Origin of the sequence: Sphingomonas sp. BAUL-RG-20F-R05-02 (genome assembly GCF_022662305.1) — a bacterium.
Classification (GTDB): domain Bacteria; phylum Pseudomonadota; class Alphaproteobacteria; order Sphingomonadales; family Sphingomonadaceae; genus Sphingomonas.
In genome coordinates this window covers 1-57,527 of the sequence record NZ_JAKNQH010000007.1, presented here as the reverse complement: position 1 = coordinate 57,527, position 57,527 = coordinate 1, and the positions used below count along the sequence as shown (strand labels likewise).

The 57,527-nt window shown below is 64.9% G+C and carries 49 protein-coding genes, 1 tRNA gene and 3 pseudogenes (1 of these 53 running past the window's edge); 30 read left to right on the top strand and 23 right to left on the bottom strand.

Annotated features, from left to right (window positions below):
- The 6 genes and pseudogenes from L8F97_RS15160 to L8F97_RS15135 form a co-directional block, all read left to right on the top strand.
- A pseudogene (locus L8F97_RS15160) lies at window positions 1–459 on the top strand (family 43 glycosylhydrolase) (its annotated part extends 570 nt beyond the left edge of the window); the annotation flags it as partial.
- A gap of 5 nt (window positions 460–464) precedes the next feature.
- Window positions 465–1,808: a glycoside hydrolase family 27 protein gene (locus L8F97_RS15155; RefSeq protein ID WP_242151920.1), complete on the top strand. Its 1,344-nt coding sequence runs from the start codon at window positions 465–467 to the stop codon at window positions 1,806–1,808.
- A gap of 188 nt (window positions 1,809–1,996) precedes the next feature.
- On the top strand, window positions 1,997–4,897 hold the full coding sequence (locus tag L8F97_RS15150; RefSeq protein ID WP_242151917.1) for a TonB-dependent receptor: 2,901 nt from the start codon (window positions 1,997–1,999) through the stop codon (window positions 4,895–4,897).
- A complete protein-coding gene (locus L8F97_RS15145; RefSeq protein WP_242151913.1) occupies window positions 4,897–6,978 on the top strand; it encodes an MGH1-like glycoside hydrolase domain-containing protein in 2,082 nt (693 codons plus the stop codon). The genes L8F97_RS15150 and L8F97_RS15145 overlap by 1 nt, the downstream gene beginning before the upstream one ends.
- A gap of 67 nt (window positions 6,979–7,045) precedes the next feature.
- A complete protein-coding gene (locus L8F97_RS15140) occupies window positions 7,046–8,671 on the top strand; it encodes a M28 family metallopeptidase (RefSeq protein ID WP_242151910.1) in 1,626 nt (541 codons plus the stop codon).
- Between the two features lie 10 nt (window positions 8,672–8,681).
- The gene (locus L8F97_RS15135; RefSeq protein ID WP_242151907.1) at window positions 8,682–9,653 is read left to right on the top strand and encodes an agmatine deiminase family protein; all 972 of its coding nucleotides are present in this window, start codon (window positions 8,682–8,684) and stop codon (window positions 9,651–9,653) included.
- 60 nt (window positions 9,654–9,713) lie between these two features.
- Here the strand turns inward: L8F97_RS15135 and L8F97_RS15130 are convergent, their stop codons facing one another.
- Genes L8F97_RS15130 through L8F97_RS15120 form a run of 3 tightly spaced genes read right to left on the bottom strand, consistent with a single transcriptional unit; the run spans window position 9,714 to window position 12,441 of the window.
- On the bottom strand, window positions 9,714–10,940 hold the full coding sequence (locus tag L8F97_RS15130; protein ID WP_242151904.1) for an SAM-dependent methyltransferase: 1,227 nt from the start codon (window positions 10,938–10,940) through the stop codon (window positions 9,714–9,716).
- A gap of 17 nt (window positions 10,941–10,957) precedes the next feature.
- Window positions 10,958–11,716 (bottom strand): molybdopterin-dependent oxidoreductase, encoded by a 759-nt coding sequence (locus tag L8F97_RS15125; RefSeq protein ID WP_242151901.1) that lies wholly within the window; start codon window positions 11,714–11,716, stop codon window positions 10,958–10,960.
- The gene (locus L8F97_RS15120; protein WP_242151898.1) at window positions 11,713–12,441 is read right to left on the bottom strand and encodes a cytochrome b/b6 domain-containing protein; all 729 of its coding nucleotides are present in this window, start codon (window positions 12,439–12,441) and stop codon (window positions 11,713–11,715) included. Before L8F97_RS15120 ends, L8F97_RS15125 begins: the two co-directional genes overlap by 4 nt.
- Before the next feature lie 92 nt (window positions 12,442–12,533).
- Between L8F97_RS15120 and L8F97_RS15115 the strand changes: the two genes are divergently transcribed.
- Entirely contained in the window at window positions 12,534–13,160 is a 627-nt protein-coding gene (locus L8F97_RS15115; protein WP_409929050.1) for a flavin reductase family protein, read from the top strand.
- On the opposite strand, the gene L8F97_RS15110 is transcribed toward L8F97_RS15115, so the two are convergent.
- The 3 genes from L8F97_RS15110 to L8F97_RS15100 form a co-directional block, all read right to left on the bottom strand.
- Entirely contained in the window at window positions 13,151–13,906 is a 756-nt protein-coding gene (locus L8F97_RS15110; RefSeq protein ID WP_242151896.1) for a sulfite exporter TauE/SafE family protein, read from the bottom strand. The genes L8F97_RS15115 and L8F97_RS15110 overlap by 10 nt on opposite strands.
- 236 nt (window positions 13,907–14,142) lie before the next feature.
- Window positions 14,143–15,351: a 23S rRNA (adenine(2503)-C(2))-methyltransferase RlmN gene (rlmN, locus tag L8F97_RS15105; RefSeq protein ID WP_242151893.1), complete on the bottom strand. Its 1,209-nt coding sequence runs from the start codon at window positions 15,349–15,351 to the stop codon at window positions 14,143–14,145.
- Window positions 15,352–15,395: 44 nt separating this feature from the next.
- Window positions 15,396–15,905 (bottom strand): hypothetical protein, encoded by a 510-nt coding sequence (locus tag L8F97_RS15100; protein WP_242151888.1) that lies wholly within the window; start codon window positions 15,903–15,905, stop codon window positions 15,396–15,398.
- Between the two features lie 150 nt (window positions 15,906–16,055).
- Here L8F97_RS15100 and L8F97_RS15095 point away from each other — a divergent pair, with 150 nt between their 5' ends.
- From L8F97_RS15095 to L8F97_RS15085, 3 genes are all read left to right on the top strand, one after another.
- The gene (locus L8F97_RS15095) at window positions 16,056–16,736 is read left to right on the top strand and encodes an outer membrane protein (RefSeq protein WP_242151885.1); all 681 of its coding nucleotides are present in this window, start codon (window positions 16,056–16,058) and stop codon (window positions 16,734–16,736) included.
- 407 nt (window positions 16,737–17,143) lie between these two features.
- Complete coding sequence (gene dnaN, locus L8F97_RS15090; protein WP_242152322.1) at window positions 17,144–18,256, top strand: DNA polymerase III subunit beta; 1,113 nt, start codon at window positions 17,144–17,146, stop codon at window positions 18,254–18,256.
- A 145-nt stretch (window positions 18,257–18,401) separates the two neighbouring features.
- The gene (locus L8F97_RS15085) at window positions 18,402–18,782 is read left to right on the top strand and encodes a hypothetical protein (protein ID WP_242151882.1); all 381 of its coding nucleotides are present in this window, start codon (window positions 18,402–18,404) and stop codon (window positions 18,780–18,782) included.
- Window positions 18,783–18,827: 45 nt separating this feature from the next.
- On the opposite strand, the gene L8F97_RS15080 is transcribed toward L8F97_RS15085, so the two are convergent.
- Both L8F97_RS15080 and L8F97_RS15075 read right to left on the bottom strand, forming a co-directional pair.
- Window positions 18,828–19,466: an LON peptidase substrate-binding domain-containing protein gene (locus L8F97_RS15080; RefSeq protein WP_242151880.1), complete on the bottom strand. Its 639-nt coding sequence runs from the start codon at window positions 19,464–19,466 to the stop codon at window positions 18,828–18,830.
- Window positions 19,463–20,359 (bottom strand): tetratricopeptide repeat protein, encoded by an 897-nt coding sequence (locus L8F97_RS15075; protein WP_242152318.1) that lies wholly within the window; start codon window positions 20,357–20,359, stop codon window positions 19,463–19,465. The genes L8F97_RS15080 and L8F97_RS15075 overlap by 4 nt, the downstream gene beginning before the upstream one ends.
- Before the next feature lie 192 nt (window positions 20,360–20,551).
- Here L8F97_RS15075 and L8F97_RS15070 point away from each other — a divergent pair.
- From L8F97_RS15070 to L8F97_RS15060, 3 genes and pseudogenes are all read left to right on the top strand, one after another.
- A tRNA-Gly gene (locus L8F97_RS15070) sits at window positions 20,552–20,626 on the top strand.
- 119 nt (window positions 20,627–20,745) lie between these two features.
- Entirely contained in the window at window positions 20,746–22,080 is a 1,335-nt protein-coding gene (locus L8F97_RS15065; protein ID WP_313932008.1) for a DUF6538 domain-containing protein, read from the top strand.
- A 35-nt stretch (window positions 22,081–22,115) separates the two neighbouring features.
- Window positions 22,116–22,283: pseudogene (locus L8F97_RS15060) on the top strand (hypothetical protein).
- A gap of 254 nt (window positions 22,284–22,537) precedes the next feature.
- Here the strand turns inward: L8F97_RS15060 and L8F97_RS15055 are convergent.
- Entirely contained in the window at window positions 22,538–25,954 is a 3,417-nt protein-coding gene (locus L8F97_RS15055; RefSeq protein WP_242151875.1) for a glycosyl hydrolase, read from the bottom strand.
- Between the two features lie 227 nt (window positions 25,955–26,181).
- Between L8F97_RS15055 and L8F97_RS15050 the strand changes: the two genes are divergently transcribed.
- A complete protein-coding gene (locus L8F97_RS15050) occupies window positions 26,182–27,003 on the top strand; it encodes a DUF1080 domain-containing protein (protein ID WP_242151870.1) in 822 nt (273 codons plus the stop codon).
- Between the two features lie 22 nt (window positions 27,004–27,025).
- On the opposite strand, the gene L8F97_RS15045 is transcribed toward L8F97_RS15050, so the two are convergent.
- The 3 genes and pseudogenes from L8F97_RS15045 to L8F97_RS22860 all read right to left on the bottom strand — a co-directional run bounded on the left by L8F97_RS15045 (window position 27,026) and on the right by L8F97_RS22860 (window position 28,423).
- Window positions 27,026–27,631 carry a TetR/AcrR family transcriptional regulator gene (locus tag L8F97_RS15045; protein WP_242151866.1) on the bottom strand — a complete coding sequence of 202 codons (606 nt, stop codon included), beginning with the start codon at window positions 27,629–27,631 and terminating at the stop codon, window positions 27,026–27,028.
- A gap of 100 nt (window positions 27,632–27,731) precedes the next feature.
- Window positions 27,732–28,259 (bottom strand): annotated as a pseudogene (locus L8F97_RS22660) (SDR family oxidoreductase).
- Entirely contained in the window at window positions 28,256–28,423 is a 168-nt protein-coding gene (locus L8F97_RS22860; protein WP_267388564.1) for a hypothetical protein, read from the bottom strand. The pseudogene L8F97_RS22660 and the gene L8F97_RS22860 overlap by 4 nt, the downstream one beginning before the upstream one ends.
- On the opposite strand from L8F97_RS22860, the gene L8F97_RS22855 reads away from it, so the two are divergent.
- The 3 genes from L8F97_RS22855 to L8F97_RS15030 all read left to right on the top strand — a co-directional run bounded on the left by L8F97_RS22855 (window position 28,361) and on the right by L8F97_RS15030 (window position 30,166).
- Window positions 28,361–28,537 carry a hypothetical protein gene (locus L8F97_RS22855; RefSeq protein WP_313932020.1) on the top strand — a complete coding sequence of 59 codons (177 nt, stop codon included), beginning with the start codon at window positions 28,361–28,363 and terminating at the stop codon, window positions 28,535–28,537. The two genes, L8F97_RS22860 and L8F97_RS22855, sit on opposite strands and share 63 nt — an antisense overlap.
- A gap of 289 nt (window positions 28,538–28,826) precedes the next feature.
- The gene (locus L8F97_RS15035) at window positions 28,827–29,720 is read left to right on the top strand and encodes a sugar phosphate isomerase/epimerase family protein (RefSeq protein WP_242151862.1); all 894 of its coding nucleotides are present in this window, start codon (window positions 28,827–28,829) and stop codon (window positions 29,718–29,720) included.
- Between the two features lie 41 nt (window positions 29,721–29,761).
- On the top strand, window positions 29,762–30,166 hold the full coding sequence (locus L8F97_RS15030) for a DUF6379 domain-containing protein (RefSeq protein ID WP_242151859.1): 405 nt from the start codon (window positions 29,762–29,764) through the stop codon (window positions 30,164–30,166).
- Between the two features lie 210 nt (window positions 30,167–30,376).
- On the opposite strand, the gene L8F97_RS15025 is transcribed toward L8F97_RS15030, so the two are convergent.
- A complete protein-coding gene (locus L8F97_RS15025; protein WP_242151855.1) occupies window positions 30,377–30,586 on the bottom strand; it encodes a hypothetical protein in 210 nt (69 codons plus the stop codon).
- A gap of 527 nt (window positions 30,587–31,113) precedes the next feature.
- On the opposite strand from L8F97_RS15025, the gene L8F97_RS15020 reads away from it, so the two are divergent.
- The 3 genes from L8F97_RS15020 to L8F97_RS15010 all read left to right on the top strand — a co-directional run bounded on the left by L8F97_RS15020 (window position 31,114) and on the right by L8F97_RS15010 (window position 34,126).
- Entirely contained in the window at window positions 31,114–31,692 is a 579-nt protein-coding gene (locus tag L8F97_RS15020; RefSeq protein WP_242151854.1) for a TetR/AcrR family transcriptional regulator, read from the top strand.
- A 110-nt stretch (window positions 31,693–31,802) separates the two neighbouring features.
- The gene (locus L8F97_RS15015) at window positions 31,803–32,447 is read left to right on the top strand and encodes a gluconate 2-dehydrogenase subunit 3 family protein (protein ID WP_242151852.1); all 645 of its coding nucleotides are present in this window, start codon (window positions 31,803–31,805) and stop codon (window positions 32,445–32,447) included.
- On the top strand, window positions 32,444–34,126 hold the full coding sequence (locus L8F97_RS15010; protein ID WP_242151849.1) for a GMC oxidoreductase: 1,683 nt from the start codon (window positions 32,444–32,446) through the stop codon (window positions 34,124–34,126). The genes L8F97_RS15015 and L8F97_RS15010 overlap by 4 nt, the downstream gene beginning before the upstream one ends.
- Window positions 34,127–34,213: 87 nt before the next feature.
- Here the strand turns inward: L8F97_RS15010 and L8F97_RS15005 are convergent, their stop codons facing one another.
- From L8F97_RS15005 to L8F97_RS14980, 6 genes are all read right to left on the bottom strand, one after another.
- On the bottom strand, window positions 34,214–36,550 hold the full coding sequence (locus tag L8F97_RS15005; RefSeq protein WP_242151845.1) for a TonB-dependent receptor: 2,337 nt from the start codon (window positions 36,548–36,550) through the stop codon (window positions 34,214–34,216).
- 118 nt (window positions 36,551–36,668) lie between these two features.
- Window positions 36,669–37,649: a fumarylacetoacetate hydrolase family protein gene (locus tag L8F97_RS15000; protein ID WP_242151842.1), complete on the bottom strand. Its 981-nt coding sequence runs from the start codon at window positions 37,647–37,649 to the stop codon at window positions 36,669–36,671.
- Entirely contained in the window at window positions 37,646–38,425 is a 780-nt protein-coding gene (locus L8F97_RS14995) for a cyclase family protein (protein WP_242151839.1), read from the bottom strand. The genes L8F97_RS15000 and L8F97_RS14995 overlap by 4 nt, the downstream gene beginning before the upstream one ends.
- Complete coding sequence (locus L8F97_RS14990) at window positions 38,422–39,579, bottom strand: alpha/beta hydrolase family protein (RefSeq protein WP_242151836.1); 1,158 nt, start codon at window positions 39,577–39,579, stop codon at window positions 38,422–38,424. Before L8F97_RS14990 ends, L8F97_RS14995 begins: the two co-directional genes overlap by 4 nt.
- 12 nt (window positions 39,580–39,591) lie before the next feature.
- Complete coding sequence (locus tag L8F97_RS14985; RefSeq protein ID WP_242151834.1) at window positions 39,592–40,494, bottom strand: VOC family protein; 903 nt, start codon at window positions 40,492–40,494, stop codon at window positions 39,592–39,594.
- Between the two features lie 11 nt (window positions 40,495–40,505).
- Entirely contained in the window at window positions 40,506–41,627 is a 1,122-nt protein-coding gene (locus tag L8F97_RS14980) for an FAD-dependent oxidoreductase (RefSeq protein WP_242151829.1), read from the bottom strand.
- A 122-nt stretch (window positions 41,628–41,749) separates the two neighbouring features.
- Between L8F97_RS14980 and L8F97_RS14975 the strand changes: the two genes are divergently transcribed.
- Window positions 41,750–42,661 (top strand): LysR family transcriptional regulator, encoded by a 912-nt coding sequence (locus tag L8F97_RS14975; RefSeq protein WP_242151827.1) that lies wholly within the window; start codon window positions 41,750–41,752, stop codon window positions 42,659–42,661.
- Here L8F97_RS14975 and L8F97_RS14970 read toward each other — a convergent pair.
- The gene (locus tag L8F97_RS14970; protein WP_242151824.1) at window positions 42,658–44,106 is read right to left on the bottom strand and encodes an MFS transporter; all 1,449 of its coding nucleotides are present in this window, start codon (window positions 44,104–44,106) and stop codon (window positions 42,658–42,660) included. The two genes, L8F97_RS14975 and L8F97_RS14970, sit on opposite strands and share 4 nt — an antisense overlap.
- Before the next feature lie 85 nt (window positions 44,107–44,191).
- Here L8F97_RS14970 and L8F97_RS14965 point away from each other — a divergent pair, with 85 nt between their 5' ends.
- The 6 genes from L8F97_RS14965 (at window position 44,192) to L8F97_RS14940 (ending at window position 49,091) form a co-directional block, all read left to right on the top strand.
- Entirely contained in the window at window positions 44,192–45,412 is a 1,221-nt protein-coding gene (locus L8F97_RS14965) for an MFS transporter (RefSeq protein ID WP_242151821.1), read from the top strand.
- Window positions 45,413–45,416: 4 nt separating this feature from the next.
- The gene (locus tag L8F97_RS14960) at window positions 45,417–46,403 is read left to right on the top strand and encodes a sugar phosphate isomerase/epimerase family protein (protein WP_242151818.1); all 987 of its coding nucleotides are present in this window, start codon (window positions 45,417–45,419) and stop codon (window positions 46,401–46,403) included.
- Window positions 46,403–46,780: a DUF6379 domain-containing protein gene (locus L8F97_RS14955; protein ID WP_242151815.1), complete on the top strand. Its 378-nt coding sequence runs from the start codon at window positions 46,403–46,405 to the stop codon at window positions 46,778–46,780. The genes L8F97_RS14960 and L8F97_RS14955 overlap by 1 nt, the downstream gene beginning before the upstream one ends.
- A complete protein-coding gene (locus L8F97_RS14950) occupies window positions 46,777–48,387 on the top strand; it encodes a family 43 glycosylhydrolase (protein WP_242151812.1) in 1,611 nt (536 codons plus the stop codon). The genes L8F97_RS14955 and L8F97_RS14950 overlap by 4 nt, the downstream gene beginning before the upstream one ends.
- Before the next feature lie 136 nt (window positions 48,388–48,523).
- Complete coding sequence (locus L8F97_RS14945) at window positions 48,524–48,799, top strand: hypothetical protein (RefSeq protein ID WP_242151810.1); 276 nt, start codon at window positions 48,524–48,526, stop codon at window positions 48,797–48,799.
- Between the two features lie 49 nt (window positions 48,800–48,848).
- A complete protein-coding gene (locus L8F97_RS14940; RefSeq protein WP_242151808.1) occupies window positions 48,849–49,091 on the top strand; it encodes a hypothetical protein in 243 nt (80 codons plus the stop codon).
- A 111-nt stretch (window positions 49,092–49,202) separates the two neighbouring features.
- On the opposite strand, the gene L8F97_RS14935 is transcribed toward L8F97_RS14940, so the two are convergent.
- The 3 genes from L8F97_RS14935 to L8F97_RS14925 are packed head-to-tail and all read right to left on the bottom strand — an operon-like array spanning window position 49,203 to window position 52,723.
- Entirely contained in the window at window positions 49,203–50,540 is a 1,338-nt protein-coding gene (locus L8F97_RS14935) for a family 1 glycosylhydrolase (RefSeq protein WP_242151806.1), read from the bottom strand.
- A 1-nt stretch (window position 50,541) separates the two neighbouring features.
- Window positions 50,542–51,594 (bottom strand): sugar phosphate isomerase/epimerase family protein, encoded by a 1,053-nt coding sequence (locus tag L8F97_RS14930; protein ID WP_242151802.1) that lies wholly within the window; start codon window positions 51,592–51,594, stop codon window positions 50,542–50,544.
- 13 nt (window positions 51,595–51,607) lie between these two features.
- Window positions 51,608–52,723, bottom strand: a complete 1,116-nt coding sequence (locus L8F97_RS14925) for a Gfo/Idh/MocA family protein (protein ID WP_242151799.1) — start codon at window positions 52,721–52,723, stop codon at window positions 51,608–51,610.
- Window positions 52,724–52,840: 117 nt separating this feature from the next.
- Here L8F97_RS14925 and L8F97_RS14920 point away from each other — a divergent pair, with 117 nt between their 5' ends.
- The 3 genes from L8F97_RS14920 to L8F97_RS14910 are packed head-to-tail and all read left to right on the top strand — an operon-like array spanning window position 52,841 to window position 56,888.
- Window positions 52,841–53,947: an LLM class flavin-dependent oxidoreductase gene (locus L8F97_RS14920; RefSeq protein WP_242151796.1), complete on the top strand. Its 1,107-nt coding sequence runs from the start codon at window positions 52,841–52,843 to the stop codon at window positions 53,945–53,947.
- Complete coding sequence (locus tag L8F97_RS14915) at window positions 53,947–54,513, top strand: NADPH-dependent FMN reductase (protein WP_242151793.1); 567 nt, start codon at window positions 53,947–53,949, stop codon at window positions 54,511–54,513. The genes L8F97_RS14920 and L8F97_RS14915 overlap by 1 nt, the downstream gene beginning before the upstream one ends.
- Window positions 54,510–56,888, top strand: a complete 2,379-nt coding sequence (locus tag L8F97_RS14910) for a glycoside hydrolase family 3 C-terminal domain-containing protein (protein WP_242151790.1) — start codon at window positions 54,510–54,512, stop codon at window positions 56,886–56,888. Before L8F97_RS14915 ends, L8F97_RS14910 begins: the two co-directional genes overlap by 4 nt.
- The last annotated feature ends 639 nt before the right edge of the window (window positions 56,889–57,527 follow it).

The window sequence follows — 57,527 nt, the reverse complement described above, 5'->3', positions numbered from 1 at the left end:
CTGAAGACACCGCTGACGCTTGCGGCCAAGCAAGTGCGGCTGTCGGTGCCGACGCTCGATTGGGAGGTGCGCGGCTACAAGGTCAACGAAGCGCCGGCGGTGCTGGCGCGCAATGGCCGGCTGTTCATGACCTACTCCGCCAGCGCAACCGATGCGCGCTACTGCATGGGCATGCTCACCTGCCGCGACGATGCCGACATCATGGACGCAGGCAACTGGTCGAAATCGCCGGTGCCGGTGTTTAAATCGTCGCCCGAGCACAAGGTGTTCGGCCCCGGCCATAACAGCTTCACCACCGACGAACGTGGCCGCGACATGCTGGTCTATCACGCGCGCGATTACGCCGAGATCAAGGGCGATCCGCTGTTCGATCCCAATCGGCACACCCGCGTCCAGCCGTTCCGCTATACGTCGGAGGGCGTGCCCGACTTTGGCGCGCCCGTCGCCAACGGTCCGCTGCGCGCATGAGCGGGATCGGCCGCCGCGAACTGCTCGCCGCCGGGGTCGCGGCGGCGGCGCTGCCGGCGGTCGCCGGCGCGGTGGAGCGGGCCAGGCCCTCGCTCGCGCCGCGCCCGCCGATGGGATGGAACAGCTGGAACAGCTTCGCCACCACGATTACCGAGGCGCAGGCGCTGGAGACCGCGCGGATCATGGCGGCCAAGCTGCTGCCCGCCGGCTACGATGTCTTCACCGTCGATATCCAATGGTACGAGCCGAACGCGAGCAGCTACGCCTACAGCGCCAAGCCGATGCCGACGATGGACGCGAACGGTCGGGTGCTGCCCGCGCCCAATCGTTTTCCGTCCGCGGCGAACGGGCAGGGGTTTGCGGCGCTTGCGGCGAAGGTCCACGCGCTCGGCCTGCGCTTCGGCATCCACGTCATGCGCGGCATCCCGCGCCTTGCGGTGGAGCGTAACCTGCCGGTGCTCGGCACGACCTATCGCGCGCGCGATATCGCCGACGTGACCAGCATCTGCGCGTGGAACCCCGACATGTACGGTGTCGACATGCGCAAGCCCGGTGCGCAGGCCTATTACGACAGCGTGTATGCGCAATATGCCCGCTGGGGCGTCGATTTCGTCAAGGTCGACGACATGAGCCGCCCGTATGACGCGCATGCGCCCGAGATCGAGGCGGTCGCGCGTGCGATCGAACGGCCCGGGCGGCCGATGATCCTCAGCCTGTCGCCCGGCGAAACCCCGCTGGTCCGCGCCGATCACGTCCGCCGCCATGCCGAGATGTGGCGCATCGCCGACGATTTCTGGGACGAGTGGCCGCAACTGGAGGCTCAGTTCACCCGGCTGGAGAACTGGAGTCTGTATGCCGGCAACGGACACTGGCCGGATGGCGACATGCTGCCGCTCGGCAGGCTCGCGCTTGGCGCGCGCGATACGCGCTTCACGCCCGACGAGCAGCGTACGCTGATGACCTTGTGGTCGATCGCGCGTTCCCCGCTCATCATGGGTGGCGACCTGCGCCACCTCGACAGGGGGACGCTCGCATTGCTCACCAACCCGGAGGTGATCGCGGTCAACCAGGCGAGCAGCGACAACCGCCCGCATTACCTGGAGGACGGCACGCGGATCTGGAGCGCGGCGGCACCGGGCGGGGGATATTACGTCGCGCTGTTCAACACCTCGAAGGCGGAGCGCCGCGTTGCCTTGCCGCTCGACAGGCTTGGCATCGCGGGTTCTGCGACTGTCCGCGATCTCTGGGCGCGCGCACCGCTTGGCCGGATGCGCGGGGCGGTGGCAACCGAGGTACCCGCCCACGGCGCAGCCTTATTAAAGGTTGCAACCGACAACTAATTACTCCGACTTAAGTTGACATATTATAAGCGCTCGCAAGATATGTTGTGAGCGCATGGTAGCTTTTGCGTCACACTGCCGTGAAATCGCGCCGCTATGCTTGACGACACCGCGCGACAGCGGCAAATGCCTATCGATTAATTGTTGGACTAATGACCGCATAGAACGGTCTGAAGAGGGGATGTGACATGGCTACGAATCGCACGATCCTTGGCACGGTTTCGGTGCTGGCGCTCCTCGCGGGCGGACCGGCGTTCGCACAGAGCACCACGCAGTCGACACCGCCAAGCGACGGCGGCACCACCGCCGCCTCGGGCGACAATACCGCCGCGCCTGCGGACACGGCGATCCCGTCCAGCAATCCCGAGACAGACGAGATCGTCGTGAAGGGCGTGCGCGCGTCGATCGTCGGCGCGCTTAACGTGCGCAAGAATTCGACGCAGATCGTCGACTCGATCGTCGCCGAGGATGTCGGCAAGCTGCCCGACAACAACGTGATCGAGGCGCTTCAGCGTGTCACCGGCGTCCAGGTGACCAACCGCAGCGGCGGCGAGGCGGCGGGCATCTCGATCCGCGGTCTGCCGGACGCGCTGACCACGTTGAACGGGCGCAACATCTTCACCGCCGCCGGCCAGTCCTTCTCGTTGCAGGATATCTCGGCCAACCTCATCAAGTCGGTCGACGTCTACAAGACGCGCGCCGCCGACCAGATCGAGACCGGTCTTGCCGGCCAGGTTGATGTGAAGACGCGCCGCCCGTTCGATTTTGACGGCTTCGCGATTTCAGGTCTCGCGCGTGGCATCTACAACGAACAGGCCGACAGCTATAATCCAAACGCCGCGCTGCTCGTCAGCGATCGTTGGACAACCGGCATCGGCGATATCGGCGTGCTGGTGAATGGCAGCTACAGCAAGACCAACTACCGCGACATGACGGCAACGGCGGGCGCGCTGGTGCCGTTCGCGACGCTCAACCCGGCGGCGGGCACCGGTCTCGTGCCGTTCCAGCGCATCTTCCCGGCGGCGACCGACCCGACCACTGGCGCGTTCATCACCGCGCCGGGGCTGGGCGCATGGCAGGTCGGCACCGATGCGGGGCTGGCAACGGCGCCCGGCTCCTCGATGCTGGTGAACGGCGTGTCCACGCCCTACGTCCTGTCGCGCGACGCGGTGTTCAGCTCCGACCTGTACGGCCGGCGCGAGCGGCCGTCCGCCAACATCGCGTTCCAGTGGGCGCCGAACAGCAGCTCGGTCTACACGGCCGAGGCGTTCTACTCGGGCTTTCGCGGCAATACCTTCAACAGCCTGCAGTTCAGCTTCGTCGATTTCTGGGACAACCCGCAGGCGCCGACGCTGTACGATGGCACCAACATCGTGAAGTCGCGCGTCGCCAACAACGTCTACGGCTTCAACAGCGGCGATTACACCCAGAACAAGACCGACAGCTTCGTCTATGCCTTGAACGGCAAGTGGGACGTGGCCGGCGGTCGCGGCAAGATCGTCGCCGACATCGCGTATCAGACCAGCACCTACAACACCTCCTTCATCGCAATGCGGACCGAGCGCACCGCCGACCAGATCAACGTCGATTTCAACAATGGCGGCGGCATTCCGTCCTACCATTTCCGCGACGACTCGCTGCTGACCAATCCGGCGATCTGGAACGTCGCGCAGCTGTACGACAATGCCGAGCGTGATCACGGCAGCGCGATCACCGCTACGCTGGACGGCGAATACACCTGGGACAGCGGCTTCCTGCGCCGCATCAAGGGTGGTTGGCGTATCGACGATCGCAAGGCGGACGTGTCTACCCGCACGCAGGACGCCGCCAACCTCGGCGTGCCGCTGTCGTCGCTGGGTGACGGCGCGACCTTCACCAACTCGGGCTTCTTCGACGGCCGCGCCGACGTGCCGAGCAGTTGGGTGCTCGCCAACGGCTATTGGCTGAATGCCAATGCCGACAAGGTGCGCTCGCTCTACAAGCTCAAGACATCGGACCAGTTGACGCTCGGTCGCGTGTTCCAGACCGACGAAGTGACGATGGCCGCCTATGCGATGGCGGACGGCGAGCTGTCGATCTTCGGCCGGCCGCTCCAGATCGAGGCGGGCGTCCGCTTCGTGACGGTCGACACCAATTCGCAGTTCTTCAACCGGCTCGACAATTTTGCGGAGACCGACGCCTCGGTCGCCACCAGCAAGTTCCTGCCGAGCGCGACGCTGCGCTACGAAATCACCAACAAGCTGCGGCTGCGCGCCAATTTCGGCGAGACGCTGCGTCGTCCGAACTACACCGATCTCAACCCCAACTACACGCTGACCGGCGATCTCACCAACGTCGGCTACGGGTCTGGCTCCGCCGGTACCGCCAACCTGCGGCCGACGCAGTCGAGGAACTACGACGTCGCGCTGGAATGGTATTTCGACCGCGACAGCGCGATCACCGTCACCGGCTTCCGTCGCGAGATCGACGGGCTGGTGGTGCCGGTCACGCAGATCGAGAATATCCCCAACAACGGCATCGTCGCGGGCGCCACCAACACGTTCGCGATCACGCGGCCGCTCAATGCGTCCAACGGCGTGTTGAAGGGGGTCGAGGTCGGCGTCACCTACTTCCCGCATTACCTGCCGGGTCCGCTCGATGGCCTCGGCTTCGTTGGCAGCCTGACCGTGCTCGATTCGAGCCAGAACATCCCGCAGTTTGATGCCAAGGGCACGCTGATCGGGCAGTTCCAGTCGCCGTTCTTCGGCGTGTCAAAACTGTCGTACAACGCGACGCTCGCATATGATCGCGGGCCCGTTGGTGCGCGCGTGTCGTACGTATGGCGCAAGGAGTTCCTCGCCAACAACGAGGCGCGGCTGTTCGCCAACCCGATCGGCGTGTGGCGCACGCCTGAAAAGAGCCTCGACGTGCAGCTTACCTATGCGCTCACCAAGCGGCTCGGCGTCACGTTCGACGCGACCAACCTGACCAACTCGACGCAGCAGACCTACTACAAGTTCGGGGATGCCGGTGGTCCGGTGACGGACAATCTCGCTACCACCCTGTTGGCGCGGACCTTCGCGCTCGGCGTGCGATACGGGTTCCGGTGATGCTCGGGCGATCCGGCCGACGTAACTCGCTCATCCGGGCGATCGGTCGTGCCGGATCGTCGCTGCGGACGGTGCGCACGGCGATGCTGTGCGCAGCCCCGCTGTTGCTGGCGGCGGCTTCGACGCCGACTCCGCGTCTGGCGCGCGACACCATCCTCCAGCACCGCTACGGCAACGATGCCGACTGGTATCGCGATCGCATCCCGCTGTTCGACAGTTCCGACGAGACGCTGAACGCGGTGTATTACTACCGCTGGCAGGTGTTCCGCGCACACCAGCGCGATCTCGGTGCGAAAGGCTATATTTCCACCGAATTCCTCAACGATGTCGGTTGGCAGCGTGAGCCCTATGCCAGCCTCAACGATGCCACCGCCTTCCACATCGCCGAGGGGCGCTGGCTGCGCGACCGCCGCTTCGCCGACGATTACCTGCGCTTCCTCTATCTCGACGGCGGCAACGACCGCCATTTCAGCGAGGCGATCGCCGATGCCGCATGGGGTCGGTATCTGGTCGATCACGACAGCCAGGCCGCGCTCGCGCTGCTGCCGGCGATGCGCCACGTCTACGGGCTGTGGGACGACCGGTTCGATTTCACCAAGGGGCTGTACTGGATCGAGCCGCTGCTCGACGCGACCGAATACACCGTCTCCTCGATTGACGCTTCGGGCGGCAAGGACGGTTTCCGCGGCGGCGATGCGTTCCGCCCGTCGATCAACAGCTATCAATATGCCAACGCACTGGCGATCAGCCGCTTCGCCGCGCTCGCCGGGGACCGCGCGACCGCGACCGATTACGCCGCCCGTGCGGAACGAGCGCGTGGTCGTGTGCTCGACGCGCTGTGGAGCGACCAGAACGATCATTTCATCGACCGGTACAAGGTCGACAACCAATATGTGCATTACTGGGACCAGATCCGCGCGCGCGAACTGGTCGGGTATCTGCCGTGGACGTTCGGCCTGATCGGTGCGGAACCGAAGTATGACGGCGCGTGGAAACACATCCTTGCCGCCGATCAGCTCGGTGGCCCGACGGGCCTGCGCACCACCGAGCCGAGCTACCAATATTACATGCGTCAGTACCGCTATGACGCGGCGACCGGATTGCGCGAATGCCAGTGGAACGGACCCGTCTGGCCGTTCCAGACGACACAGGTGCTGACCGGCCTTGCCAATCGCCTCCACGCAGGGCGAGACGGCGCAATCGGGCGCGGCAATTACCTGCGGCTGCTGCGGCAATATGCTGGCATGCATTACCAAGGCGGGAAGCTCGATCTGGAGGAGGATTACGATCCCGCCACCGGCAAGCCGATCGTCGGCCTGCCGCGCAGCCACCATTATTTCCACAGCGGCTTCGACGATCTGGTGATCTCCGGCCTCGCTGGCATAGAGCCGCAGGCGGACGACAGCGTGGTGATCGACCCGCTGCTGCCGGTGAACGACCGCAGCAGGGATCGGCTGCGCTGGTTCGCGGTGCAGGACGTGCCGTATCACGGGCGGCTGCTCTCGGTGTTCTACGATGCCGACGGGCGGCATTATCGTGGGCGCGCGGGTTTGAGCGTCTATCTCGACGGGGCACTGGTCGCGTCGCGCGGGGAGCTCGGCAAGCTGGTGGTGCCGGTTCCCGCCGCGCCGAACCCCGTAATCGTGCGGCCAAGCGCGCAATCGATCAGCCTCGTCCGTAGCGACTATCCCAAACCGAGCGCATCGAGCGGCACCGACCCCGAACGGCTGCATCAGGGCATCGACGGGCGCGTGTGGTTCATGCCCGAACTGCCCAATGGCTGGGAGTCGACCGGCACGACCCGCGACGAATGGTTCGCGGTCGATTTCGGCAAGCCCGTCACGCTCACCCGCGCGGAACTGTCGTTCTTCGCTGGTGGTGCGTTCGCCGCGCCCGACAGCTACGCCCTCGAATACCAGGTGGACGGCCAGTGGCGACCGCTTCCGACGCAGGGCGGCGCACCGCGCGCCAACGCGACCGATGCGGTCACTTTCCAGCCGATCCGAACGACCGCGGTCCGCCTCGTCATCCGCAAGGCGCCCGGCGCGCAGGTCCGCCTCGCCGAGATCAAGCTGTTCTGATCGCCACCGGTTGCGCGCTTGCGAGCGCACTGCCAGAACCGCCGGATAACACTTCGGGGGAATGTTGATGCGCGCTTCTCTGCTCGGCCTGTCGCTGCTTGCCACGCCTGCGCTCGCGCAGGCGCCTGCCATCTCGGTCGACACGCTCAGGTCCGTCACCCAGACGCTGTCGTCAGACGCATACGAAGGCCGGAAGCCAACCACCCCGGCCGAGGACAAAACCACTGCCTACATCGTCGCGCAGTTTAAGGCGGCGGGGCTGAAGCCGGGCGTCGACGGTGGCTGGTTCCAGAAGGTGCCGCTGGTCGAGATCACCGCCACCAACGTCTCGCCGCTCACCATCACCGGCGGCAGTGCGCCGCTCGCGCTCGCGTTCCGCAGCGACGTGGTGCTGAAAAGCTACCGGGTCGTGCCGCATATCGCGATCAAGGACAGCGATGTCGTGTTCGTCGGCTACGGCATCAACGCGCCCGAACGCGGCTGGAACGACTATGCCGGGCTCGACGTGCACGGCAAGACCGTCGTCATCCTCGTCAACGATCCCGACTGGCAATCGGCGGCGCGCACCGGTTTGTTCGAGGGCAAGGCGATGACCTATTACGGCCGCTGGACCTACAAATACGAGGAGGCCGCGCGACAGGGCGCCGCCGCCGCGATCATCGTCCACGACACCGAGCCGGCGGCGTACGGCTGGGGCGTCGTCCAGTCGAGCAACACTGGCCCGCAGCTCGAACTTGACGAGGCGGGCGACCACATGACCGAGAGCGCGGCGGTCGGCTGGATGCAGCTCGACAAGGCCAAGGCGCTGTTCGCCAGTGCCGGCAAGGATTTCGCCGCCTTGTCAGAAGCCGCCAAGCACAAGGGCTTTCGCGCGGTGCCGCTCGGGGTGAAGGCGTCGGTGTCGTTCGACAATACGATCCGCCGGCAGGCCTCGAAGAACGTCATCGGCATCCTGCCCGGCAAGACCGCGCCGGGCGAATACGTGCTGTACTCCGCGCATTGGGATCACCTCGGCCACTGCGACCCGGTCAAGGGTGACGGCATCTGTAACGGCGCGCTCGACAATGCCAGCGGGGTGGCCGGCCTCGTCGCGCTTGCCCAGGCGCAGGTGAAGGCGGGTCCGGCGCGCCGCTCGATCGTGTTCCTGTCGGTGACGGCGGAAGAAGCCGGGCTGCTCGGCTCGCGCTATTATGCCGAGCATCCGGTCTATCCGCTCAGCGAAACGGTCGGCGGGGTCAACATGGACGTGCTCAACGTAAAGGGCCGCACCCATGATTTCGAGATCACCGGCGCGGGCAAGTCCGAGCTTGAGGACCTGATGAAGACGCTGGTCGAGGCGGAGGGCAGGGTGGTGAAACCCGAACCCAACCCGGAGCGCGGCAGCTACTTCCGCTCGGATCATTTCAGCTTCGCCAAACTGGGCGTGCCGATGTTCGATGGCGGTGCCGGCGAGGATCTGCTGGTCGGTGGCGAGGCGGCAGGCCATGCCGCGACGCTCGACTATATCGCCAACCGCTATCACAAGCCGCAGGACGAATATGATCCCAAGTGGGATTGGTCGGGGGCGGTCGAGGATCTCACGCTCTATTACCGACTGGGCCGCGAACTCGCCGATGGCGATCAATGGCCGAATTGGTACAAGACCGCCGAATTCCGCGCGATTCGCGATAAGAGCCGCGCCGCCGCAGACTAGGACCTGAGTTATGCCGAACATCGTCCCTCCACCTGAATGGGCGCCGCACAAGGCGGTCTGGATCGGTTTCCCGAGCCACCCCGAATTGTGGGAAGACGATCTCGAACCGGCACGGGAGGAAGTCGCCGCGTTCGCACGCGCGGTTCATGCCGAGGGCGAGGGCGAGCAGGTCATCCTGGTCGCCGCCGATGACGAGGCGGCGCGCGCTGCGGTGCGCGTGGCGGGGGACGTGGCCGAGGTGGTGGTGCAGCCGTTCGGTGACATCTGGCTACGTGATACCGGGCCGATCCTGACCGGCGACGGCGCGGCGCGCGCATTCCGCTTCAACGGCTGGGGCGGCAAATACGATCTGCCTGGCGACGACGATATCGGCCTGCGCCTTGCCGACATGATCGGCGTCGCGGTGGAGCGCTGCGACTGGGTGCTGGAAGGCGGCGCGATCGACGGCGACGGCACCGGTCGTGTCGTCACCACCCGGCAGTGCCTGCTCAACCACAACCGCAACCCCGATCTGTCGCAGGACGAGATCGCGGCGCGTCTGAAGGCGGATCTCGGCTTCGGAGAGATCGTCTGGCTTGGCGACGGGCTGCTCAACGACCATACCGATGGCCATGTCGACAATCTCGCCCGTTTCGTCGCGCCCGGCGTGGTGGCGATCCCACAGGCGACCGAGAACGACCCCAACTGGCTGGTCTACGCACAAGCGGCGGACGCGGCGGACGCGGCCGGCCTCGACGTGACGCGCATTCCCTCGCCGGGCCGCGTGCTGCGCGACGACGAGGTGATTCCGGCGAGCTACATGAACTTCTACATCGGCAATGCCGCCGTGGTGGTGCCGCTTTACGGCGCACCTAACGACGATGCGGCCGTCGCGGCGATCCAGGCGCTGTTCCCGACCCGCGCGGTGACCGGCCTGCGCGCCGACGCGATCCTGACCGGCGGCGGCAGCTTCCACTGCATCAGCCAGCAGATTCCAGCCTGATCCAACGGGCGTACCAGAGCCGGGCTATGGTACGCCCAAAGGGGTCTCAGGCGGCGCGGATCATCCTCGCAACGCCCGCTCACCTTCGACCATATAATCGCGCGTCATCGGCAGCGCGTGGCGGTTGCGCGAGAACTGAAGCTGGTAGTTGACCAAGCCGCCGAAGCGGAAAGCCGATGCCGCGGCCGCGAGATAAAACTGCCACATCCGGTAGAACGGCTCGTCATACAGGCTGACGATCGCCTCGCGCGCCGCCACCGTGCGTTCGTACCAGGCGTCGAGCGTATAGGCGTAATGCAGCCGCAACACCTCCACGTCGGTCATCATCATCCGCAGCCCTTCGTAGGACGCTGCGATTTCGGACAGCGCCGGGTTATAGCCGCCCGGAAAGATGTATTTGGTCGTCCACTTGTCGGTTACGCCCGGCTTACCGGCGCGGCCGATCGTGTGGAGCAGCATGACGCCGTCGTCGGTGAGCAGGTCGCGACACTTGCGAAAGAAGGTGCGGTAATGCGCCGGTCCGACATGCTCGAACATGCCGACCGACACGATCCGGTCGAATGTACCCGTCACATGGCGATAGTCGATCAGTTCGAAGCGAACCTTGTCGGCGACGCCTGCTTCCTCCGAGCGACGGCGCGCAACCTTTAGCTGCTCTTCCGACAGCGTTACGCCAAGCACCTGCGCACCGGTCTTGGCATGCAGGTACAGCGCCATGCCGCCCCAGCCGCAGCCGATATCAAGCACGGTCATGCCGGGTTTGAGCGCCAGCTTGGCGGCGATATGCGCCTTCTTGTCGTCCTGCGCCTGTTCGAGGCCGTTGGCGGGATCGGTGAAGTACGCGCAGCTATATTGCCGGTCGGCGTCGAGGAAGAGATCGTACAGCCGATCGGACAGATCGTAATGGTGCGCGACGTTGCGCTTCGACCGCTTCGCCATGTTGATGCGGCCGATACGGTGCGTCACCGCCTCCACCGCGCGGCGCATCGGCACGGCGGCGAGCCGGTTCGCGCCCGTCTCCCAAGGGTCGTTCGAGCTGAGCAGATTGATCAGCTCGCGTACATCGCCGTGTTCGACGACCAGCCGCCCGTGCATGTACGCCTCACCCGCGCCGAGTGCGGGATCGCGCACGATCGCGGCCGCCGCGCCTTTGTCGGTGAAGCGGATCGTCACCTGCGGGAAGCCGGGCGTCGGCGTGCCGAACGTCTTGGTCGTGCCGTCGGCGTGGTGGACGGTGAGCTGCCCGCGCTGGACCCGCGCGGCGAGGAACATGTCGATCAGAGCCATGCGCGAGCCGTTAACAATTAGATGCCCGCATACCAATCGTAATCGACATTGTCCTCCCAATAGCCGCCCTTGCCACGTCCGATTCCGTCCAGTGATGCTACGGCGTTGATCTGCATCAGATACTTGGCATGTTTGTAGCCAAGCTGCCGTTCCACGCGAAGCCGCAGCGGCGCGCCGTGGCCGACATCGAGCACCCGGTCGTTGAGCGCCCAGGCAAGGATGGTCTGCGGGTGAAACGCGTCGAGCAGATCGATCGACTCGTAATAGGGCTGACTGTTATAGAGGTCCGCGCAGGTGAACACGACATAGCGCGCGGTGTCGCGAAGACCCGCCGCCTTCAACAAGGTGCCGAGCTGCGGCCCGTGCCATTTGCCGATCGCGCTCCACCCCTCGACGCAATCGTGGCGGGTGATCTGCGTGCGCGTAGGCAGGCTGCGTACCTGCGCGAGCGACAGGTTGAGCGGCCGCGCCACCAGCCCGCCGACCTTCAGCCGCCAGTGCGCGAAGTTCTCCGCGACCATCGCGGTGTAGTCGGGCGTGCCGGGATTGTGCGTGCCGTTGACGCGAAAACGGGGTGACATCTCCGCCGTCGTGAACTCGGGCGCGAGCGCGGCGCGGTTCGACAGCGCGCGTTGCAGGCCGCGATTCATGATCTCGCCCGAGAACAGAATCTTCCGGAACGCCGGCACCTGCGCCACCTTGTCGCAACCGGACAGCAGCAACCCGGCACCGGCGGCGCTGCCGGCAATCAGTGTGCGGCGGGTAAGCAGCGTCATGCCTCCTCCTCCGGCACGCGCCAGCGCCCGGTAATCATGGACCGTACCTCGTTGATCGGCCCTGCCAAAATCACCAGCGTCAGATGGATCACGATGAACCCGGTCAGCGCGGCGGCGGCGATGAAGTGGACCGAACGCGCCGACTGCCGCCCGCCGAACAGATCGAGCAACCACGGCCATGCCGCGTCCATGAACGGCGACATGGCGAGTCCCGTCAGGATCATCGTCGGGATCAGCACGAAGATCACGCCCACATACGACAGTTTCTGGAAGATGTTATAGGCCTGCGGATCGGCCGGATCGTGGAAGCGCATGGCGAGATGTTCGCGCACGTCATGCCACAGGTTCGTCGCCGACAAATCGCGCGCCCGCACCCGCAGCTTGCGCAGGAAATGCCGGTTGAGGAGGCTTATGACCATATAGCCGAGCAGCCCGAACGACAGCACATACGCGAACAGCAGGTGCCAGCGTCGCGCGATCGCAAGGTTATAGTGCGCCGGGATCGTCACGTAGCTCGGCCAGTGAATCGTGTTCAGCCAGGGATGGTCGAAGTTCGCGCCGTACGCACCCCAATACAGATGCGGATGCGCGTTGAGGATGCTGAGGCCGCTGCCGATCATGATGAACAGCGTCACCGCGTTCACCCAATGCCAGACCCGCGTGGCGATCCGGTGTCGATAGATCGTGCGCGGCGTGCTGGCGGGCGGGGGATCGGTGTCTGTCATGGTCATGGTCCGTATACGCCAAACCGGCGCGGATGGTTACGCGACCGTCGCAAATCCTGTAGAGCCACGCGCGCTGCAAGGGAAACTGTGTCTTGACCACCGATCATCATTTTTACGAGCCGGCCACCGGCCATCGTCTCGCCCACGATCCGATGAACGCGATCGTCGGCCCGCGCCCGATCGGGTGGATCAGCACGCGCAGCGCGGCCGGGGTGCGCAACCTCGCGCCGTACAGCTTCTTCAACCTGTTCAATTACAAACCGCCGATCATCGGCTTCGCGTCGGTCGGGTGGAAGGACAATGTCGCCAACATCGCCGAGACGGGCGAGTTCGTCTGGAACCTCGCCACCCGCGCGCTCGCCGAGGTGATGAACACCAGCGCGGCGATGGTCGGCCCGGAGGTGGACGAGTTCGACCTCGCCGGCATCGAAGCGTTGCCCTCGCGGTTGGTGAAGCCCGACCGGGTCGCGGCAAGCCCGGTTCAGCTGGAATGCCGCGCAACGCAGACGCTGCGGCTGGAGACCAAGGAAGGCCAGACCGTCGACACCTGGGTCGTGTTCGGCGAGGTGATCGGCGTGCATATCGCACCCGATATGCTGGAGGACGGCGTGTACCAGACCGGCCGCGCCCGTCCGATCCTGCGCGGCGGTGGCCCGGCGGATTATTTCGAGGTGGGCGACGAGAACCTGTTCCGAATGCGCCGTCCCGATCAGCCGTAAGCGCGCACGAAGAACACGATCGTCACCACGCACGTCACCGCCAGCGTGCCACCACGCACCACGCCCGGCGACAGCCGCTTGCCGAGTCTCGCGCCCAGCCACCCGCCGACGATCGCGCCGATCAGCATCGGCACGCCCGCGTCCCAGCGCACCAGACCGGTCGAGACGAACACGATCGCCGCCGCCGCGTTGGCGACGGTGAGCATCAGCGTACGCGGCGCGAACAAGGCGCGCGGGGTGATGTTGGCGAGCAAGCCGTAGGTCGCGGTCAGCATCATGCCGACGCCGCCCCCGAAATAGCCGCCATAGATGCCGAGCAGCGCCTGCCCGACCACCAGCGCGCGTGGCCCGATCGTGACGACGCTGTGCAGCGCGGCGGCAGCACGCGGCCCGAACGCGATCACCAGTGCGGCGGTGAGCAGCAGCCAGGGAATGAGCAGATCGAACAGATGCGTCGGCGTGGACACGAGCAGCAGGCTGCCCGCCAGCCCGCCGACGAAAGTGATCGCCGCCAGCACTCGCACATCGACCCCGCCGAGCGGCCCGAGTTCGTCGCGAAACCCCCACGCGCTCACCGCCGCGCCCGGCAGCAGGGAAACGTTGGAGGTGGCGTTGGCGGCGTTGGCAGGCAGACCGAGCGCGATCAGCGCAGGCAGGGTGGCGAACGTACCACCGCCGGCAAGCGCGTTCATCGCGCCGCCGAACACGCCTGCAACGGCGGCAAGGGCTATGCTACCGACGTTCACGAACGGCCTCTCGCTTCCCCGGCGCAGGCCGGGGTCCGCTTACGGACCGTAGAGGGGAACGCGGTGGGCATCGTTACAAAGACCTGCGTGACTGGACCCCGGCCTGCGCTGGGGAGTGTGCCGTAAGGAGCGGGTGCTCGCCACGGGCAAAGCCCGTGTCGTCGGACGGCGCTGTAGCGCCGCCGGCCGGGCGCGCCTTCTGCTCGCGTCAGCTTTGCTGACGCTTGCTGGCGCGCCTACCCCAGCGCCGCCTGCTTCTCCTCGGCCAGCCGGTCGAGTTCGGCGCGGCTCTTTTTCTCGCTCGCCGTTTTCAACTGGCCGCACGCCGCGTCGATATCGCGCCCGCGCGGGGTGCGCACCGGCGCGGAGATGCCCGCGTGGAAAACGATTTCCGAGAACCGCTTGACCCGCTCCGGCGTCGAGGTCTCATACGCCGCGCCCGGCCATGGATTGAACGGGATCAGATTGACCTTGGCGGGCAACTGATAATGCTTGAGCAATCGAACCAGCTCATGCGCATCGGCATCGCTGTCGTTCTTGTCCTTCAGCATCACATATTCGAAGGTGATGCGCCGCGCGTTGTTCGCACCGGGATAGTCCGCGCACGCCTGCAACAGTTCCTCGATGCCGTATTTGCGGTTGAGCGGCACGATCTCGTCGCGGATCTCCTTGGTGACGCCGTGCAGCGACACCGCAAGATTGACGCCGATCTCCGCGCCCGCACGCGCCATCATCGGCACCACGCCCGAGGTCGACAGCGTGATCCGCCGCTTCGACAGCGCAAGCCCGTCGCCGTCCATGACGATGCCGAGCGCATCCTTGACCGCATCGAAATTGTAGAGCGGTTCGCCCATGCCCATCATCACGATGTTGGTGAGCATCCGCCCCTCGGGCGTCGACGGCCATTCGCCGAGCGCGTCGCGCGCCAGCATCACCTGCCCGACGATCTCGGCGGCGGTGAGATTGCGCACCAGCCGCATCGTGCCGGTATGGCAGAACCGACAGTTGAGCGTGCAGCCGACCTGGCTCGACACGCACAGCGTGCCCCGATCCGCGTCGGGGATGAACACCGCCTCGTAATCCTCGCCATCGGGCGCGCGCAACAGCCATTTGCGCGTGCCGTCGGTCGACACCTGCGCTTCGACCACTTCCGGCCGGCTGATCGCGAAGCGATTGGCGAGCCACGGCTGCATCGTCTTGGAGATATCGGTCATCAGCGCGAAGTCGGTCACGCCGCGATTGTAGATCCAGTGCCAAAGCTGTTTCGCGCGCAGCTTCGCCTGCTTGGGTTCCAGCTGCGCCGTCTCCAGCGCCATGCGCAAGTCGAGCTTGGACAGGCCGAGCAGGTCGATCCGGCCGTCCGGGCGGGGCACGGCGGCGCGGGGCACGGGCACGGGATCGATGTGCCCGGGGATGGGCATCAGTGCGGCGGAAGCTGTCTGCATAGACTGCGATATAGCAGCGTTTCGCAGGATTTTCTACTCGCGGCTCAGCTGTGGGCCCGCACGCACGCCAGCGCCGCGGCATCGATCGCGGTCGCCGCGCCGCCAAGCGCATAGACATCCGCGAACGGGCCGCCGCTGTTCGCCAGTGTCTCGACGCTCATGCTGCGGCCCGAACGCATCGCCGCGACGATCGCGGCATCGGTGCGCGCATCCGGCGCCCACGCGTCGGCACGCCCTGCGACGAGTTCGAAGCGACGCTCGCCGACCGACAGCGTGACGCGGGCGCGGGGGTCGCGGGTGCGGCTGAGCCGGATGTGAAGCTGGTTGCGCACGCTCTGGCTCGGCCAGCTCGCAACGCTGGCGAACGGGCGCCAGCGCGAACTGCCGCCGCTTTGCACCGGTTGCGCGATCGCGAAGCAGTGCAACGGCGACGGATCGCTGAACGCACCCCAATTTTTGTACACGCCGATCGCGTCATGCGCGCCAGCCGGCGCGGCGCACAGCCAAAGGCCCACGCCTGCCAAAATCATGAACGGCGCTGCCTTGGAAGCCATGGGTGCGCTTTCAACCCCGTGTGGCGCAAAAGCAACGGATTTCCGCGTTTATCTGAGGTTCATGCAACGCCCGATCCGCTCACCTATTTGAGCATTCCCCGCCCCGGATGCTGCCCGGTAGTTGCGGAAATGTGTAATGGAGTGAGTATCATGCAGAAGTTTCTTGTCACCGCCGCCACCGCCGCGCTCGGCCTGGGCGTCGCCGCACCCGTGATGGCGCAAGACGGCCCGCCGCCCGCCCCCGTTTCCGGCACCGCGTTCAATGGGCCGCGCGTCGGCGTGCTGCTCGGCTACGACAAGCTCCAGCCCGGTCGTGGCCCGGACTCGGATATCGACAGCGATCGCAAGGCGGATGGCCTGCTCTACGGTGGCGATATCGGCTACGACAAGGATCTCGGCAACATCGTGATCGGCGTTGAGGGCGAGATCACCGGCTCGACCGGCAAGGTCACCAACGCACCGTACAGCGCCGCCGCACTCGGCTATGGCCGCGTCAAGCAGGGACGTGACCTCTATGCCGGCGCGCGCATCGGCTACAAGGTGTCGCCGACCACGCTCGTCTATGCCAAAGGCGGCTACACCAACGGGCGGCTCGACCTGACCGCCAGCGACGGCGTGACCGAGACCGGCGCGCACTACAACCTCGACGGCTACCGCGTCGGCGCCGGCATCGAGGAGGCGATCAGCCCCAACACCTACGCCAAGATCGAGTATCGCTATTCGAACTACGGCGATGCGCGCCTGGAGTATCGCAACGGCGCCAACACCAACAACTTCGATGTCGACACCGATCGCCACCAGATCGCGGTGGGCGTCGGCTACCGCTTCTAAGCGTCCGAATCGGGCGAGGGGAGGGGTCGGAGCGCTTGCTCCGGCCCCTTTTCGCGTGAGGGTCTAAACCCCATCACGGCAATGGTCGGGACGGAGCGGCTTTTGACGCACAGGTAGGAGCAAGGAGGGCGCGATGGCTTTCCGTCGTGACCGACGCGCGACGCCGCTGTGCGACAAAAGCCGCCCGCCGCTTCGCGGTCGCCCGGAGAAGGCTGCTGGCTACGTCGCTGACTTGCGCGTGGCTTGTGCCACGCGTCTGCGCCGCGCTCCTTGCCAGCAGCCTTCTCCGGGCGATCACGACCGTTGCCGTGATGGGGTTTGGACCCTAAGGATGGAAACGGCGCATTAACCCACGGCTTTTAACGCCGGGCGGGACGATAAGTGGGCTGATGGCCCGGGGGATTGAGATGAAGGCGACGATCGAACGCGCGACCCTCCTGAAGGGCCTCAGCCATGTGCAATCGGTGGTGGAGCGGCGCAACACCATCCCGATCCTTTCCAATGTGCTGATCGAGGCGACGGCGGAGGGCGGCCTCAAGCTGATGGCGACCGATCTCGACCTCCAGATCAACGAGACGATTGCGGCAGCGGTCGATCAGCCCGGCGCGACCACCGTCTCGGCACACACCTTGTTCGATATCGCGCGCAAACTGCCCGAGGGCGCGCAGGTTAGCCTCGCCGCCGCCGATGGCAAGCTGACCATCGTGGCGGGGCGCGCGCGTTTCCAGCTCGGCACACTGCCGCGCGACGACTTCCCGGTGATCGCGGAGGGCGAGTTGCCCGTCACGTTCGAGCTGCCGGCGGAAACGCTCAAACAGATCATCGACAAGACGCGCTTCGCGATCTCGACCGAAGAGACGCGCTATTACCTCAACGGCATTTTCCTGCACGTCTCGGCCGATCCGCAGCCGGTGCTGAAAGCCGCCGCGACCGACGGCCACCGCCTCGCCCGCGTGACGATGCCACGGCCGGAAGGCGCGGAGGCGATGCCCGACGTGATCGTGCCGCGCAAATGCATCGCCGAACTGCGCAAGCTGCTCGACGAGGTCGATGCGCAGGTCGGCGTGTCGCTGTCCTCGACCAAGATCCGTTTCGATCTCGGCCATGCGCTGCTGACGTCGAAGCTGATCGACGGCACCTTTCCGGACTACAGCCGCGTCATTCCGACCGGCAACGACAAGATCCTCAAGATTGATCCGCGCAGCTTCGAGGAAGGCGTCGACCGCGTGTCGACGATCGCCACCGAGAAGACGCGCGCGGTGAAGATGGCGCTCGATCGCGACAAGATCATCCTGTCGGTCACCAGCCCCGACAACGGCACCGCCGCCGAGGAAGTGCCGGGCGAATATGTCTCGCTGCCGTTCGAGATCGGCTTCAACAGCCGCTACCTCCTCGACATCCTCGGCCAGTTGGACGGCGACACGGTCGAGGTGCATCTCGCCGACGCTGCCGCGCCGACGTTGATCCGCGAGAACGACAAGGCCGCCGCGCTGTACGTGCTGATGCCGATGCGGGTGTGATGCACCGCTGATCTGGATCAATCGCCAGCGCAACGTGCCGCTTACGGCACGTTCTGCCGCTTTAGCAGCGCCGACGGTGCGGCTTTCCACGTTATGTCCCGTTTGACGGCCGCCGGTGTTTGCCGGTTGCCTGAAAGGATACAGCATGGCCGTGAAATTCGCCGGGACGATGAACGCGATCAATCGCGGTTTGGAAACGACCAAGGCCGCCAAGGGCGCCGACATGATCGAGGATTGGGAAGCCGCGCTGGCGGATATCGACACGACCGGCGCGAAGGGCATCCTTCGGGATCTGGGATCGCTGCGCAAGCAGTTGGAGAAGGACGCACCGGATGCTGATCGCGTGCATGCGCTGCTCCACCGGCTTGGTGCCGCGACGACCAAGATCGCCGACAAGGCCGAGACCAATCAGGAGAAGCTGAAGGCGCTTGGCGAGGCGCTGACCGAAGCCGGCGAAGACCAGCCGGACGAGGAACACGACGCCGAGGCTGCCGCCGCCCCCAAGCGCGGCCGCAAGAAGGCCTGACCGGTCACGGGGCGCGTGGTTCGCCACCGCCCCGCATCCGGAACGTTATTGCAGCGTCACCGAATCTTCGCCGTCATGGCGACCGAAGAACTGCATCAACTGGATGATGAGTTCGGCGCGATCCTCGATATCGGGCGATTCGAGCAACGCCTGTTTCGCGGCAACGTCGAACGGCGCGATCTGGGCGATGCCGTTGACCAGCGCCTCGTCGTCGAGCCGCGTCACCGCATCCCAATCGACCGCATAACCCTGCGCATCCGCAAACGCGCGCGATTCGGTTTCCAGCAGCGAACGGCGCGACAGCGACAGCATCTCGGGCTCGTCCGCCAGAGGCAGCAGTTCCGCCTCGACCTGCCGGAACGGCGTGGTTACGTCCAGTTCGCGGACGATGCGGAACAGCGCGACGCCTTCCAGCACCAGATTGTAGCGGCCATCCTCGCCCGCCTCGAACTCGCCGATCTTGCCGACGCAGCCGATCTCGAACAGCGGTGGGCTGTCCTTGCGGGTGATCTTGCCCGTGCGCGGCTGGATCATGCCGATGCGCCGGTCGCGCGCCATCGCATCGGACACCATCGCCCGGTAGCGCGGCTCGAAGATGTGCAGCGGCAGATGCATGCGCGGGAACAGCAACGCGCCCGGCAGCGGGAAGATCGAAAGCCGTGTGGTTTTCGCGGCTTCGCTCATCCGAACAGGATCGCGGAAAGCTTGCGACGCTGCGCCGACACCCACGGGTCTTCGAGCCCGACCACCTCGAATAGCTTGAGCAACTGCGTGCGCGCGGCCGCTTCGTTCCACGCCTTGTCCTCGGCGATCATCGCCAGCAGCGTGGCGGCGGCGGCCTCGCGGTCGCCCGACGCCATCTGCCCGCCGGCGAGCGCGAAGCGCTTGTCCATGTCGTGCGGATTGGCGGCGACTTCGGCGGCAAGGCCCGCGAGATCGTCGACCGGCTTGGCATCCCGCGCAAGTGTGAGCGCCGCCCGGGCCCGCTCGATCTCGGGAAGCTTGGCGATCTCCGCCGGGATCAGCGCCAGATGCGCGTCGGCTGCGTCGAGATCGCCGCTCGCGACCAGCGCACGCACGAACCCGGCATGAACGGCGGCGTTGTCCGGCGCGAGTTCCGCGATCTGGCGAAAGATATCGACCGCCTGCTCGGCATCGCCGTCGGCCAGCACCTGCTCGCCCATCGCGATCATCGGCTCGATCTCAGCCTCCAGCGCGGCACCTTCGCTTTCGATCGGTAACTGCTTGAGGATCTGGTCGAGCATCGTGCGCAGTTGCGATTCGGTGCGCGCCGGGGTGAGATCGGCGACAAGCTGCCCCTGGAACATCGCATAGACGGTCGGGATCGACTTGATCTGGAATTGCGCGGCGATGAATTGGTTCTTGTCGGTATCGACCTTGGCCAGCACCACGCCCTTGTCGGCATAGGCCGCCGCGACCTTTTCCAGCAACGGCGTCAGCGCCTTGCACGGTCCGCACCATTCCGCCCAGAAATCGATAATGACGAGGCTCGTCATCGATGGTTCGACCACGTCGCGGCGGAAGCTCTCGACGGCCTCGCGTTCGGCGGCGTTCAATCCCAGGGTAGCCAAGTCGCGCTCCAATGCTCGATTGTGTGGTGCCTTATGTGGGCGCTTGGGCGAACAAGCCAAGGCTTTTCACAAAGATCGACGAGAACGTGAATATGGGGGTTGCCAGCCCCGAACAGCGCAGCTAATAGCCGCGCCTCACCCCGCCTTCCGGCAGCGTTCGGAAGGCAGATCGCCAGAGCGGGCGTAGCTCAGGGGTAGAGCACAACCTTGCCAAGGTTGGGGTCGAGGGTTCGAATCCCTTCGCCCGCTCCAGCGACTTCCAAGCCATTGGAAGTCCTCACAAAACCGTCGAAATTACGGTTCAGCACCAAGATCGTCTCCACCAAGCGTCTACACAATGATGCCGCTCGTGGTGCTCCAAGCCCTCGTAAATGCTCGGGAAATCGTCGTCAGGGCGTCTACACAATCGACCGATTGGCCTGTGTTCGAAGCGCGGCATCTTCCATTACAGACGACGGGTGCCGACCGATCTCCTGACGGTCTGGGAAGGGCGCGAGGTATGGCGCTCACTCGATACTGACAGCTACGCGATGGCGCTTCGGCGCATCCATAGGATCGCGGCAGATGTGGAGAGCGAGTTCGAGAAGGCGCGGGCCTCGATCGGCAGGCTGGCCGATCCGGCCTTGATCGTCACCACGCTGAACGGCCCGCCTATTTTGTTGCCATGGGTTCCGGCTGCTCCGCAACCGCCAGCGCCGCCCCCGCCATCGAACAGGCGCACGATTGGCGATGTCTACGATCGTTTCATCGCCGACCCGAAGCACCAATGGAGCAAACGGACCCTGATCGCCCACGCGACAACCCGAAAATGGGTGATCGAGGTGTTCGGTGAGCAGACAGCGCTCACCGATATCACGCGCGAGGGATGCTGCGACTCTGTGGCGTTGCTCCGCGAGATGCCGAAGAGCGCGCATCAACGCTTCCCTGACATGACGATCAAGGAGGTGGTCGCTGCCGCCAAGGCGAGTGGCGAGGCCCGCCTCATCAGCACCGCGAACCTCAACGCCTACGTCAATCGGTTCGGCGGGGTAATGAACTGGGCGATCAACGAGGGGTATCTCGATCGCAATCCGCTCAAGGGGCTCAAGCTCCCCGACCCGGTGAAGAAGCGCGATAAGCGCAATCCGTTCTCAACCGAGCAGCTTCGCCGCATCTTCGATGCGCCGATCTACACCGGATGTCGCGACGACGCGAATGGCTACGCAATCCCCGGCGATCAGCGACCGCGCCGCGCTCGATTCTGGGTGCCGCTGATCGCGCTGTTCAGCGGCCTACGACTCAACGAGATTTGCCAGCTTGAGGTATCCGACATTCGAGAGATGGACGGGGTTGCCTGCTTTAACGTGACCTCGGGCGTCAGTCTTACCGGGGACGAGAAGCGCGTGAAGACGAACGCGAGCGAACGGGTCGTGCCCGTCCACGATGAACTGATCCGCTGCGGCTTTCTGGCGTTCGCGGCCTCGCAACGCCTGTGTGGTGAGACCAACCTGTTCCCCGAACTTCCGTTCGGCCACCTTGGCTACCGATCCACAGCGATATCGAGGTGGTTCACCCGTTTCCTCGAAAACGCGGATGCGAAAGCGAGTGCCGACCGGATGAGCGTCCCGCAGCTTGCGCGACCACTGAACCTTCATGTCTTGCGGAAACATCTGCCCCTCTACTATGGCTATCTCTTCTGCCACGTCCTGCATCAGGACTATGTTTAAAATTGGGTAGCGATGCTGCCACAGTGAAGCGAGACATGCTCGCGTTGCTCGACATACGCGGGGCGGAATATCCCGCAGAGCATAACGTTTGACACATCTATTTTGCAAAACCCGCCTTGTCGGCACATTATCGCCAACTCGATCCCACCAACGTGTTTAATCCAACCATTAGCGGGACATCGAGAAAGCATTTCTGGGCGTAAAACGTAATGTATTCTCATCAACGCTTATCAATGGATGGCCCCGCGCCCCTACAGCATTCGCACCGGTTTCCACTTCTGAACCAGCACGAGGGAGCGAGTCCGATCACCTTCGGTCTAACCCCCGGTCGCTACACGGCGTCCCGTTACCTTTCGCCTGAGGGTATTCATCGCGTCCTACGCATCGCATACACCTCATGCCCTACGGAGGCGCCGCGCCACAACGAACGAGGCGTATCTCGAAGCATGACCCGCCATCATCGCCGCAATGTGACCGGGCCGATCAACCCGGACCGCCGTAGCGGTGCATCCGCGCGGTACGTCGCGCTCCCGGTCCATGTGACCTTAGTCGCGCCCGGCTGCTGATCGCCAATCAAGCGATTCACCCACAGATTGGCGACGCGGACTTCGAGATGATTTACACCCGCTCTCGTTACCGCGGCAATGTCGACCTGGTATGGCGCGTGCCATGCATAACCGGCGAGCTTGCCGTTGACCCGTACCTCGGCAATCTCCTTCGCCTCGCCGAGGTCGAGCAGCAGTTTCTGTCCGGGCTTCCAGTCACGCGGGGTGGTGAACCGATGGGTGTAGGTCGCGACGCCAGAGAAATAGCGAATGCCTGGATCGGTATTGCTATCGAGCGGCGCGAGCGTCTGGAAGTGCGCGCGCGCAGGCGCACCTCGTCCCGGCTGGAACGCGACCATCCAGTCGCGATAGAGGGCGACGACGCGAACCGGCTGGGTTACACGCTCGTCGTGAACCGCCGCTATCGCGGGCGTGCGAAACACGACATGGAACGAATCCTCACCTGCCATCGTGAGCGGGACGATCGTCTCACCATGCTCGATCCGGTAGCTGACCGGTTCAGACCGGCCGGTCTCGGCATGCCAGATCTGCGGGGCCTTGCCGACGACGCGGAAATGGGCCTCGATCGTCTCGGGCTGGTCGCGCCGGTTGACCAGATAATAGCTGTCGCCATCGGCGAGCTGGCGGTGCACGAAGGGGATCAACGCCGCCCGGCTTGCGCCCGTAAACGTGAAGTCAGGGCGGATATCAGCCTCACGCAGCGCGGTATCGATATCGCGGGTCGCGAGCATCCGGCCCTTGCCGATCCGCGCTTCGGCCCCACCGGGCCACAGTTTCGACGAGAGTGCGGTATATTCTTTCGTCGCCTCACCCAAGGATGGGCTACCGCTTGGCTTTAAGCCGGCGACCGTTGCGCCGCCTTCGACCAGAGCGGCAAGCTTGCGAAGCGTGGCAAGTGTCATTCGATCGGATGATCCGGCGAGATACAGCAGGCGATACCGCGCGCCGCCGGGCGATACGACGGCGTCGCCGTCGTTGCGCAGCGCGTTCAACAGCGTGGCGGAATCGATGAAATCATAGCCGTTCGCGGTCGGAGCGCCGCGTATGCCGGTCTCGCCGTACAGCGCGGTCAGCGGGCCTTCCTCGCCATAAATGAAGCCGACATCGGCGACGTTCCGACCTTGCTGCAACAGGAATGCGTTGCGTGCGATATAGTCGACCCAGGGACGTGCAAGCTCAGCCCAGCTCTCCTGCCGGTTGAAGAACTGGCCGATCCCGCCAAGCGACAATCCTGGAAGCTTGTCGTCAACCGGCGCGTGGACCGATGTGTGGATGACGGGGCGGTTGACGCCCAGCGCGAATTCGAGGTCGATCACGCGTTTCAGATCGGCTGGGCCGAACGCCCAAGGCGCGTCCGCCGCCGTCATCGATTCCGCGCCGACGATATTTTGTCCGTACAGATGCGCGACCGATGCCGCGCCCTTGATATCGGCGACGTAATTTGGGGAGGGGGCTTGGCGGCGCCCGAACGCCCACATTGCCCCCATGGGCACATCGGCATGGCGGCGCATTGCCATATCATCGCCAAGCGTCGGTCGGTTGCTCTCCAGCGCTTCGCCGTAAAGGCTAAGGCCGGACTGATGTGCGACGTCGGTCACCGTGCCGTAATGCTCACTCGAGATCAGGTCGGCCAGCGTGCGACGATAGTCGTACAGGAAGCGGTCCGATTGTTCGCGCGTGCCGATCAGCACACCGGTGAGCGTCGGCAGCCACGGCGTCGGATCATAGCCGCGCAGCTTCTTGAACTGCTCGATGAGCTTGGGCGTCCAGTTGCTTGCGCCGACCTCGATCGAGTCCGTCACCATCGTGCGCACGCCGGCCGCCCCCAGCAGATCCGGCCCGGTAACCGCGCGGTACATACCGAGGTAATGATCGAGATACGCGCGGACGGCGGTGCGATCGAACTTGTCGACCTCCAGCCCGGTCGCCTCGTCGGTCGCGGGGTGGTTGGTCGTTCCCAGCAGCGAATAGCCGAGCCGGATGATCCGCCAGCGGCCCGGTGGCGGCGTCCAGTCAAGCGTGCCGTCGGGGCGCATCCGGCCGGTAAGATCGATCGTCGCTTCAGGTGGGGCACCGGTCGCGTCATCGCCGGGCGCGCCAAGCGCATAGTAATCGCGCGCGATCGAGAATCCGGCTTTCGTCTCGAACCGGTCGATACGCGGTTCGGGTGACAGGCGGATATCCCCCACTGTAACCGGCTTTGCGAACTGGCCGCCAAGCATCTTGCCGAACACGCTGCCGGTTGCCAGCCCGATGTCGGGCCCGGTGGCGGCCGGCGCGGGCGTTGGTGCGGTGCCGATCACCACACGGAAGTGCGGCGCGGTCACCGCCGGGAAGCTTACCGTCGTTGGAACCTCATCCAGCGGCATGTCCGTCACCTTGCGCCATGCCGTACCGTCCGCGCTCGCCTCGAGCCGGGCGGTGAACAGCGCGCCGATCAGCGGAATCGCGGCACCGGGCAGGAAAATCCGCGCCGAGCGCAGCGTCTGCCCAGCGGGATAATCGAACTGCAGAATGCGGGGTTGGTCCGGCTTGGGGGCGGCGACCGTGTAGCCGGTTTGCTGGTCGGCGTCAGTAAGCGATGCGATGTCGATCGAGGCACCAAGCCCATCGCGCACGCGCGCCGTTACGGTCTTGTCGACGACTGTCTCAGGCACCGCGAACACCGCGACGTCGCGATAGAAATCGTCGATATGCTTTGGTGTCGTCCCGGCGAGAAGGTCCGAGAGGTCCGGCTGGCGTGGGATGCCCTGGAAGGGCCCTGCCACTGCCGGTGGGTGCTTGAGCGAGCCTGTGAACGGTTTCGCTCCGGGTATCATCGTCTCGCTCCAGACGAGCTTTTTCATGCCGTCCGCCGGGGCTACCCATGGGCCGCCGGTTTCCGACCAGCCCGGCGAAGATGCGATCGCAAGTTCCAGGCCGAGTTGGGAGGCATCGCTAGCGGCGAAGCGGAACGCCGCTTTCCAAGCGGGGCTCATATAGACGAGCCGATGATCGACGATCTGGGGCGTGGCGAGATTGATATCGAAGCTCTGCGCGCCGCCGATACCGACGCGTTTCATCCACGCAAGATCTTTGGCGATGCCATCCTGCGTGATGTTGCCGTTCATCCAGTGCCACCATACGCGGGGCCGTGCCGATGCCGGCGGATCTTGAAATTGCTCCTCCAGCGTCAGGCGCTTCGTGGCCGCCGGTGCGTTAGCCGTATCGCCTCCAGGCGCGCGCTCGGCAGCAGGCAGCAACGTCAGTGCGGTGGCAAGCAATGCGGCTCGGGTCAGCATAGCGCGGTATCGGGCGGTTGCGATCATCGGTCCTCTCCGGCGCGACACGTAGCGCGCTGCTTATCTAAATGCGGCTCGCAAGTCGCTGCGTTTCACAGTTTGACAGCACGAGACTGCCAAACTAATCACCACTTAGATTGAAAGCTCGGCAAACCCAATAGGAATGTTGAGAATGAGATTCACGGTAATCCGCAGAGAGGAGCGCGTCGTGGCGATGACATGCGGAAGGCGAACGGCGCTAGGAGGGATCGGTTATGGAATCGACGAGACGCGAGGCGCTTGGTCTCATTGCCGCGAGCGGTGCGATGATGGCACCGCTTGGGATGGCGGCTCAGGCGGTTGGCCGCATCGCTGAAACCCCGGATGCGCAGGGTTGGCGGCCGCTATTCAACGGTCGTGATCTGTCGGGCTGGACGTTTTTTCAGGATGGCAATGGCGCGTTCGATCGCGATCATGTCATCGATATCCACGACGGCATGCTGCACATTCTTGGCCCGAGTTATCGGGGTCCGCCCGCCGCCGGCATGGGGTATCTCGCGACCGCACAGGAATATGGCGACTACCACCTCTCGCTCGAGTATAAATGGGGCACCCGGCGCTATGAACCGCGTCCCAACTGGAAGCGCGACAGCGGCATCCTTTACCACACGCCGACCGGAGCGGATCTGTTGTGGCCGGACTGTATTGAATATCAGATCATGGAACGGAACACCGGCGATGCCCTGCCGATCAATCATCGGGCTGTCGGCGGGATTTCACTCGGCGGTCTGCCATCGTGGCCGGACAATCCGCCGGGTTATCACGTCTACGGGCCGCAGGTCGACGCAGGCGGTTCGCTGCGGCAGAATTTGAAAGCGGATGGCGATTTCGCATCGCTGACCGACTGGAACACCGTGGAATTAATCGCAACGGGACAAAAGGCGGCTCACATCGTCAACGGCCGCATCGTCAACACGCTGTTCGACATGGAAGCGCGTTCGAACGGGAAATATGTTCCGCTGACGCGCGGCCGTATCCTGTTGCAGATCGAATGTGCTGAAATCCTGTTCCGCAATGTCCGTATCAGGCCGCTTTGATCGATAACGCCGGCCCAGCCGATCAAGGGGCCAGAGCCGATTCGACCGCTTTGCGCAAAACCGCCGCGACCGCGAAGTTCTGATCTGTCACCTCATCCTCGCGTGCGTGGATGATGCCTTTGCGGCGCATCGAGGCGAAGCCGTAGATCGTCGACCAGAAAACCAGGTTGCGAAGCTCGATCTCGTCTTCGGCGAGATCTGGCCGACTGCTCGCGATCGGAATGTTGAGCGCATCGTGGCCGACGATCTGATAGCGCAAAAGCTCAGGGTCGAGTGTCGGAGCGGTCAGCTCGCTTTCGTACATGAGATCGAGCAATCGCGGATTGCTGTCGGCGAAGTCGATGAACTGCATGCCCATGGCCAACAGTTTCTTGTCGCTGGGCAGCGGCGCGGCCAGCACGTCCGCACTCGCAGCAATGAGATCCTTGAACCCCTCGATCGCCAGCGCGAGCAGAAATTGCCGACGATCGGGAAAATGATGATAGGGTGCGCCGGGGGACACACCGACCTGCTGGGCCAGCGTTCGGATCGACAAACCGTTGTGTCCGTGCAGCGCGATATAAGCGCGGCCGGCCTCCAGAAGCTCCTCGCGCAGATCCTCGCGGTGATAGGGTTTTGAATTCGCCATGTATCTTTTCCCGGTGGCCCACCAGACTAGCGGCACGTCAGCGCGCTAAAAGCGAATTCGGTGCGAGCGATCAATGACCATTCAGATTGGCGCCTGTTTTCTACCCGGATCGGGCAATTGGAAGGGTTACAGGCATGCCGCCGTCGAGAATAACCTTTGTACCGGTCATGAAAGCCGCCTCGGCCGACGCAAGCAACAGTGCGGCCGCCGCAATCTCAGCCGGTTGCCCCAGTCGGCCGGTCGGTTGCCGTGCCATAAACGCCGCGCGAGCGGCGTCCGCATCGCCGGTCGCGGCGAAGCGATCGCCAAGCGAGGGACTTTCGACCGTGCCAGGGCTGATCGCGTTGCAGCGGATGCCGTCGGCGATGAAGTCTTTGGCGACCGCCATGTTCCGTCCGATCACCGCCGCTTTACTCGTGGCATAAGCGCAGCGGTTTTGTGCGGCCATCACGGATTATACCACCGATGCGATACTAATAATCGAACCTTCTTTGCGAGCCAGCATGGCCGGCAGGAATGCACGGATCGTCAGGACCATCGACCGTGTGTTGACGGTATAGCTTCTGTCAAACTCGGCGGGCGCGGAGTCCAGTATTGTGCCATTTGAGACTATGCTTACGCAATTCACCAGCACAGTGGTCTGCGACCAGAGCGACGCCGCGCGCGCGACCGCGCTCTCGTAGTCACGTCTAAAACAAGACGATGGACCCCGGCATCGAAGGGCGGGGCATGGTCGAACTTGTGATCTGCGGCGATCACTTCCGCGCCCTTTGCGCCGAAGCGTTCGACAATGGCGCGACCTATACCTTGCGCACCCCCCGTGACGAAGCAAGTCTTGCCGGCGAGCCGACCGCCGCCAATGGCTTTTGGGGGCTCTGTGCTGATCGGAATGCGAGCTTCAGATGAAGACGATGCGGGATCAGTGCCGACGTGCCGATCAGTGTTTCGGGCTTGTTTGCACATGCCACCTCATGGACGGTTACAGCAGCGAAAGCAGATCTAATCACCGCTCAATGATTTGTGCAAGTGTCTCTCGCAAAGGCCGTGCCCTTCGCGACGCTGGATAAAGCCGTGCGCAGGAACCTTAGATCCGTTCAATGCCAGGCCTTGCAAACCTGCTAATCACCGATTAGATAAAGTGTTACGCCACCGCCCCCTAGTTGTGGCGGTGGCGCTGATTATAGGAATATAGCCTGTGCCGAAGACATTTAAATATGGCGTGTCGCTCTATAGCTACACGGATGACTATGGCACTGTGATGGGGCTGGACGATATGTTCGATCACGTCGCAGACACTGGTGCGACGGGTGTGGAAATTCTCGGCGAGGCGCATGTGGAGGGGTATCCAAATCCAAGCTCCGCCTGGTTGGACAACTGGTTCCGGTTGCTCGATAAACATGCCCTCGAACCCACGAATATGTGCACCTGGGTCGACAACCGGATTACCTTATCGCGCAACCTGACGGCGGAAGAAAGCGCAATCGAACTTCGACGCGATTTGGACCTTGCGCATCGATTGGGCTTCAAATTTCTACGACCAAAGTTCGGCGTGACTTCCGAAGAACTCGATCCAGATCCAAATTGGTCGAGCGCGGTCGAACGGGTGCTCGATCTGGCGCATAAGTATGACATCGTCATATGCCCGGAGATTCACGCGCCGACCCCGATCCGACATCCGGTTGTGGATGGCTATATCGAGTTTATCGAACGAACCGGGACCAAAAATTTCGGCTTGTTGATCGACACCGGCATTTTTCAGGATCGGCCACTGAAACATTGGGGGCAGCATGAGATTACGCCGGAAATGCGGGAGCGTCTCGATTTCCTGAATGGTATTCGGGTTGATCCGGACGATCTGCTTCCAATCGCGAAATATATTGTTTTCGTGCAGGCGAAGTTTCACGAGATTGACGATAATCTCGAAGATCAGAACATCCCGTGGGCTAAGGTCATCCCCGCTTTACAGCGAGCTGGCTATTCGGGTTATCTGTCGAGCGAGTATGAAGGGCTCCGCAAGCCCTGGCTCGCGATTGAGCAGGTTCGTCGTCAGCAGGCGCTATTTCGGAAAGCCGTCGACTCGGATGCATGACGTCCCATTGTTGTCACAGCTAATCTTGAATGAGGACGCATATGCTTGAACGCAGCTTGATCCAAAGCACCGGATTTCGCAATTTCGGGCAGGTCGGTGCACGCGATGGCTTCGAAGTCCGGCTGCGGATACCCAATTACCATGGCACGAGATTGTCATTGTTCGATGGCGTCGACGTCACCGTCGATGGTGAGAAATTCCCGTACGAGCAAAATCGCCTGCGCATCCGCGACGAAGTATACGGCCTGGCCGAACTACGCGAGGCGGTCGACAAGCGTTGGGGCATGTTCGAATGGGCATCGGTGCTGGTATTAAAAACCGGTGGCCTGACCCCCGGCGTTCACCGCGTCGCAGTAACGGCGCGTGTGCGGTATTGCTACTTCCCGCCGGAAATGCACGTTTTCCCCGTCAACGCCGAGCGTATGGCAACAATTGTGATGTCCTAATCGGAAGACTCGATGCGGCGATTTCGCATGTTGTAGTTGGTGGAAAGCGGAACGGCCGTTTTGAAGCACCGAAACACGATTGCTTCCGTTCATTCACCAGAGACTGACAGTCCGCTTTCGACTCAAACAGCGGAAAGCTGACGGTTACGTGAGGTTAATCCGGCACTTTAATACGGTCATGGGCTCGAAGTTCGTGCAGCTTTCGCGTCGCTACAGCGGTTCGTCCCCAAGATAGCGGACTGCCACGTGGCCGAAGGCTTTGCGCTTTCCGTAGGCGTCGATCGCGCTCCACAACGCGATTTCCTCCGTGACATTGGCGGGGTCGATCGTCCCGTCGCGAATGCGGTCCTCAAGCTCGGCGACGATCAGGAAGCGCTCATAATCGAGGCTGCCGTCGCCTAGGCTGAGAACGTCGATCATCACGTCGGCCGGGGCGCCGCCGAGCGCCGATGCCGAAATCGCGCCGTTGCCGTCATAGCTGAACTTGTGCTGGCATTCGGGATCGGTTGGCTCAATATGCCCGGCGGGTCTGGATCGGCATCGAAAACGGGTCTCCGCTACACGCGATGCAAATTTTTATAAAATTAAGGGAATTACGATGGTGATAGAGTCTCGATCGGCGCCGATCGGGAACCCCCTCATGCTTTCAGTAGCTATGCGTTTCCAACAAGTTGCACTAGATCTGCGGGTCTCGCTTCGACGTCAGTCCACACCGAAGAACAGCGTTGACACGATAGCGCTTCCTCCCGGATCTGAGTCGCGACCATTTGCCGACCGCCGGCACGAACCGCGTAATTGCGGGCGATTGCGTAGTATCGAGAATGGCCATATTGCCGGAATTATTTTCATTGATCAACATGTTAGGGACTTAGATGAACACTGATGCTGCCCTGGGTGCGGTGTCGCGCGAGCCGCAGCAGGGTCGTAGCCGCGCGTCTTACGAACGCATGCTGGTCGCGGCCGAAAAGTTGATGATACGGTGTGGCAACGACGACTTCACGCTTGCTGAAGTGGCTAAGGCGGGCAGAGTTTCTATCGGCTCGATCTATCTTCGCTTCAACAGTAAAGACGATCTGATCCGCGCGGTGCATATGAGCGTGCTCGCGCGTGTAGATAGCGAGCAACGCGAGATGCTTCAAACGGTACGTGAACAATCCGACAATCTGGAATCGTTCGTTTCCAATATCGTGGAAGCCTATGCGGAATCGCTGCGCCGATACGCTGCTGTGCTGCGCCCGATGATGTTGCGCGCGAGCTACGATCAAAAGCTGTCCGGCGTCGGCAAAGCATCGGCGGACCGGATCGGGTTGCTTATCCAACGCGAGATGCTGTGCTACCGCGACGCGATCGGTGCGGAGCGACCGGAGCGGGCGGTGAGCTCCGCCTACCGGGTGATCTACGCCACGATTGCGCGCTATCTCGGTTTCGGATCTTCGCAGGAAGTGTCGGACGAGGGCGATTGGACCGAGTTGAAAGAAGACCTTGGCCGAATGTGCGCGGCCTTCTTGGCGCGCCGCCCCGACTGATCCGCCCGCTTGCGGGAACCGTCATTTGCCGGTAAACAGAATAGAAAGTCTAATTCTGTGCGCGCGCATGGACGGAGAGATATGATGAGGCTCGGCAAGGCAACGCCGCTATGAGCGGGGAACACGGTTCCGCGCCAGTGATCGCGCGGCGTGAGATGCTGGGGCTGGCCGCCCTGCCATTGCTGTTCTGCCTGCCGGTGATCGGCTTCGAGGCGCCGAAGATCGCCCGCTGGTGGCGCGCGCGGACCGACAGGCGTGCGTTGCTCGATGTGGTCAGCGACCTGCTGATCCCGGCGACGGAGACGCAAGGGTCGCTCGGCACCGCCGTTCCCAGTTTCGTGTGGCAAGCGCTGCAACACGGCCTCGACGGCACGCGCAGCCCGGGGTCGGGTGGGGCGATCGTCGGCGCCTCGACGCTTGACACCGATGCCGAACCGGAGGGGAGCCGCCGGCTGCTCACCCCGATCGGCGAGGAGCTCGACGTGCTGGCCAAAGGTGACTTCCTCAAGGCGGCAGCGCCGCAGCAACTCGCCGCGCTGACCGCGCTCGACGCACACGCCTTCACGCCGGGGCAGGAGGATCATCCCTGGCACAAGATCAAGGATCTCATCCTGACCGGCTATTACACGTCCGAAACCGGCGGCTCGCGTGAGCTGAATTACGAACTCGTGCCGGGGCGCTTCGACCCGGATGTGCCGATCACGCCCGGCATGCACGCCTATTCGAGCGACTGGACCGCGGTGGATTTCGGATGAACACACATTTTGATGCGATCGTGGTCGGCTCCGGCATCACCGGCGGCTGGGCGGCGAAGGAGCTCACCGAGGCGGGGCTGAAGGTGTTGCTGGTCGAACGTGGCCGCAACATCGAACACGGCAAGTACGAGACCGAGACGCTCGCGCCGTGGGACCTGCCGTTTCGCGGTGAGGGCGATGCCGCCCTGTACGCGCAGGACTATCCGGTGCAGGCCAAGAACCGGCACTTCAATGAATTCACCCAGAACCACTTCGTCAACGATGTCGAGAACCCCTACACCACGCCCGAAGCGAGCGGCTTCACCTGGTTCCGCTCTTACCAGCTCGGCGGGCGGTCGTTGACGTGGGGGCGGCAATGCTATCGCTGGTCCGATTACGATTTCGGCGCGAACAAGGCCGACGGCCACGGCACCGACTGGCCGATCCGCTATGCCGACGTGGCGCCATGGTACGACAAGGTCGAGGATTTCATCGGAGTATCGGGCGCGCACGAGGGCATGGCAGCGCTGCCGGACGGGCATTTCCAGCCGGCGATGGCGCTCAACCCGGTCGAACAGCATGTCCGCGAGACGATCGGCCGGCAGTGGCCGGATCGCCGCCTGACGATCGGCCGCACCGCCAACCTCACCGAGGCGAAGGAGGGACGGAGCAAGTGCCAGTATCGCTCGATCTGCGCACGCGGCTGTTCGTATGGCGCGTATTTCTCGACGCAAAGCTCGACGCTGCCGGCGGCGCAGAAAACCGGCAACCTAACGCTCGTCACCGACTCTGTGGTCGAAGGCGTGGATTACGATCCGCATACCCGCCGCGCCACCGGCGTGCGCATCCTCGACATCGCGACCGGCACGCGCAGCCAGGCGACCGCGCGGCTGGTGTTCCTGAATGCGGGTGCGTTCAACTCGAACCATATTCTGCTGCGTTCGCACTCGGAGGCGTTCCCGCATGGGCTTGGCAACACGTCGGGCGTGCTCGGCACGCACATCATGGATCACGCGACGACGCTGGCGGCGATGGCGATGATGCCCGGGTTCGAGACCCGCACCACCTACGGCAACCGCCCGACCGGCATCGTCATCCCGCGCTTCCGTAATCTCGATGCGCAGGACGCGCCGGGTTTCACGCGCGGCTACAGCTTCCAGGGCGGCGCCCTGCAAAGCACGTGGACGCAAGGCAAACGGATGCCGGGCGTGGGTGCGCCGTTCAAGGAGAAGCTGCGCGAGATCGGCCCGTGGAAGATGGTGCTCGTCACCTTCGCCGAGAGCATTCCGCGCGCCAGCAACCAGCTGACGCTGGACCGGGTGAAGACCGATCCGCACGGTGCGCCGGTGCTCAACATCGCGTTCGAACATGGCGCCAACGAACATGCCGCGCTTGCCGATGCCAAGGCCGAGGCCAAGCACATGCTGGAGGCGGCCGGCGGCATGGTGGTGATGGGCCTCGACCAGCCCGGCCCGGGCGGTTCGGCGATCCACGAGATGGGCGGCGCGCGCATGGGGCTCGACCCGAAAACGTCGGTGCTCAACAAATGGAGCCAGTCGCATGACGTCGCCAACCTGTTCGTCACCGATGGCGCGCAGATGAGCTCGTCGGCGTGCCAGAATCCGTCGCTCACCTATATGGCGCTGACCGCGCGGGCGTGTGATGCGGCGGTGGGGATGCTAAAGAGCGGGACGATCTAAGCACGCCTATCTCGCAACGATCGTCGATACGAGAACACCGGCTCCGATAGCTCGGAGCGGGTGTTTTCTTGTGGGTGTCGCGAGGCGTCAGAAGTTGAAGCTGAACCGTCCACCGTAGGTGCGCGGTGCCTGGAACTGATAGCCGTTTATCGACGGGATCGCGGTAAAGTTGCGCTGTGCGTTGGCGAACACCGCCTTGTCGGTCAGGTTGCGCACGAACACGCTCACCTCGAAATGGCCGCTCGCCGGCGCGAACGTCAGCGAGGCGTCGGCGGTGGCATACTGGCGTTGCCGCGTGTCGGCATAGTTGAACACGTCGAAATAATATGAAGTCGAATATTTGGCGTTGATGCGCGGCGTCAGCGACGCACCATTGCCGCCGAGCGGGATCTTGTCCTCGAGACCGCCCGAGATCACGAAATCGGGTGCGTTCGGCAAAGCGTGACCGGCGACACTGGCGGAGACGACATTGCCGGTCAGCGGATCGGTGGTGCTGACCAAGCCGACGTCCTTGTCGAACCGGGAATGCAGGTAGGTCGCATTGAGATCGAGCCGGGCGCTGCCGAGCAGCGCGATGACCTGCGCCTCTGCACCATAGATCGTCGCGCTGCCGATGTTGAAGACGCCGGTGCCCGAGGAAACCACTGCCGTCGCCTGCGACGCCTGGTAGCCCTTATACGTCGAATAGAAGCCGTCGAGGTTCACCTGGAGGCGATTGTCCAGGAACTTGTTCTTGGTGCCGATCTCCCAAGCCTGCACCGATTCCGGGCCGTAATCGACCGAGGGAGCCGAACCGTTCGAGTTGAACCCGCCCGACTTATAGCCGGTTGAGTATTTGGCGTAGACCATGTTGCGCGCGGTAGGGCTCCAGTCGATTCCGCCAAGGTAGGTCGGCTTGCTGACGCGGATGCTGCCGTTGCCGAGGCCCGGCAAGGTCGGCGGCGTGCCGACGCAGCCGAGCACGGGGTAAAGGAACGACGGGATACCGGCGATGTCGCAGCGCAGTTGCGAGGTGCCGACGCGATCCTTTTTGTCCCAGGTGTAGCGGAAGCCGCCGGTCAGGCGGATCGTGCTGGTCGGGCGGACGCTGAACTGGCCGAAGCCGGCATCGGACTGGGTGCGCACGTTGTAGTTGAAGTGGACGAGGTAATTTCCGGCATAGGTGCCCTGACGTTCGAGCAGACCGCTGTCGAGCGTGTTGTTCTCGCTGAAGTGGAAGTAACCGACCTGTGCCGACACGACCTTGTCCTGCGGCGTGGCGAGGCGAACCTCGTGGTTCCAGGTATCGGGGTTCTCCGCCTGGATGAAGTTGACCGGATTGCTGGCGTTGCCGCTCGCGTCGAGCGCATGGCGCCAGTGCGAACTGTCATAGCCACCCGAATAGGTGAGCGACGCGCCGAGCGGCAGGTTGCTGGAGGTGAATTCCCAATGGATCCGGTTGCCGGTCACCTTGTTGGTGGTCGGCGCGTAATTTGGAAAGCGCTTTTCGTTGAAGCTGGTCGGCAGGACCTGACCGACCGGGCTGATCGTCGCGACGTCGCCGACATCGTTCACGTTGTCGTGCTGGTACTGGACGACCCCCTCGAACCCGTCGAACGGCTGGAACGCAGCGGTGAAACGGCCGGAGGTGGTCTGGTCGTCATCGCCGCGCCCGCCGATGCCGGTCAGCACCCGGTAGCCGTCGTGGCGATGCGCGATGCCGGAGAAGCGGAGCTGGAGCCGATCGCCGACCGGGATGTCGACGCCGGCCTCGGCGTTGACGGTGCCGTAGTTGCCGCCCTCGAGCGCGAAGTTGCCGCCGAGTTCCTTGCCGGGTCGCCGCGTGACGAGGCTTATCAGGCCACCTGTCGAATTGCGGCCGAACAGCGTGCCTTGCGGGCCTTTTAGCACCTCGACCCGCTGGAGGTCGTACATCGAGGTCGGGATGCTGAACGAGCGGTTGGTGAAGAAGCCGTCGCGTGCGATCGGCACCGAAGGATCGCCGATCTCGGTCACGTCGGTGGAGGCGATGCCGCGCACCGCAATATAGCCGCCGCCGTTGCGCGCGGTGAAGTTCACGCTCGGGTCGACGCGGGCGAGATTGGCGACGCTGGTGACGCCGGCGGCGGCGAGATCGGCACCGCTGTACACGGTCAGCGCAGTCGGCGTCTTCTGTGCGGAGGATGCGACGCGGTTGGCGGTGACGACGATGTCGCCGATCTGCTGGGTCGAGGCATTGGCGTTATCGGGTGCCTGATCGCCGGTCGCCGTGTGCATCACGCTGGTGGTGCTGGCATCCACGCCGGTCTGGCCGGGGGCAGTCGGGCTGGTCGGCGGGGTGCTCGATACCACCGGCGCCTGCTGGCCGGGGTCGGTCTGGGCATAAGCCGGCGCCACGCCGCAAACCATCGCGCTCGTTGCCATCAAGGTCGTCAGAAGCCGCATCGAAATCCTCCCCATGCTATGCAGTCTATGCGGGACGATGCCGTCCCAGCTGCGTTAAACTATAATATAACTCTAATTCTATTCTATTGTACGTCAAGCGCGCGTTATCTGCGGCTGTCTACCCGGTTCGGGCCGCAATCACCCGCTGGTCGATTACGCCGAAGATTGGCTGACCGTTCACGCGCGCCTCCATCCGTACGCGGTCGCCGAAGCGCAGGAATGGCGTGAGCGGTCGTCCGGCGATTGTATCAATCGCGCGCCGCTCGGACAGGCAGGACGAGCCGACCTCCGCATAGTTGGTCGCCGATACAGTTCCCGAGCCGATGATCGTGCCGGCGACGAGATCGCGGGTGCGGGCGGCATGGGCGACGAGTTCGTGGAAGCCGAACGCCATCTCCGCGCCACTGTCGACCGCGCCGAAGCGTTCACCGTTCACCTGCGTCTCGAGGATCGCGGCGAGGCGGCCGTCGTGCCAACGATCGCCCAGCGCATCAGGCGTGATCGCGAACGGTGCCGTGCTGCATGCGGGCTTGGCCTGGACCCAGCCGAAACCGGTCTTCATCTCGATCGGCGCGATCGTGCGCAGCGACCAGTCGTTGATCTGGATAATCAGCCGGATGTGGCCGAGCGCATCGGCTGCGCTGATTCCCATCGGCACCGCATCGACGATCACGCCGACTTCGCCCTCGAAATCGATGCCGTCGTCTTCGCTGGGCAACCGCACATCGTCGTGGGGGCCGAGGAAACGGTCGGACAGGCCCTGATACATCAGCGGGCGATCGGTCTCGATCGGCGGCAGGCGAAATGCCTTCTGCATGAGATCGCCGTGATTGAGATAGGCCGATCCATCCAGCCATTGCCACGCGCGAGGCAGGGGGGCGACAAGCGTGGCGGGATCGAGCGTCGTCAGCCCCGGCGCAGTGCCGCCCGCGACCGCGTCCGCCAGTGCACGCAGGGCGGGTTCGACGTCACGCCACCGTTCCAGCGCCGCCTGCATCGTCGCGGCGATGCCGCTCGTCGGCGCGGCATGCGCGCCGTCTGCCGCTACGACGACGAGTTCGCCATCGGGCGTGCTGTTGCGGCGGGTCGCGAGCCTCATGCCTCGAAGATCGCGACGGCGCGCGTCCAGCCGGCCGAGCCCGCCTTCACCTTGTGCGGGAAGCACGACACGGTGAAACCGAACGGCGGCAGCGCTTCGAGGTTGTGCAGCTTCTCGAGGTGGCAATAGCCGATGTCACGCCCGGCCTTGTGCCCTTCCCAGATCAGCGAGGTGTCGCCGGTCTCCGCCACTTTCTTCGCGGTGTAACTGAACGGTGCATCCCAGCTCCACGCATCGGTGCCGGTGACGCGGATGCCGCGTTCGGTCAGATACATGGTCGCTTCATAACCCATGCCGCAGCCGATGTTGACGAAATTGGGATCGCCAAGCGCGCCGCCGGCGCGGGTGTTGATGAGCACGATATCGAGCGGCTGGAGGTCGTAGCCGATACGCGTCAGTTCCGCCTCGACCTCGGCCGCGGTGACGACATCACCGTCCTCGAAGCCACGGAAGTCGAGCTTCACGCCGGGGCGGAAGCACCAGTCCAGCGGCACCTCGTCGATGGTGATCGCGCGTTCGCCGCCGTTCATCGTCGGGTGGTAATGATACGGCGCGTCGAGGTGCGTGCCGTTGTGCGTCGTCATCGTCACCGTTTCCGCCGCCGCGAAGCCGACGCCGCCGGGGATTTGTTCCGCCGTCACGCCGGGGAAGAAGTGCTGGAGTTCGGTCACCGTCTCGGCGTGCGTCTGGTAGGTGATCTTCGGCCGCATGAACGGCGGATCGGTGATAACGTCGTTATCGAGCGTGATCGACAGATCGACGAAACGGCGGCTCATGCGGTGTGCCCTCCCAACGTATCGGCGAACCAGTCGGCGATGTAATCGCGGCCATATGCCATGTTGTCCGCGCCGACATGCTCGACGCCGCCTTCGCGCGGGGTGAAGATCTTGAGTTCGCGTTGTGGCGAGTTGGTAAGCTGGTCATAAGCCTGATGCGCGTAATCGAGCGCGATCTGACGGTCCTTCTCGCCGTGGGTGACGAGGAACGGCACGGTGATCTTGTCCATCACGCCGTCCAGCGTCATCGCGGCGGACTTGATGTGGAAATCCTCCATGTCGGTCGCGCCGAACGCCCACATCACATGCGCCCAGTAATGCGGTACCGGGTTTTCGCCCTCGCGCCGCAACCGCTTCTGCTGGACCTCAGCCCAATTGTGGTTGGCGCCCCACACCGCACCGCTGGCGAAGCGCGGTTCGTAGGCGACCGCGCGGGGCGCGAAATGCCCGCCGAGCGAAATGCCGGTCATGCCGATCTGTTTCGGGTCGACCTCAGTACGCCTCTCCAGCCAGTCGACCGCCTTCGATGCCCAATGCTCGCTGTGCGGATCGACAGGCAGGTTTTGGAGGCGGAGCGCCTCGCCGCTACCGGGCTGGTCGACGCACAGGGTCGAAATACCGCGCCGGGCGAGGGCATCGGGCAGCCAGGACCAGAACAGCAGCTCCTTGGAACTGTCGAGACCGTTGCAATAGACCACCGCCGGCTGCGGGCCGTCACCGGGTGCACGCACCCACAAGGCAGGCATGGTGCCGGTGTCGAGCGGGATCTCGACGCGCTCGCGATTGAAGTTGCCGAGGCCGGTCGCCTTGTCGAAGGTGGCGCGCGCCTTGGCGTAGGTTTCTTGCCGACCGGGATGGCCGTGGCCCTGCATGCGCTCGGCGGTGATGAGGTACAGCGCCGCGCGGTCGAGCTTTGCGGCGGCGGAGAAGCCGCGACCGCGTGCCTCGTCCTCGTCGGCCAGGCCGATCAACTTGTCGGCCATCGCCACCCACTGCGCCATGAACGCGGGCGTACCGGCATCCGCGCCCTTTGCCGCCGCATCGCGGATCGGCTGGCACATATCGACGATCTCGCCGACGCGCCCGCCGCTTTCCAGCGCGATCGCAACAGAAAGGTTCCAGATGTAATTGGGGAAGAGGTCTAGCAGGGCCATCCGATCAGCGCCTCACACTGCGACCGGCTCGAACAGGCCGGCATCGGGCTTCGGATGCGGCATCGTCTGCGGGCCGCCGACGCCGGTGCCCCACTGGTCCATCGTGTGCGGTCCGGGCTGATGGACCTGATGTTCGTGGCTTTCGAAATCGACCTGCTCAAGCTCCGAGGTATATTCCACCGCGAAGCCGTTCGGCGTGGTGAAATAGCTGAACGTGTTGTTGCCGGCGGTGTGGCGACCCGGTCCCCATTTGATGTCCGTGCCGGCCTGCTTAAGCCGGTTGATGCCGCGCATCATGCAGTCCACCGACAGCATGTCGTAGGCGACATGGTTGAGGCAGGGCGGCCCCGGCAGGATCGCGAGCCGGTGATGCCATTCGTTGCAGCGCAGGAACGCCATGAAGTCACCCAGCCAGTCGCTCACCTTGAAGCCGAGCACATCGGTGAAGAAGCCCACCATCGCGCGGTGATCGGGCGAATGCAGCACGATATGGCTGATCTTCTGCGGTACCGCCTCCCACTTCACCAGCGCGCGGCCGGTGCCGCGCGCGACATCCGACGACACTTCGAACGGCAGGCCATCGGGCGAGAAGAAGCGGAAGCCGTAGCCGCCGCCGAGGCTGTCGAGCGCCTTCGGTGCGAAGATGATCTTGCAGCCGGCCGCTTCGACCTTGGCGAACAGCGCGTCGACATCGGCGCGGCTGCCGGTGGCGAGCGCGATCACGTCGATACGGTTGGCGGCATCCTCACGCAGCCGCACGACATACATCTCGTCGCTACCCTCGGCGGCGAAGTAGGCCATGCCGTCCTGCTCGCTGACGAGTTTCAGGCCCCAGTCGTTGGCATAAAAGTCGCGCTCTGCGGCGAGATCGGCGACGCCATAGCCGACATAACGGATTTCGGTGACACGGCTCATCGGGATAGTCCTCAGATCGGTTCGGAAACTTTGGTGAACATCGCGCGGGTGGCGGATGCGTTTTCGACCAGCGGCGCGAGGCCGAGCTGGCCGAGGCAGATCGCGCGGCTGGATTCAACGATGTAGCGGCAGCGCTCGAAGCGGCGCGCGCGGAACGCGTCGAACGCGGCTCCGGGCTTATCGGCCCGGACGAGTTCCTCGGCGAGCACGATTGAATCTTCGATCGCCATGCCCGCACCCTGACCGAGATGCGGGGTGGTCGCGTGGATCGCATCGCCGAGCAGCACGACCCGGCCCTTGTGCCACGGGCCTTCCACGAACAGCCATTCGAGCGGCTTGTAGACGACCTCGTCATCCTCGACGATCTGATCGCGCAAGCGCTGAATGGCAGGGGCGGGTACACCGGCGAGCTTGTCGCGCATCACCGCCGCGATCCCCTCGCGGGGGTAGCGCGGGTTGCCGGGTTCGGGCGTGGTGACGTACATGTACATCAGCGCGTCAGACAGCGGCACGAGGCCGACGCCGGTCGGGCCTTCGAACACGCGCAGACCTTTGAGATCGGGCAAGCGCGGGAAGTTGTAGCGCCACACCGCTTGGCCCGTGAAATCGGGTGCGGGCGTATCTGGAAACAGTGTGGCGCGGGTCTGCGAATAGAGGCCGTCCGCGCCGATGACGAGATCGTAGCGGCCGGTGCTGCCATCGTTGAAGCGTACCGTAACGCCGTTACCGTCATCCTCTAGCGTCTCGGCGGTGATGCCGAGCCGCACCTCCGCGCCGGCGGCACGGGTGCGGTCGCCCAGCACCTTCTGAAGCGCGCGGCGGCCGATGCCGACGTTGGCGGGAAGCCCCTCGACCAGCCGGGGCGTCGGGATCTTGGCGACGATCTGCCCGGTCGGGATCGCGATCTCGACCTGATCGAAACCCCATCCGGCATGAAGATAATCCTCGATGAGCCCGAGTGCCGCCATCGCGCGCACGACATTGCCCTGCTGGATGATGCCGACGCCATAAACCGACCAGTTCGGATCGCGCTCGATCACCTTGACCGCGAAGCCTTTGCCGCGGAGCGCGATCGCTGCGGTCAGGCCGCCGATGCCGCCGCCGATGACCAGTGCTGAGGTTTCCGGTGCCAAGACGTGTCCTCTCTTGCGCGACGCTTAATGGTCGCTGCCGTTACCGGCTTTAGGGCCGATATCCGCTTCTATGAAGGTGATTGTTTGGATGCTAAGCTATCCATTCAAATGATAGGTATGCGATGCGCTTTCGTGGACTCGACCTCAACCTACTCGCCACCTTCGCCGCGTTGATGGAGGAACGCAGCGTCTCGCGCGCGGCGACTCGGCTCAATCTCAGCCAGCCGGCGGTGAGCGCGGCGCTGGCCCGGCTGCGCAGCTATTTCGGCGACGAGTTGCTGGTGCTGGAGGGGCGGCGGATGTTCCCGACCGCTTTGGCCGAGACGCTGCTGGAGCCGGTGGTGGCGGTGTTGCGCTCAATCGACGGCATCGTCGATAGTTCGGCCACTTTCGACCCGGCGAGCGCCCGCCGTACCTTCCGTATCGCCGCATCCGACTATGTAATGATGGTGCTGATCCGGCCGCTGGCGGAGCAACTCGGCGGGGAGGCGCCGGGGCTGCGGCTATCGCTGGAACTGCCCAGCGAGCGCGCCGCGTTGCGGCTCGACGAGGGCAAGATCGACCTCATGGTCATCCCGGAGGAGTTCGCCTCGCAGCGCCACCCGCTCGACCTCGCCTTCGAGGACAGCCACGTCGTGGTCGGCGCGCGCGATCATCCTGCCTTGGCCGGGCCGATCAGCCGCGAGGATTTCTGCGCGCTGGAGCATGTCGCGGTGATGGTCGGAACCGACGTGCCCGCCGCCTTCGCCGATCGGCAACTGGAGCAGCTCGGCGTGTCGCGGCGCGTCGGCGTGACCGTGCCGAGTTTCGCTGCGGTGCCGTGGATGCTGGCGGGAACGGAGCGGATCGGGCTGATGCACGCGCGGCTGGCGACATTGATGGCGGCGAGCCTGCCGATCACGACCAGCCCGATCCCGTTCGATTTCCCGCTGATGCGCGAGGTGCTGCAATACCACCGCGCGCGCGGTGGCGATCCCGGTCTCGCCTGGCTGCGCGGGCAGTTGCTCGCGGTGGCGAGACGCGAGGTCGGCTAGTCTTCCGGCGCGAACACCTGTCGCGGCAGCAGCATCGCGACGGCGGATACTCCGCCGAGCAGAAGCGCGATCAACACCGCGGTCGGCGCAAAGGCGGTGGTGGCGCTGCCGGCGCGCAGCGAGGCGAAGAACAGACTGCCCACGCACGCGCTGCCGAGCGCGCCGCCGATCTGCTGCACGCCGTTGTGCATGCCGCCCGCCACGCCGGCATGGCCCCGATCGACCCGCGCGAGCGTGATCGGTCCGAGCGGCCCGGTCACGCAACCCATGCCGATGCCGGCGACGAACAATGCGCCAGCCAGCGGCAGCGGGGCAGGGGCGGTTTGCAGGATCGCCACCGCCAGCGCACCCGTGCCCGCTGCCATCGCCAGCGCACCGCCGGCCGGCAACAAGCGCCCGAGACGCGGCAGTGCACGCGGTCCGATCGCGGCGACACCGGCCATCACACCGAACCCGAACGGCATGTGCAGCAGCGCGACCTGCAGTGGCGAATAGTGCAAGCCGCGTTGCAAGGTCATGCTCAGCGCCAGCAGCAGCCCGGTCGTCGCGGCGGAGAACAGCAACGTCATCGACAGGCCGAGCGCGAAGCTGCGGATGCGGAGCAGTTCCGGCGCGATCAACGCCGAGCCGAATCGCCGGGTACGCGCGACCGAGTGGCGCCAGAAAAGCGCCATCAGCGGCACGCACGAGGCGAGCAGCGCAACCGCCCGGAGCGGCCATCCCGCCGCTTCGCCGCTGATGAGCGGCACGAGCAGCGCCAGCAACGCGGCCGCCAGCAGCAGCGTACCCAACGGATCGAGCTTCAGCGGGTGCGGCGATCGTCCTTCCGGCAGCAGCCGCCAGCCGGCGACGAGCGCGGCGAGGCCGATCGGCCCGTTGATGAGGAAGATCAGCCTCCAGCCCAGCCCGCCGACATCGGACTGGATCAACAACCCGCCCAAAACCGGGCCGGCAATCGCGGCAAGCCCGCCGACCAGCCCGAACACCGCCATGCGCGAAACCCGTTCGAGCGGCGAGTACATCAACTGGATTAACGCGATCACCTGCGGCGCCATCATCGCCGCGCTCGCGCCCTGCACGGCGCGGCACAGCACCAGCGCAAACGGCGTCTCGGACGACCCGCACGCGACCGAGGATAGCGTGAAGCCAAACACCCCGATCAGGAATAGGCGGCGGTAGCCGTACAGATCCCCCAATCGCCCGCCCGCGACCAGCAGCACCGCGAAGGTGAGGAAATAGCCGGTCACCACCCATTGCGTCGCCGGCGCGCCGGCGTGCAGATTGGCCTGAATCGCAGGGAGGGCGGTGTTGACGATCGTCGTATCGACCAGATCCAGCACGAAGGCGAGCAACACGCACGCAAACGCCAGCCGGCGCCGCTCCGGCGTGAGCGCCTCGATGCCGGTTCCTAGGACCGGCTCCTCCCCTGTAACCCAGCTTGACATGGGTCCGAGCATAACGGTAGTCAGAAATAGAACAAGAGTTCGTATTTTGACCGTCACCACGACGGCCTGATAACAGGAGAGGGTTTTGGCACACGCGGCGAGCGACGAGCGGCAGCCGGGAATCGGGCAGGGATTGACGGTGATCGCGGCAGGCTTCCTGCCGATCCTCGCAATCGTCACGCTGTTCCCGGCCGTTCCTGCGATCATCGACCATTTTTCGGCGAACCCGAACGCGGGCTGGATGGTGCCGGCAATGGTGTCCGCTCCCGGCCTCGCGATCGCACTGCTTGCGCCGTTCGCCGGCATTTTGGTGGATCGTTTCGGACGGCGGAAGCTGCTGCTGATCTCGACCTTCTTCTACGCGTTCCTCGGCGCGATCCCGTTCCTGCTGAACGATCTTAACCTGATGTACGCCTCGCGCGTGGTGCTCGGCGTGACGGAGGCGGCGATCCTCACCACGCTCAACACGCTGATCGGCGATTACTGGGACGATGTGCCCCGGCGGCGCTGGCTGGCGTTGCAGGGTAGCGCCGGACCGTTGCTGGCGAGCGGCATGATCTTCGGTGCCGGCTACCTCACCGCGCTGCGCTGGAACGGCGTATTCCTCATCTACCTCGTCGCCTTCCCGATCTTTGTCGCGATGCTGGTGTTCATGTTCGAGCCACGCAACGACGCGACGCTGCGCCAGCGCCTCGCGATCGGTGCGGCGCCGGCGACCACGCGTTTCCCGTGGAAGACGACCGTAGAGATCGGTGCCGTCACACTGTTCACCGCCTTCCTCTACTACGTCTTCATTGTGAACGGCGGGATGGCCTTCCGTGAGGTCGGTGTTCAATCGTCTGAGGATCTCGGCCGGATCACCGCGATTCCCAGCCTGTTCATCATCGCAGGGGCCGGCGTGTTCTGGCTGACCGGACGGCTGAGTTCGGGCGCGCAGCTCGCCATCGTGCTCGCGCTGCTCGGGCTCGGGCTCGCCACGATCGGACGTGCTCCAAATTGGCAGGTGATGGTCGCCGGCCTCGCCGTTCAGCAGACCGGCGCCGGCATGGCCATCCCGACGCTGCTCGCCTGGGCGCAGAGCAAGCTGCCGTTCGAACATCGCGGGCGCGGAATGGGCGTGTGGACCGCGTGCTTCTTCTTCGGTCAGTTCCTCAGCCCGCTGCTCGTCAGCCTGATCCGCACCGCGACCGTGACGATGCAGGGCGCGTTTCTGTGCGCCGGTATCATCGGCGGCATCGGTGCGCTGGTCGCCATTGTCGGTGCGGTCCGCCGCGCCGCCTCCCATCCCCTTACTGCCGAGGTTTGAAGCCATGTCCAAGATCAAACGGGGCGTCAGCCTCTACAGTTTTCAGGAAGAACTGTTCCTCGGCCAGATGAACGTTGAGGATTGCATCGCCTTCGCCGCCTCGATCGGCGCGACCGGCATCGAGCTGCTGCCCGAACAGAACATGCCGAGCTTCCCCAACGTCACCGACGCTGAGGTGGCATGGTGGCAGGAGACGGTGGCGAAGCACGGTTGCGAGCTGACCTGCTACGACATGTTCCTCGATACCAAGCGGCGCAAGGATCGCCTGATGAGCGACGACGAGCAGGTTGAATCGATCCGCCGCGATCTGGAACTGTGCAATCGCCTCGGCATCCGCAACATGCGCATCCTGGTGTTCGTGCGGCCCGATATCCTCGCGCACTGCGTGCCCTATGCCGAAGAACTCGACGTGCACATGGGAGTCGAGGTGCACGCGCCGTGGCATCTCGAACATGCCTGGATCCTGCGCACGATCGACACTGCCGACCAGCTCGGCACGAGACATCTCGGCATTCTGCCCGACATGGGCATCTTCATGAAACACTATCCGCCGGCGTTCCGCGCCCGCTTCGAGCGGAAGGGCGCGCGGCCCGAGGTGACGCAGTTCATCGTCGACCAGCACGAACAGAAGATCATGTCGGAGTACACGATCTACGAAGTCGCGGTGAAGATGCAGGGCAACAAGGCCGAGGTTGCGATGGCCGAGACGCTGCGCCACGCGCCCTATGCCAACCCCAAGCGGCTCAAGGAATATGCCCCGTACTTCCGCCACATCCAGGCGAAGTTTTACGAGATGAACGCGGATGCGACCGATCCGTCGATCGCCTATGACGAGGTGATCCCGGTGCTGGCGGCGGCCGGCTGGGAAGGTACGCTGTCGAGCGAGTATGAGGGCAACCGCTGGATACAGGACGTGATGCCGGTCGACAGCCGCGAGCAGGTCCGTCGCCAGCACGCGATGTTCGAACGGTTGATCGGGGAGCAGGCATAATGTTCGACAAATATCTGATCGTGGACGACAGCGTGCGCGCCACCGCCGACGGTTTCGCATTCGAGGCAAAGCTCGGTTATTATCGCGGGCTTGGCCTGTCGATGATCGAGGATCTGGCCATTACGCTCGACGGCGAAGCGGTGCGGCGCGAGGCGATCCGCTTCGACGAGGGCGCTGGGCCGATCTCGCTGGCGGACATGGAGACCGCATACGATCGGCGCTGGAACTTCGGTGCCAAGGCCACGATCAGCGTGGTCGGGCAGGGCGCGCTTGCGCCGGGCGAACACCGCCTGACCCTCGCCGAACGGCTGCGCGTGTCCTACCTGCCGTTCCCGTCGATCAACACCGACGAGAAGACGGTGAGCGTCGCGGCATGACCACCTCACGCCGCGATCTGCTCGCGCTTGGTGCCGCCAGTACGATGCTACCGGCGGCGACGCTGGCAGCATCCGCAGCAAGGGCTCCGGAGCCGCGCTGGCGACCGGGTGTCGAAGGGCAGCGGCGTGCGGATCTCGGCGATGGACGCTATCTCAACCCGATCCTCGCCGGCGATCATCCCGATCCGTCGATCCTGAAAGACGGCGACGATTACTGGATGACGCATTCGTCGTTCGATGCCGCGCCCGGTCTGCTGATCTGGCACTCGCGCGATCTGGTGAACTGGACACCGGTCGGCCCGGCGCTGGCTCGGCCGCTCGGCACGGTGTTCGCGGTCGATCTCGTCAAGCATGACGGGCGGTATTACATCTACATCCCGTTCATGGCCGCGCCGTGGTCGAAGGGCCTCAAGAGCTTCGCCAACATCTACGTCATCCACGCGCCCTCGATGCACGGGCCGTGGAGCGAGCCGGTCGATCTCGGCATCGGCACGCTGATCGATCCCGGCCATGTCGTCGGCGAGGACGGGCGGCGTTATCTGTTCCTGTCGGGCATCAAGCGCGTGCGGCTGTCCGCCGACGGTCTCTCCACCGACGGGCCGATCGAGCAGGTCTATGACGGCTGGCACTATCCCGACAACTGGATCACCGAAGCCTATTCGCTCGAAGGGCCGAAGCTGTTCCGGCGTGGCGACTGGTTCTACCTCATCAGCGCGGTGGGTGGCACGAGCGGCCCGGCGACCGGGCATATGGTGATTGCGGCGCGCTCTAGGTCGGTCGACGGACCGTGGGAGAATTGCCCGCACAACCCGATCGTCCGCACCCGCGACGTTGCCGAGGCGTGGTGGTCGCGCGGCCATGCCACCGCCGTGGAGGGGCCGGGCGGCAAATGGTACATGGTCTACCACGGTTATGAGAACGGCTACCGTTCGCTCGGCCGGCAGACGCTGCTGGAGCCGATCGAGTGGACCGCCAATGGCTGGTTCCGCGCGACCGGCGGCGACCTGTCCCGCCCGCTGCCCAAGCCGGCGGGCACCGCGCTGCCGCATGGACTGGCCGGATCGGACGCCTTCACCGAACCGAGCTTCGGCACGCGCTGGAGCTTCTACGCCGGCACCGCCGACGAGCTTCGCCGCGCGCGGGTCACCGGCGGCGCGCTCACTCTCGCCGCCAAGGGGGCGGGCCCGCAGGATTGCTCACCGCTGACCCAACTCGTCGGCGATCGCGCTTATGAGATCAGCGTGCTGGTCGATGTGGAGGGCGGCGCGCAGGGTGGCCTGCTGCTGTTCTTCGACGACCGGCTGTTCCTCGGCATGGGCATCGACGGCACCGCGATGACGAGTTACCGCGGCGGCAAGGTCAGCTTCTGGCGCGAGCCGGCGCCCGCGGTGCGCACCATGCATCTCCGCATCGTCAACGACCGCCAGATCGTCACGTTCTACTACAGCACGGACGGCACCCACTGGACCCGCCACGGCGTGCGCAGCGAAGTGTCCGGCTACAACGCCAACACGGTCGACGATCTCGCCAGCCTGCGCCCCGCGTTGTTCGCGGCGGGCAAGGGGATGGTGCGGTTTCAGGATTTCCGCTACCGCGCGTTGCCATAATCGATAGGCGTTCATTGCTGTTGCTAGGTGGCGTGGGTATCGCGACGGCGCGTCGCGCGGTCGCGCGGTCGCGCGGTCGCGCGGTCGCGCGGTGGCGCAGGTCGCGCGGATGATCCCGCAGCGACCGAGCGCGCGCGTGATCGTCGACAATGACTTCGCCGGCGATCCCGACGGTCTTGCCGCGCTGGCGCATCAGTTGCTCACGCCCGAGACCCGCGTGACGCTGGTGACGAGTTCCGCCGTCGATCCCAAGCTTGCCGATGCCGCGCTCGCAGGGCGCAGCGCGGCGGCCGGGCGCGAAACGGCTTCGGAGTTGATCCGCCGCGCTGCGGCTCGCGCCCGATATCGCCAAGCGGATGACGCTGATCTGGATCGCCGGCGGCGGGTACCCGGCGGGTGGCTGAGAATATAACCTCGCGGTCGACACGGCGGCCGCGCGTTACGTTGTCGAGGAAAGCCGCGTGCCACGCTGGCAGGTGCCGCAGCCCGCCTACCGCCAGATGCAGGTGTCGATCGCCGCGCTGGGCGCCGATCTTCGCCCGATCTCGCCGTTCGCGCGCTGGCTGTACGAACAATTCACCACGACACCGTCCTTCGTGACGCTCGGCGACTTGGCCGCTCGGCAACAGTCCGCTGGTGCTGCTGTCGGCGATCTCGACGGAGAGCAGCCACTATGCCGATCTTCCAGCGCGGCGGATCGGTGACGATGGCCATTACGGGGAGGTCGTCCCCGGGCGGATGGTGCGGGTGTTCGACCAGCTCGACACCCGCCTCACCTTCAACGACTTCTAAGCGCTGCTCCGCCTCAACGCGCGCTAGACCGCGTTGCGCCGTGCGATCGTGCCGAGGATCGCGGCGCTCGGCTTGGGCGTGCGTGCGAAGGTGGTGCGGTCGAGGCTGTGCAGGCCGAACTTCGGGCCGTAGCCGAACACCCATTCGAAATTGTCGATCAGTGACCAGTGCATATAGCCCCGCACCGGCACGCCATCGTCGATCGCGCGGGCGAGTTCGGTGAGCGCGGCGGGGATCAGCCGCTGGCGCGGGCCATCGTCGGCGGTGTTGATGCCGTGTTCGGTGACGATCACCGGCACCTTCGCCACCGAATAGGCATAGCGCACGGCACCGGCAAGCGAGGCGGGGTAGATCTCCTCACCGGCATCGTTGACCGGCGCGCCGGCCGGCACCGGCATCCGCCCGCGCGCATCCCACAGCGAGCGCGTGTAGTTCTGCACGCCGACGAAATCGCAGGTCCGCGCCGCCTCCAGCCACGGCAGATACAGTTTCGCGCGCATCGCATCGCGCATCGAATCGCGCCCCACCGCCTGATCGTCGATGATCGCGAGGCTGACCCCGACCGGCAGGTCGGGCCGCACATTTTTGATCGCGGCGCGCCCGGCGGCGTGCGCGGCGAGCATGTTGGCCTGCACCCGCGCCGGATCGGCGATCCACAGCGCGTTGCCGGGGTTGAACTGCGCCACGCCGTACGCGCGCGCCGCCGCCTCGCCCATCGCGCGGTCGGTCGCCATCAGCCGGTCGCCGATGCCCGGCGGCAGCACGATGCCGAGCAGCCCGCTGAGGTTCGGTTCGTTGAGCGTAGTGGCATAGCCGATGTCAGCGGCGAGGTGGCGGGCGGCCCGTTCGCAAAAGCGCGCGAACAGCGACGGTGACTGCGCATTGCTCCACCCGCCCGAGGCGGCGAACCAGCGCGGCGTGGTGAAATGATTGAACGTCACCAGCGGCGTCAGCCCGCGCGCGCGGCACCCGGCGATCATCGCCTTGTAATGGTCGAGCATCGCGATCGAGAACTGGCCCTCGACCGGCTCGATCCGCGCCCATTCCTGGCTGAAGCGATAGCTGTTGAGGCCCATGTTCCGCACCAGATCGAGATCGGTCGGCCACAGCGCGAAGCTGTTGGCGGCATCGCACGATGGCTCGCTATACGCGGTCGGCGTGACATGCTCGACCGCCCACAGATCGCTGTTGACGTTGTTGCCCTCGACCTGATGCGCGGCGGTGGCGGCGCCCCACAGGAAGCCTTTTGGGAACCGCCCATCGCCCGGCTTGGCAGCAAGGGCAGAGGCAGCGAGCGCAGGGGCGGCGATGGCGGCGGCGCCGGCGGCGATCAGGGTGCGGCGGTGGATCGTGGCGGTCATGTCAAATCCCCATCAAACGCGCGTTGAGCGCACGGTCGGCGCCCCCTGCTGCAAAGTCGTCGAACGCGCGTTCGGTCACGCAGATGATATGGTCGGCGATGAACGGCGCACCCTCGGCCGCGCCCTGTTCGGGGTGTTTCAGCGCGCATTCCCATTCGAGCACCGCCCAGCCGGGGAAATCATATTGCGCCATCTTCGAGAAGATTGCCTTGAAATCGACCTGCCCGTCACCGAGCGAGCGGAACCGCCCCGGTCGGTCGACCCAGCTCTGGTAACCGCCGTATACGCCCGATCGCCCGCTCGGCGTGAACTCCGCATCCTTGACGTGGAAGCACTTCACCCGCGCGTTATAGATGTCGAGGAATGCCAGATAGTCGAGCTGTTGCAGCACGAAATGGCTGGGATCGTACAGCATATTGGCGCGGGCATGGCCGCCGACCCGGTCGAGGAACATCTCGAACGTCACGCCGTCATGCAGATCCTCGCCGGGATGGATTTCGAAGGCGAGATCGACGCCGTTGTCCTCGAACCTGTCGAGGATCGGCCGCCAGCGCCGCGCCAGTTCGTCGAACGCATCCTCGACCAGCCCCGCCGGGCGCTGCGGCCACGGATAGAAATACGGCCAGGCCAGTGCGCCCGAAAACGTCGCGTGCGCGGCGAGGCCAAGGTTGCGGCTGGCGCGCGCAGCCAGCCCGAGTTGCTCGACCGCCCAGCGTTGCCGCGCCGCCGGATCGCCGCGCACATGCGGTGCGGCGAACGCATCGAACTGCGCGTCATAGGCAGGGTGCACCGCGACGAGCTGCCCTTGCAGATGCGTCGATAATTCGGTGATGACGAGACCACGTTCCGCCAGGCGACCGGCGATGTCGTCGCAGTAATCCTTGCTGTCGGCCGCTGCCGCGAGATCGAACAGCCGCGCGTCCCAACTCGGAATCTGCACGCCCTTGTAGCCGAGCCCGGCCGCCCAGTCCGCGATCCCGTCGAGGCTGTCGAACGGTGCAGCGTCACCGGCGAACTGCGCGAGAAAGATGCCTGGGCCTTTGATGGTGCGCATGGGTTTGCGTCTCCTAAACGATGAGGTCGACCCAGCCGGCATCGTCGCGGCTGGCGGTGACCGCGGTGGTGATGAACGCCATGCCGCGCAGGCCGTCGACAATGCCTGGCACCAGCGAACCGGGCTCACCGCGCAACTGCCGCGCGAAATCGCGGTACAGGTTGGCGAATGCCTCCAAATAGCCCTCCGGGTGACCGCCCGGCGTGCGGCTCGCCGCCTTCGCCGCCGGCCCCAGGGCAGCATCGCCGGCCTGCACGATCTCCGTGCGGCCGTCGAGGTGATGCAGCGTCAGCCGGTTCGGGTCTTCCTGGCGCCAGTCGAGCGCCCCCGCATCGCCGTAAACCCGCAGCCGCAGGCCGTTGCGTTCGCCCAGCATGATCTGCGAGGCGAGCAGGCACCCGCGCGCACCGCCCTCGAAGCGTAACAGCACCTGGCAATCGTCGTCGAGCGTGCGGCCCGCCACCACCGTGCCGAGATCGGCCAGCAGCCGCGTCACCCGCTGCCCGGTCACGAACTCGGCGAGGTGAAAGGCGTGGCTGCCGATGTCGGCGATGCAGCCGCCCAGCCCGGCGCGGGTCGGGTCGAGCCGCCATTCCGCCTGCTTGCCGGTCGCCGCTTCGGCGAGCCAGCCTTGCGGATATTCGACCATTACCTTGCGGATCGTGCCAAGCGCCCCCGCCGCGACACGCGTCCGTGCCTCTCGCACCAGCGGATAGCCCGAATAGGTGTAGGTCAGGCCGTAAGGCACGGCGGCCTGTGCGACATCCTCGACCAGCGCCTGCGCCTCGGCGAGCGTAGCGGTAGCGGGCTTGTCGCTCAACACCGGCAGCCCCGCCGCCAGCGCGGCACGCGCCGCCGGCAGATGATGGTGGTTGGGCGAGGTGATCGCGACGAAATCGGCACCGTCCTCGCGGCCGCGTTCACCCGCCAGCATCGCATCCACTGACGCGTAGGCGCGGGCGGGGTCGATCCGGTAGTGCCGCCCGGCCTCCGCCGACCGCGCCGGATCGCTGCTGAACGCGCCCGCTACCAGCTCGATCTCCCGGTCGAGTTCGGCGGCGATGCGGTGCACCGGCCCGATGAAGGAACCGGGACCACCGCCCACCATCGCCATCCGCAATCGTCGCATGTCGCCTCTCCCGCGATGCCGTTTTGCAATCCCACGCCAGAAAGGCATTGCACAAAGCAGAATTATGGTTCTAGTTATGGCAAGGCACTGAAGCACGAATGGTGCGGGGAGGACAAGATGCGTTTTTCAGTCTTTTTGAACGGTCGCTCGATGGCGCCTGACGAGGATCGCCCGCTGATCCGCAATCTCGAAGCACACGCGCTGTACGCGGCCGAACGCGGTTTCGAGGCAATCTTCATGCCGGACCATCATTTCAACGGCTATATGCCGATCGCCAGCGACAGCTACATGTTTGCGGCGTACCTCGCCGCGAAGCTGCCGCACATGCACTTCGGCTTTTCGGTCACGTCGGTGCCGCTCCACCACCCGGTGCGCTTTGTCGAGCGGATCAACATCCTCGACCAGTTGACCGACGGCAAGCTGCTGGTCGGCATTGGCTCGGGCACCACGCCTGAGGAGATGATCGGCTTCGGCGTCACCTACAAGGAGGCGTCGGCGGTGTCCGAGCGCAACCTCGAAATCGCCGAGCAGCTTTGGGCGAAACGGATGGAGGATCCGGCGGTCGAGATCGACAACGGGCCGCATAAGGGTCGCGTGCTGCAACGGATCGCACCGGCGGCCTACACCCCCGGCCACGCGCGGTTGATGCCGGTGGCGATGAAGGAAACCAGCGCACGCCGCGCTGCGGAGAACGGCTGGCCCGCGTTCATCCCCGCCTTCACGCCGCCCAAGATCGGCGGCACCGCGCCGATGGAGCATGTCAGCAAATATTTCAAAATCTACCGCGACATGCTGGAGGCCGCCGGCCATTCCGCCGAAGTGGTGCGCGATGCGCTGTCGTGGTCGACGCACACCTACCAGCTCGTCCACGTCGCCGAAACCGACGAGCAGGCGCGCGACGAGATGATGACGATCCTGCGCGCCTATCAGGACGCGATCGAGCGCGAGGCCGCGTTCAACGCGCAGGCCGAGAGCGACGGCGCCAACAAGAAGACCGACCGCACGCCCGATGCGCTGACCGAGGACTGGATCGGCACCTGGTGCCTGTACGGTTCGCCCGAGACGGTGGTCGAACATCTGCGGCCCTATGCGGAGCTGGGCATCGGCAACATCCTGTGCGGCACGCTTACCGGGCCGTTGACCGACGAACGGTTGCGGCTCGGCAACCAGACGGTCGATCTGCTCTCCACGCGGGTGATACCCGAACTGCGCGGGGGTGCGTAATGGCGAAGCGGGTGGTCGGCATCGGCGGCACGCTGCGCAGCGGATCGTCGAGCGAATTGCTGGTGCGCGCCGTGCTCGCCGCCTGCGCGCGGCGGGGGGCGGAGACGGAGATGTTCGACGGCCCCGCGCTTGCCGCGCTGCCGCATTTCAATGCGGAAAGCCAGACGCGCAACGATGCCGAGCGCGCGCTGGTCGAGGCGGTGCGCGGTGCCGATGCGATCGTGATCGGCTCGCCCGGTTATCACGGCGGCGTGTCGGGGCTGGTCAAGAACGCGATCGACCTGCTTGAGGATATTCGCGGCGATGCACGGCCCTATTTCGATGGCCGTCCGGTCGGGCTGATCGTCTCGGCGGCGGGCTGGCAGGCGGGCGGGGTAACGCTCGCCGCTTTGCGCGGCATCGTCCACGCGATGCGCGGCTGGCCGACGCCGGCGGGGATCGCGATCAACTCTGTCGAGCAGAAGCCGTTCGCGGCGGATGGGTCGGTCGCCGACGCAGGCGTCGCCGCGCAGATCGAACTTCAGGCCGCGCACCTGATGGCCTTTGCACTGGAGACGGCGGCATGAACGCACCCGACATCACCACGCTGCCGCTGGACGAACAGGCATTGTTCACCGCTGGCGCATCGATGTGGTCGACGCACGAAGTGCCCGCGCTTGGCGTGCGATCGATCACCATGGCGGATGGCCCGATGGGGATCGCCAGCGGCCGCGTGGACGAGCGCGACGTATCGCTGCTGACGCCATGCCCAATTGCGCTCGGCGCGAGCTGGGATCTCGGCCTGATCGCGCGGGTCGGCGCGCTGGTCGGCGGCGATGCGGTGGCGCGCGGCGTGCAGGCGGTGCTCGCGCCCAACGTCAACCTCGCGCGTAGTCCGCTCGCCGGCCGTGCCTTCGAATATTTCTCGGAAGACCCGATGCTCACCGGCGTGGCGGGCGCGGCCTGGGCGACTGGGCTGCAGTCCACCGGCGTAGCCTCGGTGACCAAGCATCTCGTCTGCAACGATAGCGAAACCCAGCGCGACACGATTGACATCGTGGTGGACGAGCGGGCCTTGCGCGAAGTGTATCTGCTGCCGTTTGAATATGCCGCGGCGGCGGGCGCTGGCGGGATGCTGACCGCGTACAACCGCGTCAACGGATCGTGGTGCGCCGAGCAGCACCATGTCATCACCGACATCGTGAAAGGCGAGTGGGGCTTTGCCGGCGTCCTGATGAGCGACTGGTTCGGCACGCACACCACCGCGCCGACGCTCAACGCCGGCCTCGATCTTGAGATGCCCGGCCCTGCGCGCTTCCTCGGCGCGCACGCCGATGCCGCGGTCGCGAGTGGCGACGTGCCGCAGGCGCGCGTAGCCGATGCCGCGGCGCGCGTAGCCACCTTCGCGGCGCGGTTTGCCTCCGCCGGAGATACGACCGATGTCGAAGATGCCGAGGCTCTGCTCGTCGAGGCCGCAGCGGCCGGCTTCGTGCTGCTGCGCAACAATGACGATCTTCTGCCGCTCGATCCTGCCCGCGCCGGCACGATCGCGGTGATCGGCCCCAACGCCGCTGCACCGTGCTACCAGGGCGGCACCTTCGCCAAGATCGCGGTCAAGCCCGACGCGCTGCGCCCACTTGACGCGATCCGCGCGCGCTTCGCCGGTGCGACGATCCTCTACGAACCCGGCGTTGATCCGCAGCCGCGCTTGCCCGCCATGCCGGTGACACCGGCGCGCGACCTCGGCGACGGCGCCGTCGGCATGACGCTCGACTATTTCGACGACGACAGCTTCACCGGCACGCCGCGCCACAGCGAAACGCGCGCGACCAATTCGCTGGTTTGGTTCGTCGGCGTACACGATCAGGGCGCGTGGGATCGCCCCGCCGGCATCCGCGCATCTGGCTGGTATCGCCCCGAGAGAGATGGCGAGCATATCTTCTACCTCGGCGCGACCGGCGCGGTGCGTATGCGCGTCGATGGCGGCGAGGTGCTGCGCCATGACGAGACCGTCGCCGCGTCCGATGTGATGGGGCGCCTCAAGAGTGGCGAGGCCGACAGTGTCGCCGTCACGCTCGAAGCCGGCCGATCCGTGCTGGTCGAGGTGGAGTTCCGCCATCAGCCCGCCCGCGTGCAAGGACTGTGGTTCGGCGTACGCGGGCCGATAACGCCCGAGGAGATGCTGGTGCGCGCCGTGGCGGCGGCGGAAGCGGCGGACACCGTGTTCCTGATCCTCGGCGAAACCTCCGACGCCAGCGTCGAGAGCAAGGATCGTGCCGACACCCGACTGCCGGAAGCGCAGCTCGCGCTCGCCCACGCGGTGCTTGCGGCCAATCCGCGCGTGGTGATCGTCACCAACGTCGGCCACGCGTTTGACGCCACCTTCGCCGAGACCGCGCCCGCTTTTCTGGTGGCATGGTATCCCGGTCAGGAGTTCGGCCGCGCGCTTGCCGAGGTTCTCGCTGGCGACCGCGAGCCGGGCGGGCGCTTGCCGGTAACCCTCGCGCGCGATGAGGCTGACTACCCCGCACTGGCGCTGGCACCGGATGCGTCCGGCAAGCTCGTCTACGAGGACGGTGTTCGCATCGGCTATCGCGGACTCGCGATGCGCGGCATCGCCCCGCTGCACGGGTTCGGCAGCGGCTTCGGTTATACGCGCTTCACGCTTGATGCAGCACGGATCGGCGATTTTGTCGTTCACGCGTGCGTGACCAATCGCTCGGCACGCGCCGGTCATGTCGTCGTGCAGGTCTATCGCCACAGCCCCGAATTCGCATTGGTCGGGTTCGCCAAGGCATTTTTGGCGGGGGAAGCCACTGGGAACGTGGAAGTCGCGCTGGAGCCCCGCGCCCTCCGCAGTTGGGCTGATGGTTGGCAGAGCCTGACAAACATTGGGTTGTCGGTAGGCTTTGCGGCGGATGATCTACCGATCAGATTGCTTTTCGACCCGGTCAGGGCGTAGTCCCGCCAACCATATGCTATAATCGCATCGGGCAAGCCGAGTCGGAAGGGCGGGGTGGAGCGTCGTGGTATAGGTCAACCCGGCCGTCTGCGCGACCTCCCCCGCGTCAGGCTGCACGTCGTCGATCAGCCGGTAAACTTATAGGTCGGCAGTTGTACCGTAACGTCGTTGCCACTGGGCTTGAGCAGAGCAGATACCTTGAAGCGGTAGGTCGCTCTCCATGTGAATTCTGCACCACCTTTGAGCGACCATCGCGCAGTGATGCGGCTCGTCGATGACGGGGTTCAATTTGATCGGCGTGGCGTCGGAAATTCGTTTTGATCCCGGACAGGATTGCGTGCCGATCTAGTCGAATTCTCTGCGGCTACATGCATCCCCTGGATCAGGGGATGCATGTAGCCCGAACCCGTCAGCTGCAACGGCAGATCTAAGATAAAAGCGGTCCAGTTTTTCGGTGGCAGAGCACTGACCCAACCATTGGCGTGCCTAGAACTCGGCTTTCCCAATTCCCAGTCTTAACCCGGAAAGACCGAAGCCGGCCCTATCTTAGTCGGCCAATGAGATCAGAGGAGCAAACGCTGAACGTCGGCATTTGACAGATACCGCCGTTTAGAAGCCGGTTCGGAATGGCGGCTTGGT

Coding starts and splice junctions, on each gene's coding strand:
- L8F97_RS15155 (WP_242151920.1), top strand. CDS start 465: ATGAGCGGGATCGGCCGCCGCGAACTGCTCGCCGCCGGGGTCGCGGCG.
- L8F97_RS15145 (WP_242151913.1), top strand. CDS start 4,897: ATGCTCGGGCGATCCGGCCGACGTAACTCGCTCATCCGGGCGATCGGT.
- L8F97_RS15150 (WP_242151917.1), top strand. CDS start 1,997: ATGGCTACGAATCGCACGATCCTTGGCACGGTTTCGGTGCTGGCGCTC.
- rlmN (WP_242151893.1), bottom strand. CDS start 15,351: ATGCAGACAGCTTCCGCCGCACTGATGCCCATCCCCGGGCACATCGAT.
- L8F97_RS14910 (WP_242151790.1), top strand. CDS start 54,510: ATGAACGCACCCGACATCACCACGCTGCCGCTGGACGAACAGGCATTG.
- L8F97_RS15000 (WP_242151842.1), bottom strand. CDS start 37,649: ATGAGGCTCGCGACCCGCCGCAACAGCACGCCCGATGGCGAACTCGTC.
- L8F97_RS14995 (WP_242151839.1), bottom strand. CDS start 38,425: ATGAGCCGCCGTTTCGTCGATCTGTCGATCACGCTCGATAACGACGTT.
- L8F97_RS15085 (WP_242151882.1), top strand. CDS start 18,402: ATGGCCGTGAAATTCGCCGGGACGATGAACGCGATCAATCGCGGTTTG.
- L8F97_RS15135 (WP_242151907.1), top strand. CDS start 8,682: ATGCCGAACATCGTCCCTCCACCTGAATGGGCGCCGCACAAGGCGGTC.
- L8F97_RS14960 (WP_242151818.1), top strand. CDS start 45,417: ATGTCCAAGATCAAACGGGGCGTCAGCCTCTACAGTTTTCAGGAAGAA.
- L8F97_RS15030 (WP_242151859.1), top strand. CDS start 29,762: ATGCTTGAACGCAGCTTGATCCAAAGCACCGGATTTCGCAATTTCGGG.
- L8F97_RS14930 (WP_242151802.1), bottom strand. CDS start 51,594: ATGCGCACCATCAAAGGCCCAGGCATCTTTCTCGCGCAGTTCGCCGGT.
- L8F97_RS14915 (WP_242151793.1), top strand. CDS start 53,947: ATGGCGAAGCGGGTGGTCGGCATCGGCGGCACGCTGCGCAGCGGATCG.
- L8F97_RS14985 (WP_242151834.1), bottom strand. CDS start 40,494: ATGAGCCGTGTCACCGAAATCCGTTATGTCGGCTATGGCGTCGCCGAT.
- L8F97_RS15020 (WP_242151854.1), top strand. CDS start 31,114: ATGCTGGTCGCGGCCGAAAAGTTGATGATACGGTGTGGCAACGACGAC.
- L8F97_RS15095 (WP_242151885.1), top strand. CDS start 16,056: ATGCAGAAGTTTCTTGTCACCGCCGCCACCGCCGCGCTCGGCCTGGGC.
- L8F97_RS14925 (WP_242151799.1), bottom strand. CDS start 52,723: ATGCGACGATTGCGGATGGCGATGGTGGGCGGTGGTCCCGGTTCCTTC.
- L8F97_RS14975 (WP_242151827.1), top strand. CDS start 41,750: ATGCGCTTTCGTGGACTCGACCTCAACCTACTCGCCACCTTCGCCGCG.
- L8F97_RS15015 (WP_242151852.1), top strand. CDS start 31,803: ATGAGCGGGGAACACGGTTCCGCGCCAGTGATCGCGCGGCGTGAGATG.
- L8F97_RS15130 (WP_242151904.1), bottom strand. CDS start 10,940: ATGGCTCTGATCGACATGTTCCTCGCCGCGCGGGTCCAGCGCGGGCAG.
- L8F97_RS15050 (WP_242151870.1), top strand. CDS start 26,182: ATGGAATCGACGAGACGCGAGGCGCTTGGTCTCATTGCCGCGAGCGGT.
- L8F97_RS14920 (WP_242151796.1), top strand. CDS start 52,841: ATGCGTTTTTCAGTCTTTTTGAACGGTCGCTCGATGGCGCCTGACGAG.
- dnaN (WP_242152322.1), top strand. CDS start 17,144: ATGAAGGCGACGATCGAACGCGCGACCCTCCTGAAGGGCCTCAGCCAT.
- L8F97_RS14970 (WP_242151824.1), bottom strand. CDS start 44,106: ATGTCAAGCTGGGTTACAGGGGAGGAGCCGGTCCTAGGAACCGGCATC.
- L8F97_RS14935 (WP_242151806.1), bottom strand. CDS start 50,540: ATGACCGCCACGATCCACCGCCGCACCCTGATCGCCGCCGGCGCCGCC.
- L8F97_RS15005 (WP_242151845.1), bottom strand. CDS start 36,550: ATGCGGCTTCTGACGACCTTGATGGCAACGAGCGCGATGGTTTGCGGC.
- L8F97_RS15100 (WP_242151888.1), bottom strand. CDS start 15,905: ATGGCTTCCAAGGCAGCGCCGTTCATGATTTTGGCAGGCGTGGGCCTT.
- L8F97_RS15140 (WP_242151910.1), top strand. CDS start 7,046: ATGCGCGCTTCTCTGCTCGGCCTGTCGCTGCTTGCCACGCCTGCGCTC.
- L8F97_RS15055 (WP_242151875.1), bottom strand. CDS start 25,954: ATGATCGCAACCGCCCGATACCGCGCTATGCTGACCCGAGCCGCATTG.
- L8F97_RS15065 (WP_313932008.1), top strand. CDS start 20,746: ATGCTCGGGAAATCGTCGTCAGGGCGTCTACACAATCGACCGATTGGC.
- L8F97_RS15010 (WP_242151849.1), top strand. CDS start 32,444: ATGAACACACATTTTGATGCGATCGTGGTCGGCTCCGGCATCACCGGC.
- L8F97_RS15025 (WP_242151855.1), bottom strand. CDS start 30,586: ATGATCGACGTTCTCAGCCTAGGCGACGGCAGCCTCGATTATGAGCGC.
- L8F97_RS15120 (WP_242151898.1), bottom strand. CDS start 12,441: ATGACAGACACCGATCCCCCGCCCGCCAGCACGCCGCGCACGATCTAT.
- L8F97_RS14990 (WP_242151836.1), bottom strand. CDS start 39,579: ATGGCCCTGCTAGACCTCTTCCCCAATTACATCTGGAACCTTTCTGTT.
- L8F97_RS15080 (WP_242151880.1), bottom strand. CDS start 19,466: ATGAGCGAAGCCGCGAAAACCACACGGCTTTCGATCTTCCCGCTGCCG.
- L8F97_RS15125 (WP_242151901.1), bottom strand. CDS start 11,716: ATGACGCTGCTTACCCGCCGCACACTGATTGCCGGCAGCGCCGCCGGT.
- L8F97_RS22855 (WP_313932020.1), top strand. CDS start 28,361: ATGGTCGAACTTGTGATCTGCGGCGATCACTTCCGCGCCCTTTGCGCC.
- L8F97_RS15045 (WP_242151866.1), bottom strand. CDS start 27,631: ATGGCGAATTCAAAACCCTATCACCGCGAGGATCTGCGCGAGGAGCTT.
- L8F97_RS14950 (WP_242151812.1), top strand. CDS start 46,777: ATGACCACCTCACGCCGCGATCTGCTCGCGCTTGGTGCCGCCAGTACG.
- L8F97_RS14955 (WP_242151815.1), top strand. CDS start 46,403: ATGTTCGACAAATATCTGATCGTGGACGACAGCGTGCGCGCCACCGCC.